The following is a 57,671-nucleotide window of genomic DNA, read 5'->3' on the forward strand; positions in this document are numbered from 1 at the left end:
CGTTCGCCAGTCCTCCCGCACCTCGCCGAACTGGACGAGGTCAGCGAACTCGGCGGTTACCGTTTCGGCGATGCCGATGGGTGCGGCATTGGTCAGTACGACGATGGCCACGTCGAGGGATGGAATCCAGACGAAGTTGGTGCCCGCTCCGAGCGCGAATGCTCCCGAATGGCTCACCGTCGTGCGACCGGCGGCACTGGTGGAGACGTTGAATCCGTAGCCGTAGTAGCCGGCGCGTGAATCCGGTGTCTCCGACGGGCTCGAGACGATCTGCGCGCTGATCGCGGGCAGGAGGGCTTCCGGGTCCACGAGCTGTCGTCCGTCGTGGTTTCCGTCGGCGATCAGCATCGTCAGCCACTTCGCGAGGTCGTTCACCGAGGAACTGACGCCGCCGGCCGGGGTCTGTGGATCGGGTTCCCGCTGGTACTTCGCCTGGTACTCGCCGTCGACGAGTACGTGGGGTACGGCCCGGTCGGCCCGAGCGATGTAGTCCGCGAACGACGAGCTGGTCGAGGTCATGCCGAGCGGGCCGTAGATCATGTCCTGGCTGAGGGTGTCCCAGTCCTTGCCCGACGCCGCAGCGACGGCCTCGGCCGCAGCCGTGATGCCGAAGTTGGTGTAGTGGTACGTGGAGCGGAACGGGTCGAGGGGGACCTCGCGCAGGCGTTCGAGAATCTGCCTGCGGTCGTAACCGAGGTCCTCGAGCAGATCGCCTTCGTGCTCGGGCAGCCCGCTTCGATGCGCATAGAAGTCGCCGACCGTGACGTTCTCGGTCACCCACGGGTCGTCGAGCGCGAACCACGGCAATTCCGAGACCACCGGCGTCGACCAGTCGATCACGCCCGCTCCCACCTGGGACACGATGACCGTCGCACCCACCGATTTGGACAGCGACGCCAACTGGAACACCGAGTCACCGTCGACGGGGTCGTCCGTGCCCACTTCGCGGACGCCGAACCCCTTCGAGTAGACGACGTCGGATCCGTGCACGACGGCTATGGCCATCCCGGGGATGTTCGACGATGCCATCAGCTCCTCGGCGATGCCGTCGAGCTTGCCGACAGCATCGTCGACGCGGCCGGCCGGAACATCGACGCCCGCGACCTGACCTGGGGACAGGTCACTGGTCGGCGCGGGCTCGGATGTCGGGGGACTGTCTGCGGTCGGTGCGTCGTTCGAGCATCCCACCAGCACGATCAGAGAGCACACAGCAACAAGACACAGAGAATTTCGACCCGACCGCATCACGAGGAGTCCTCACTTCGATGATTGGATGCACATGAGAATAGACCCGCAACGACCTGGCGTTAGGAGAATTCACAATGGTCAGGGGCGCGACGTCGGGCACTCGGGCGCAGGCGCTACGGTTACCGCATGTCTACGAACCTGTCCGACGGTGATCTGCTGGTCCGTTTGGAGCCCGCGGTCGAAGAGAATCTACGACGCCACATCGAGGCAGCGAGCGATTGGCACCCCCATGACCTCGCGCCGTTCGACGACGGCAAGAATTTCGCGTTCCTCGGTGGCGAGGACTGGTCGCCCGAGCAGTCGCATCTCAGCGATGTCGAAATCCTGTCCGCCACGGTCGGCGTGCTGGTGGCCGACAACCTGCCTGCGTACCACCGCGAACTGGCCCACGCGCTCACCGGCCTCGGTGCCTGGTGGAAGTGGACCGGCCGATGGACGTCGGAGGAGAACCGGCAGTCGATAGTGTTGCGCAACTTCCTGGTGCTCACCCGCGCAGTCGATCCGGTCGCCCTGGAGCGGGTACGGATGGAGCACATGACGCTCGGATACGATGCGCCCAGTCAGCATCTGCTCGACATCCTGGCGCATTTCGCCATCGAGGAGGCCGCTGCCGCCCTGCGTAACCGCAACACCATCGCTCTCGGCAAGGATCCGGTGTTGGCCACCATCCTCGGCAAGATCGCCGACGACGACGCCCTGCAGTCGACGTTCTACGCCAATATTCTGAACGAGGCCTTCGCCGTGGTTCCCGATCAGGCCGCCCGCGCCATCGCAGACCGGATCAACGGATTCAAGATTCCCGAGGTCGACCTGCCGGACCGCGGCAGCAGCACCGCCGCTCTCGCCGAAGCCGGAATCTACGACGCCGATCAGGAACGCGAGAAGGTGTTCAAGCCGCTGCTCGCGGGCTGGAAGATCTTCGATCGCACCGATCTGGGCGAGGACGGCCTGAAGGCACGCGAGGAACTCGCTCACCTCGCCTGAGGTTCGGCCCCTTTCGAAAGCGTGAATGGTCCATTGCACACGTCTCGGCGGTGCAATGGACCATTCACGCGTTCAGGGGTTCGGCGGGCGAACGGGAAAGCTAGTCCTTGACCTTCGCCATGGCGAGGACGTCGAGGCGCTTGTCGAGTTCGGCTTCGCTGAGCTTGTCGCCGATCAGTCCGCGGTCGATGACCGTCTGACGGATCGTCTTCTTCTCCTTCAGTGCCTGCTTGGCGACTGCGGCGGCTTCCTCGTAGCCGATCGCGGAGTTCAGCGGCGTCACGATGGACGGCGAGGACTCGGCGAGGGTCTTGAGGTGCTCGACGTTGGCTTCGAGGCCGACGACGCACTTGTCGGCGAACAGTACCGAGACGTTGGCGAGCAGCTTGAACGACTCGAGGACGTTGCGCGCCATCATCGGGATGTAGACGTTGAGCTCGAATGCGCCCGACGCGCCACCGAATGCGACTGCGGCGTCGTTGCCGATGACCTGAGCCGCGACCTGCGTAACAGCTTCGGGCAGAACGGGATTGACCTTGCCGGGCATGATGGAGCTGCCGGGCTGCAGGTCGGGGAGGGCGATCTCGCCGAGTCCGGTGAGCGGTCCCGATCCCATCCAGCGAATGTCGTTGGCAATCTTGGTCAGTGAGACCGCGATGGTGCGCAGTGCGCCCGAGGCCTCGACGAGTCCGTCGCGTGCGGCCTGCGCCTCGAACGAATCCTTGGCGGCGGTCAGTGCGTCGATGCCGGTCGACTCGACCAGTGCTGCAACGACTTTCGGGCCGAAGCCGTCGGGTGCGTTGAGTCCGGTGCCGACGGCGGTGCCGCCGATGGGGAGTTCACCGAGCCGCGGCAGGGTGGCCTCGACGCGTTCGATGCCGGCTTCGATCTGACGGGCGTAACCGCCGAATTCCTGACCGAGGGTGACCGGAACGGCGTCCATGAGGTGGGTGCGGCCGGACTTGACGACGTGCTTCCACTCCGTTGCCTTGGTCACGAGAGCCTCGTGGAGGTGACGCAGTGCGGGCACGAGCGACGTCACGGCTGCCTCGGTGGCGGCGACGTGAGTGGCCGTCGGGAACGTGTCGTTGGAGGACTGCGACATGTTCACGTGGTCGTTGGGGTGCACCTCGACGCCTGCCGCCTTGGCGATCGACGCGATGACCTCGTTGGCGTTCATGTTCGAGCTGGTGCCCGAGCCGGTCTGGAAGACGTCGATCGGGAACTGGTCGTCGTGCTTGCCGTCGGCGATCTCGGTTGCGGCGGCGATGATCGCGTCGGCCAGCGTGCCGTCGAGCAGACCGAGGTCTTTGTTGACCTGCGCGCAGGCTGCTTTGAGCAGGCCCATCGCGCGAATCTGAGTGCGCTCGAGCGGACGGCCCGAGATGGGGAAGTTCTCCACGGCACGCTGTGTCTGGGCACGCCAGAGCGCATCGATGGGAACGCGAACCTCTCCCATCGTGTCGTGCTCGATCCGGAACTGCTGTTCGTTCTCTGTCATTGACCTCTTGCCTCGGTAGGGGAGCGGAAACTTCGTCGAGCGGACGGTCAGAAGGACGGGATGGCGCCGGAGGTGTCGCCGTCGAAGTCGATGGTCGAGTACTCCTTGAGCTTGTTGAGCTGGTGGTACGCGTCGATCATGCGGACGGTGCCGGACTTCGAGCGCATCACGATGGACTGCGTGTGTGCACCGCCGCCCGAGTATCGGACGCCCTGGAGCAGGTCGCCGTCGGTGACGCCGGTCGCGGTGAAGAAGACGTTCTCGCCCGAGACCAGATCTTCGGTGGACAGGACGCGATCGAGATCGTGTCCGGCGTCGATCGCCTTCTGGCGTTCGTCGTCGTCGGTCGGAGCCAGCATGCCCTGGTGCACGCCGCCCATGCAGCGCATCGCGGCCGCCGCGATGATGCCTTCGGGAGTTCCGCCGGTGCCCATGAGGATGTCGATGGGGGAGGTGGGTCGGGCGGCGGCGATGGCACCTGCGACGTCGCCGTCGGAGATCAGACGAATGCGAGCGCCGGTGTCGCGCACCTGCTGGATCAGTTCGGCGTGCCGGGGTCGGTCGAGGATGCACACCGTGACGTCGGAGGAGGATCCCTTCTTGATCTTGGCGACGCGCGCGATGTTCTCCGCGACCGGTGCGGTGATGTCGATGACGTCGGCGAAGTCGGGTCCGACGGCGATCTTCTTCATGTAGAAGACGGCGGACGGATCGAACATGGCACCGCGCTCGGCGACCGCGAGAACGGAGATGGCGTTGGGCATGCCCTTGGCCATCAGCGTTGTGCCGTCGACAGGATCGACGGCGAAGTCGACCTCGGGGCCGTTGCCGTTGCCGACCTGTTCGCCGTTGTAGAGCATCGGCGCTTCGTCCTTCTCGCCCTCGCCGATGACGACGACGCCGCGCATCGAGACCGAGCTGACCAACTGACGCATGGCGTCGACTGCTGCTCCGTCGCCACCTTCCTTGTCGCCGCGACCGACCCAGCGACCCGAGGCGAGCGCACCGGCCTCGGTGACGCGTACGAGTTCGAGTGCGAGGTTGCGATCTGGCGCCATGGCGCGAGTGGACTCGGTGCTGGCCGTCATCGGTTTGTAGCCTCCTGGTTGGTGGGGTGTTACCCAGGCGCGATTATCTCACTTCTGTGATGCCCGCGGTGGGGTCGGGTCGTCTGTGAGGCACGCGCCGACCGAGCACTGCTGCGCAGAGGGGATACTGGTGAGGTGGCGAACAGCAAACCCCGGATTCTCAACAACAGCCGCGACATGGTGTGGTCGCTCATACCGCTGGTCATCGCATGTTTGCTGATCGCCGGTATTGCCAGTCAGTGCTCGCTGAGCCCCGGTGGGCCCAAGCAGGGCCCCATCCCCAACTTCGACATCGACACCGCGCTGCAGTACGACGCGTCCGAAATCGGCTTTCCGGTGCGCAATCCGGCTGTTCCCGAGGATTGGACCCCCAACTCGGGCAGTCGTCCGACGATCGCAGGCGACAACGGCGGACCGGTGTCGACTGTCGGATACATCACCGGATCGGGTGCGTATCTGCAGCTGACCCAGACCAGCGCCGTCGAGGAAGTGTTGGTTCCCTTCGTCGCCGGCGAGGAGACGGTGTACGCGTCGGGCACACAGAACGTGTCGGGTCGGGACTGGGTCGTCTACGGCGAGGAGGGCTCGCGAAAGTACTGGGTCTCGGACTTCGGTGACGTGCGAATCCTGCTGGGCGGTACTGCAGGCATCGAGGACTTCACCACGCTGGCCGAGTCCCTCGAGGTGACCGAACCGCTCACGCCCTAGCTGTGCTTCTCGGTACTCGCGAGCGCGGTCTCGATCCGCTTGCGGGCACCGGCGAGCTGCTCCTCGCAGCGTGTGGCCAGCTGCTCTCCCCGCTCCCACAGGGCCAGGGAGGCGTCGAGATCGAGCCCGCCCTGTTCGAGGATCTTCACCACGCCCACCAATTCGTCGCGGGCCTCCTCGTAGCCCAGTTCCGATACCGGCTTGTCGTTCTCGCTCATGCGTACTCCTTCTGTCATTTGACTCGCCCCATGACTGCGGCGGTGACGGCACCGTCGGCCACGCGCACTCTGATCTGTGTACCCGGTGGCGCGTCCTCGACCGAACGCAGAACCTCGGGATCCGAACCCGCGACCACCCGCTGTACGACGGCATAGCCTCGAGCAAGTGTGGCAGCAGGCCCCAGCGTCGACAGCCTGGCCCGCAGATGTTCGACGAGCGTGTCCTGTGTGGTGAGTTCGCGCTGTACGTCGCGTCGGGCCGCATCGAGCAGCCGCCGAATCTCCTCGCGACGCTGCTCGAGTGCGGCCAGTGGGTCCGCCAGCACCGGTCGGTGTCGAAGCATGTCCAGGCCGCGTGCCTCGCGCTCGACCCAATTGCGCAGCGCTGCAGCACTTCTCGACTTCAATTCCGAGACGAGAGCTTGTTCGGCGACGGCGTCGGGCACCACGAGTTTGGCGGCATCGGTAGGGGTTGCGGCCCGCAGGTCGGCCACGTGATCGCTGAGCGGGCTGTCGGGCTCGTGGCCGATGGCACTGACGATCGGCGTGGTGGCGCGAGAGATGGCGCGGCACAGGGCCTCGTCGGAGAACGGCAGCAGATCCTCGACGCTACCGCCGCCTCGGGCGAGGATGATGACGTCGACGGCGGGGTCGTCGTTCAGCTCCTTCAGGGCGTCCAGAATCGCCGGCACCGATTGCGGACCCTGAACAGGTGTGTTGCGAACCTCGAAGCGGACCGCGGGCCAACGCCTCTGCGCGACGGTGAGCACGTCCTTCTCGGCTGCGCTGGCGCGTGCGGTGATCAGGCCGATGGTGCCCGGCAGGAACGGCAGCGGACGTTTCAGGCGCGGGTCGAACAATCCTTCCGCGGCGAGCAGGGCTCTGAGTCGTTCGATGCGAGCCAGCAGTTCGCCGACGCCCACCGCGCGAATGTCCGTGGCGCGCAGCGAGATCGTTCCCCTGCCGGTGAAGAACGATAGCTTTCCGTAGAGGATGACGCGGGCACCCTCGGTCAGCGGAACGGGTGAACGATCGAGCAACTGCGGCGAACACGTCACCGACAGCGACATGTCGGCCGACGGATCGCGCAGTGTCAGAAAAGCCGTTCTGGTGCCGGGGCGAGCGTTGATCTGGGTGAGCTGCCCCTCCACCCAGATGGAGCCGAGCTTGTCGATCCAGCCGGCGACCTTCATGGCGACGGTACGCACCGGCCATGGCTGTTCGGCGGTGCTCGCGCCTGGTTGGGTGGGACCGGACTGAGTAGGGGGAGTGCTCACTTGGCCTTGGCGGTGGTGATGCGGTTGGCGAGCATCGTCTGGAACGGTGCGCGGGAGAGCGTGTCGTTCTCGTACTCGAGCAGGGTTTCGAGGTCCTCGATCGAGAGTGTGCGCAGGCGCGCGCGCAGCTGCGCCAGGGCGAGGGTGTCGAAGTCGATCATCTCGACGATCTCGGGCTTGTCGGCGGAGGGAGCGCGCTTGGCCGAGGTGTCCTGGACCGGCTCGTCCAGCGGAGGCGTCGAGTACAGAGCGAAGCGGCCGTTCGCAGCGACGGGCTCGGCCACGGGGGCGTCGGGCACATCGACGTCGTCGGTGATGACAGCGGCGTCGAATCTCGACTCGGTGTCGAAGGTCTCGTCTCCGTCGTCGTCGAAGCTGGCCCAGGCGGGCTGCTCCTCGGTCGGGGTCCCGATGACCGGCAGGGTCGCGATGATCAGATCGCCCTTGATGGCCAGCGCCGTCACCTGCTGCTGGAATCGCATGCCACGCGCCAGTGCCTCGCTGACGACCGTCATCGGCAGCATCAGGGCGGAACCGGGAAGCTTGCGAGCCTCTTCCACGACGGTCACGGCGACGCCTGCAGCCACGCGCGCTGCAAAGGGGACTCGAGTCATGTGCACCAGACTGCCCGAAACCGTGAACTTTGGGTAGCCGACAGGCGGTACGACCCACTCCAGCCGGGGCTCGAGGTCACGGAAACGAGGTAGCCGCGCTCGGTGCACGTATCCTGATAAGTATGTCTTCGGCTGTTCCACTGAATCTTGGTATTGCACAGTCCGCCGGTACGGGTGCGTCCTCGTACGCTGGGGGTAAGCGAGTGCTGCTCGCGGAGCCGCGGGGCTACTGCGCGGGTGTCGATCGTGCGGTCGAGACCGTCGAGAAGGCGCTCGAACAGCACGGTGCGCCGGTGTACGTGCGTAAGGAGATCGTGCACAACCGGCATGTGGTCGAGACGCTGTCCGATCGCGGCGCGGTGTTCGTGGAGGAAACCGACGAGGTTCCCGAGGGATCGCTGCTGGTGTTCTCCGCGCACGGTGTCTCACCTGCCGTACACACCTCTGCGGCCGAGCGAAACCTGCGCACGATCGACGCCACCTGCCCCTTGGTGACCAAGGTGCACCAGGAAGCCAAGCGCTTCGCCCGAGACGACTACGACATCCTGCTCATCGGCCACGAAGGTCACGAGGAGGTCGAGGGCACCGCAGGTGAGGCTCCCGAGCACATTCAGCTGGTCGACGGGCCCGAATCGGTCGACAACGTCACCGTTCGAGACGAGAACAAGGTCATCTGGCTGTCCCAGACCACGCTGAGTGTCGACGAGACGATGCTGACGGTCGCGAAACTGCGCGAGCGCTTCCCGACGCTGCAGGACCCGCCCAGCGACGACATCTGCTACGCCACACAGAACCGTCAGGTCGCCGTGAAAGCGATGGCACCGGAATGCGATCTGGTGATCGTCGTCGGCTCCAAGAACTCCTCCAACTCGGTGCGGTTGGTCGAGGTCGCGCTCGGTGCGGGTGCGCGAGCGAGCTACCTCGTCGACTACGCCAAGGAAATCGACCTGGCCTGGCTCGACGGGGTCGAGACGATCGGTATCACCTCGGGTGCATCCGTACCGGAGATCCTGGTGCAGGGCGTCATCGAACTGTTCGCCGAGCACGGCTACGCAGACGTGCAGCCGGTCACCACCGCCAACGAGACCCTGGTGTTCTCTCTGCCCCGAGAGTTGCGTCCCGCTCGCTAGAAGCGACGTCAGCGAAAAGTCGACGCCTCGTATCGGAAACCTGCGCAGGAGCAGGAACCGATACGGGGCGTTCGTTCGTGTTCGGGCTAGTCGCTGTGGCGGTCGCGGTAGCGAACCCGCGGAACCGGATGCGGAGGAATGTCGTCCCGGTGCGGGGTGGGTAGAGCGTGATTGCCCTGGCCGTCCTCTGCGGGCGAACCGGGTGCCGAGGAAGCGTTCGTCCGAGGAGTCACGACGGGCCTGGCTCCGGTGCTGTACGGATCGGCAACTTCGCGAGGAGCGTGAACCCGGGCCGAGCGCTCGCGACGAGGTTCGGTCGAATACCGGGGCTCTGCCGAGAAACGAGGCTCGGACGGTTGCGGTCGCTGTGCCTCACGGGACTGTCCCTGCGGATACTGCGTTCGCGGGTACTCGGGCTTCTGGTATTCGGGCTTGTAGTCCTGCCGAGGTGAGTCGGTGGCGGCGTATCGAGTCTGTGGTGCCGACGCGGCCGATCGTCGTGGGCTCGAACTCGAGCGAGGTTCGGTGTCGGGCCGCGGGCGAGAATCGGTGTTTCTGCGACCGACGTACGGCCCGGGCACGATGTCGGTGGCCTCGGCCGCGGAGTCGGTGCTGCGATCGGCTGCGGCTGCGCGCCTGCGGGATCGTTCCGGGCGCTCGTCCTGTGCCCGACGCTGGGCTCTGGTCGCCTTGTCGTCGCCGGGCTTGCGGCTGCGTCGAACAGTGCCCTCGGTCTTCTGGCTTCGTCGAAGGGTGGGGGCATGCGTGTTCTGGCGTTTGAGCACGATGCGCAGGACTCCGAGTCCGACGGCGACCACGGTGCCGAGCAGCATCAGCGGAAACCGGTTGACCAGCGGAATGGCAACGTTGAGGATGATGTCCTTGAGGCTGGTGCCTGCGTTGTCGGTGAAGTACTGGTACGACAGCGGCACGGCCACGAACAGGATCAGTGGGGCTTGCACCATCGCCGTGAACAGTCCGCGGAAGCGGACCAGAAGGACGCCGGCGATGCAGCCGAGGATGTACATGAACGCGAACGCACCGGTCAGCTCGGTACCGCGTGCGGCATCGATCAGAAATCCGAGAAAAGTCAGTCCCGCGGCGATCGCGACGGCACCCCATGCGGGAACGCCGGGCAGGGTCGCGAGGATGGATCGGTGATCCAGCGGTACCCCGGAGCGGGCACGTTGGGAGGTAGACACCCCCCGAGGTTAGCCGTTGTTCAGCCGACTGCATCGCTGACATGACCGAAGTCGTGCCGGTAGCGGGACGAATCGGACAGTTTGGGACGCTCGTCCACTCGGGCGATGTCCACCGGCTCGGCGTCGAACAGTTCGAGCTCGTGCAGCTTTCTCGCCGTCACGCTCACCCGGGTGTCGACCGACCCGACGGTGGAATTGAAGGACTCGACGGCCTTGCCGAGGTGGGCACCGAGCTTGTCCAGGTGCGTCGAGACGACACCGATCCGCGTGTACAGCTCACGTCCCAACTGCTGGATGCGCGCGGCGTCCTCGGCCAGTGACTCCTGCTTCCACGTGTAGGCGACGGTGCGCAGCAGAGCGACCAGGGTGGTCGGGGTGGCCAGGATCACGTTCCGGCCGAAGGCGTACTCGAGCAGACCGGTGTCCGATGTCAGGGCCGCGTCGAGAAACGGGTCGCCGGGAACGAACAGCACGACGAACTCCGGCGTCGGCTCGAACGCCTGCCAGTACGCCTTGTCGGCCAACTGGTCGATGTGGGTTCGCAGTTGCTTGGCGTGGCGTCGCAGATTCTTCTCCCGCGCGCCGGGATCCTCGTCCTGGGCGGCGTCGAGATACGCCGCGAACGGCACCTTGGCGTCGACGACGATCTGGCGTCCGCCGGCGAGACGAACGATCATGTCGGGTCTGATGCCGTCCTTGCTGACCTGAGTGTCGAAATCGCAGTGCTTGAGCATGCCTGCCAGCTCGACGACTCGCTCGAGTTGGATCTCGCCCCACCGGCCCCGGATCTGCGGTGCGCGCAGGGCGGTGACCAGCTGACCGGTCTGGGTGGACAGATGCATCGATGCACGGTGCATACCGGTGACCTGCTCCGACAGTCCCGCGTACGCCCGGATGCGATTGTGCTCGACCTGCCGGACGTGCTCGGAGAGCGCATCGACGGCGTCGTGCAACGGCTCGACCAGGTGCGAGACCTGTTGGCCGATCACGGTCGAATTGCGTCGAGCCGAGTCCTCGTTGACCGCACTCAGTGACTGCCGAAGCATGCCCTCGTGCTCGCGCAGCGCGGCCAGTTGGGCCTCGGCTCGTACGGCGCGATCGCCCATCCGCGAGGCGTGCAACAACCAGCCGACGACCGCGCCGATACCGAGTGCGACGAGCAGTCCGAACGCGGTGAGAATGTTCATGGGGCAGATGATGCAGGACGGTACCGACAACTTCGGTTCTCGATGGCTGTGGACCGCAGCTCACGTCCGACAGGCCGACGAGCCTCGAATAGTTTGTCGGTGCTTGCCGATAGCGTCGAACGCATGAGAATTCTGCACACCTCGGACTGGCACATCGGTCGCACCTTTCACGGTGTCGACCTGTTGGCCGATCAGGGCGCTGTGCTGAGGTCCATCGCGGAACTGGTTGCGGCACAATCGATCGATGTGGTGGTGGTGCCGGGCGACATCTACGACCGCGCTGTTCCCAGTGCCGATGCCGTCCTGGTCTGCAACCGCGGACTGGAGGCCATCCGCGCGGCCGGTGCCGTGATCGTCGCGACGTCGGGAAATCACGATTCACCCGCTCGACTGGGCGCAGGCGCGGCCTTCGCGTCGGCAGGAGGGCTGCATCTGATGACGCGGGTGGGCGATGTCGCCACCCCGGTCGTCATCGACGACGAGCACGGGTGCGTTGCGTTCTACGGCATTCCGTATCTCGAGCCCGAAACCACTCGCGTCGAACTCGACGTTCCCACTGCGCGTACTCATGCCGACGTTCTCGGTGCCGCGATGGATCGGGTGCGCGGCGACCTCGCGACGAGAAGCGAGGCAGGGCAATGCGTTCGCTCGGTCGTGCTCGCCCACGCTTTCATCGTCGGCGGTGAAGCGACCGGATCGGAGCGGTCGATCTCTTCCGGCGGTATCGAGACCGCGCCTGCGTCGGCGTTCGACGGGGTCGACTACGTGGCGCTCGGACATCTGCATTCGCCCCAGACCCTCACCGACCGGGTGCGGTACTCCGGTTCGCCGCTGCCCTATTCGTTCGGCGAGCGGTCGCACCACAAAGCGGTATGGATCGTAGATCTCGATGCCGACGGGCTCGGCACTGTCGAGCGAATGGATCTGCCGGTGGTCCGCGGCCTCGCCCGCATCGAAGGAACGCTCGAGGAATTGACCACGGACACAGCGTATTGCGAGTTCGAGGATCACTACGTCTCCGCCGTGCTCACCGACGAGGTGCGACCGGTCGACGCAATGCGCTTGCTGCAGCAGCGTTTCCCGCACGCGATCCACCTGGAATGGCGTCGGCCGGAGGGATCCGGCGAGCTTCGCTACCGCGACCGTGTGCGCGGCCGCAGCGATCTCGACATCGCCACCTCCTTCGTGACGGACATGCGCAGCGTGCCGACGGCCGCGGAGTCCGCGCTCATGTCCCGCGCTCTGGCCTCCGTGCAACGGGAGACCGAGGCCACCCGCGGGTCGGCCACCACGGCCGACCGCGGTGCTGCATGAGGCTGCATTCACTCGAGATCACCGCCTTCGGCCCCTTCGCGGGCACGGAGACGGTGGACTTCGATGCGCTGGGGGCCGACGGGCTGTTTCTGTTGCACGGTCACACCGGAGCCGGCAAGACGACGGTTCTCGACGCCGTGGCGTTCGCGCTGTACGGAACGGTGCCCGGAGCTCGTCGCGAGGGCAAGCGGCTGCTGTCCGATCACGCGGCCAAGGGTGCGGTGCCACAGGTCACGTTGGAAGCGACCCTCGGTGGGCGGCGGATCAGAATTGTGCGCAGTCCGGAATTCCTGCGGCCCAAGCTGCGAAGTACGGGTACCACCAAGCAACACGCCAAGGCCAGTCTCACCTGGCTCGACGGCCGCGGGCAGAACCTCACCCGGCTCAGCGAGATCGGTGATGCCGTCAACGCGCTGCTCGGGATGAGTGCCGACCAGTTCTTTCAGGTGGTGCTGCTGCCGCAGGGTGAGTTCGCGCGGTTCCTCCGAGCCGACAGCGACGAACGCGGGAACCTGCTCGAAAGACTCTTCGACACAGGCAGATTCGGTGATGTCGAGGAGTGGTTCGCGCAGCGTCGCCGGGAGCTTGCCGCCGAACTCGCCGACGCTCACCACGCCATCGACATCATGCTCGGCCGGGTGTCGCAGGCATCGGGTGTGCCCGAGCCCGCAGGCGAGGACGGCGAACAGCCGGACCCCCTCGAATGGGCGGCCGACGTCCTCTACGAAGCCCGGCAGAATCGGACCCTCGCGCAAGGTCGAGCGGTGCTGATCGACGCGGCTGCTCGGCGTGCGTCGGCAGCGCTGACGAAGGCCACCGCCGTTGTAGATCTGCAGCGTCGACGCGCTCTCGCCGAGGGGCAACTCGTGCAGTATCGGGAGGGCGAGACGGTGCGAGCAGCGCGCAGAATCGAGCTCGCCGATTCCGCGGCCGCCGGGCCGATCGCGGACACTGCTGCAGACCTCCGTCTCGCACGACTGGCGACCGACGCCGCAACGTCCGCACTCGTGGCGGCGGAGCATGCCCTCCCGTCGACGGCGGAGGGCCGACGCTTCCACGCTGCACTGCACTGGCCACCGGCACCGGCGGATCCGTCGGCCGAGCGCACGGTCGTCGCACAGTTCGTGCGTGACTGGACCACCGATGTCGCGCGGTTGCAGTCGCTGCTCGGTCTGGCCCGAGAAGCCGACCGACTCGACGGCACCCTCGCCGACTGTCGTGCGCAGCAACGCACCACCGCAGCGGCGATCGAACGCACCGTGCAGTCGCAGGCGTCGATGCCAGAGAAGATCGGAGCGGTCGAATCTCGGGTGGCACGAGCATCCTCGGCGGAGGCAGAGTTGCCGGGTCTCGAGGAGCGATGCGATCGTGCCCGCGCGGCGGCCGAGTCCGCCCTCGCCCTGGTGCGCACACGCGCGACTCTGGCCGAGGCGGAGCGGGCGCGCGACAGCGCCAGAGCAGCGCACAACACGGCCTGGGCGCACCTGCTCGATCTCCGTGAGCGACGCATCGACGGGATGGCGGCCGAGCTGGCGGCTCGTCTGGGGGCGGGGGAGCCGTGCGTCGTGTGCGGATCGGAGGTGCACCCGCATCCCGCTGCCGCGTCGACGTCGACGGTGACCAAGGCGCAGGAAGACAAGGCCGCCGCCGCGGAACGCAAGGCTGCTGCTGCGCTCGAACAAGCGGTCGCGGTCGTCGCAGAAGCGCAACGCGGCGTGGACCTGCTGCACGATCGCACCGGAGGGGAGTCCGCTGCGGAACTGACCCGGATTCTCGATGCCGCGACCACCGCAGTGCAGGACGCTCGTGCGCGTGCGGCCGATGTCGAACCCGCAACCGCGGAACTGCATCGGCTGCGGAGCGAGTCGGACGCGCTGACGGTCAGGCTCCACGACCTCGTCGCCTCGCGCAGTGCCGTCGACGAACGCATCTCGGCCACCGAGAAATCGCTGACGCAGATGCGAGCGTCGGTCGCCGAGGAAGTGAACGAGGGCGCGTCGCTGGTGGACCGAATCGCGGAGCGGGAAGCCTTGATCGACGGTGCCCGGCGAATTCAGGAGGCGCGTATCGCCTGGCTCGACGCCACTGCGCGGGCCGATGAGCTCACAGCCGAACTGGACCGGCGAGTGCAGGCGTCGAGCTTCGAGTCCGTCGGCGCGGCAGCCGGGGCAGTACTGGCCGCGGACCGCGTCGAGCAGATCGAGACCGAACTGCGCACCGCCGAGGAGGCGCGCGCACATGCCGAGCACGTGTTGCGCGAGCCCGCCATCGTGGACGTGGCCGGCCGGCCGCCGGTGGATCTGGAACCGCTGGCACATGCGTGTTCCGAGCTGGACGAGAAGGTCAGGGCCGCTGCTGCCGAAGTGGCCGAATGCCGAAGGCGCGCAGACGATCTGGAACGACTGATCACCGAACTGTTCACCGCCGCCCAGGCCATCGCGCCACAACGCGCCGAGTTCGACGAACTGGCGAACCTGGCGGACGTCGTGGCAGGCCGGGGGCAGAATGCTCGCAAGATGTCGTTGCGCTCGTACGTCCTCGCGTCCCGACTCGAGGACGTCGCCGAGTCCGCATCCGCGAGGCTGCGTCGAATGTCTTCGGGGCGTTACGAATTCGTGCACTCCGACGAGGCAGGCGTCCGTGGCAAACGGGGCGGTCTCGGACTGGACATCAGGGACGACTACACCGGCGTCGTGCGCTCGGCGAAGACACTGTCGGGCGGTGAGGCGTTCCTCGCGTCGCTCTCGCTCGCCTTGGGCCTGGCCGATGTGGTGGCCGCCGAATCCGGAGGTGTCGTCCTCGACACGATGTTCATCGACGAAGGATTCGGCACGCTCGACGCCGACACCCTCGAATCGGTGATGTCGGTTCTCGACGAACTACGTGCGGGCGGACGCGTCGTCGGCGTGGTCAGCCATGTCGACGAGATGCGTCAGCGCATTCCCAGCCGCCTCTACGTCAAGCGGGAGCGCACCGGATCGACACTTCAGGTCGTCGCGTCCTGACCCGACGCAGGTTTGTCGGACTTCGACTCGTCCTCGTCGTCCAGACCGGCCTGCTCCTCGGTCAACCCCTCGGGCGGCGGAATTTCGTCCTCGAGTTCGTCCTGGTCCGGTTCGTTCGAGCGGGCGTCGATCTGCTCGGACAGGTACCTGATCAGCACGGCAGCCACCGCGGCAGCCGGGACGGCGAGGAATGCGCCGATGATGCCGAACAGTGAGCTACCTCCGGTCACGGCCAGCAGCACTATCGCCGGGTGCAGGTTCATGCTGCGACTCTGCAGGATCGGTTGCAGCACATTGCCTTCCAGCTGCTGTACCGCGACGATGATGGCGAGCACGATCAGTGCAGTGGTCAGCCCGTTCGCAACCAGGGCCACCAGAACGGCGAGAGCGCCCGCCACGAACGCACCGACGATCGGGATGAAGCCACCGATGAACGTCAGGGTCGCCAGCACCAGCGCCAGCGGAACACCGAGAATGACCAGTCCCAGACCGATGAAGAAGGCGTCGATGAAACTGACGATGGCCTGAGTTCGGATGAACCCGCCGAGGGTCGCCCACATCCGTGAGAGCACCTCGCCCAGATGGCGTCCGGCGCGGCCACCGGAGAATCCGTGCAACCACGGCAGGAACTTCGGCCCGTCCTTGACGAAGAAGAACGTCAGTACCAACACCAGCGCCAGGGTCACCAACAGTGAGCCCGCAGCGGATACGCCGGTGAACACGCCGGTGGCGATGACCTCGCCGCTGTCCTGCAGCCGCGCAACGATGGCCGATACGGCCGAGTCGATCTGGTCGTCGCCGATGTTCAGCGGCGGACCCTTCAACCAGTCCTGAACCTGTGCGATACCGCCCGATGCCTGGTCGACCAACTCCGGTGCCTGCTCGGCGACCGACGGAACGATCAGAGTGATGATGCCGCCGATGACGACGAAGAACACCACGAGCGACACCGATGCGGCCAGAGCGGGAGGAAATCCCAGACGCATCATCAGCTTGGCCGGCGGCCACAGCACCGTCGCGACGATCACGGCGAGCAGGACCGGCAGCAGAATCACCCAGAGGTGCCCGATCAGCCAGCCCAACACCCACGCCCCGGCTGCGATGGAAATGAGGATCAGCGACCATTTGGCCAACCACACACCGCCGACCCCGATGAGGTCACCGCGGTCATTGCCGGACGTCTCGGACTTCGACGTCTTACCGGGAACTGCCGATTCGGTCACTGTGGGGTCCTCACATTCGGCGGGTGGCGGTTCGTGAAGAACCATAACGTCCGGCGTACTCAGCCTGTATGTCACCGCCATCGGACGACCCGTCGACGAGACGTGCTCAGGCAGCCTCGTGTGCCAACAACCACTTCTTCACCGGCAGCCCCCACCGGAAACCGCCGAGCGCCCCGCCTATTCGAACCACCCGGTGGCACGGCACGAACAGCGCGGCGGCATTGCGCGCGCACGCCGACGCAGCACCGCGAATCGCTGCCGGTCTTCCGGACAGTTCGGCGAACTCGGAGTAGGTCACCGGTGCGCCTGGCTCGACGGTGCGCAGTACTCCCCAGGCGTGCATGAGAAATTCGCCGGATCGTTGCGCGACGGCAACGGAGTCGATGACGGTCAGCTCACCGCGGTGATAGTTCTCCACGGCGCGCGTCACGTCACCGAGATCGGCCACCCTGCGCACGGTGTCGGGTCGCATCGTCGGGTGGATCAGGACGCGGAGTTCTTCGACATCGGCGGTCCACCCGGAGGCGAGGACGCGCTGATCGTCGTCGACGATGGTGCTGAACGGCCCGATCGGAGTGTCCTGGGTGGCGGCGGTGGCAGTCATGGCTGTCTTCTTTCCAGTGCGGTGATCCACAGGTGCATCGAGACGTACGAACGCCACGGAGCCCAGCGGGCAGAGTTGTTCAACGAGATGCCGAGTGCCTGAGCACCTTGGCGGACGACGAGATCGGTATCGAGCAGAACATCGGGATCGCCGAGTAGTCGCATCACGACGTACCGGGCGGTCCAGGGTCCGATCCCTTTGAGCGCGAGCAGCTCTCGCTCCAGTTCGGGCCCTTCTCGCGCGGGATGCAGCACGACGGTTCCCGACGCGATGGCGTCGGCGACGCGGATGACGGTCTGCACCCGGGCGGCAGGTCCGGTGAGAACTTCGTGGCCCCGTTCGGCGATGACGGCAGGCTCGGGAAACAACCTGGTGACGGTTCCGTTGCCGAGATCGAGTGGCGCACCGAGAGCATCGACGAGTCGGGCGGTGTGGGTGGCCGCAGCCTTGAGCGAGATCTGTTGTCCGATCACGGTGCGCAGCAACATCTCTGCGCCGTCGACCACTCCGAGGGCACGGATGCCCGGGTGGGCGTCGACGCTCGGTGCCAGCTGCGGATCCGTGCGCAGGGCGTCGTCGACGGCGAGTGGATCGGCGTCGAGATCGAGCAGGTGGCGAATCCGAGCGACGGCCGGGGCAAGATCGCGCATGTCCTGCAATGTCACTGCGGCGCTGACGAATCCGACCATCACACGCAACGCCACGAGCCCGGCGGCATGCGGCAGGCGCAGCGATCGCACGTATTCGCCGTCCTCGGAGAAGGATTCGATGCCCTCGACCACGTGGCCCCGCAGGAACCACTCGATCCAGCCGCGATCCAGCGGCGGGCGGTACGGCAAGCGCAGGGTGACCGTTCCACCCGCGGTCGCAACGGCCGTGCGGTGTGCTTCTCTGCGCAGTGTCGACGGATCGACGGCGAAGACTTCTTTGATGGTGTCGTTGAATTGCCGAACGCTGGAGAAGCCGGCCGCGAAGGCGACGTCGGCCATCGACATGTCGGTGGTCTGAATCAGGGTGCGGGCGGTGTGGGCGCGGTGCGCGCGGGCCAATGCCAGCGGTCCTGCACCGACTTCGGCCGTCAGCACGCGGGTCAACTGACGGGTCGAGTAACCGAGGGTGCTGGCGAGGCCGTCGACGCCACCACGTTCGACGGCTCCGTCGGAGATCAGTCGCATGGCACGAGAACTGAGGTCCGAGTGGATGTTCCAGCGTGGGGAACCGGGGGTGGCGTCGGGCTGGCAGCGGCGGCAGGCTCGGTAGCCGGATTGTTGCGCCGCCGCTGCGGTGGCCATGAACGAGACGTTGCCGGGCTTGGGTGTGCGGGCCGGGCAGGAGGGTCGGCAGTAGATGCCGGTGGTGGAGACGGCGGTGAAGAACTGGCCGTCGAACCGTGCGTCGCGCGAGGAGACCGCGCGATAACACCGATCGAAGTCCAGTTCTTGCACCTGCCGTTCGCTGCTCATGCACCTACTGTGTCAGCGTGGACGCGTCGGTGCTAGCGGAAATCGGACATCACCGTGTCAGCAGCAGCGTGCCCCCGGGTTTCGGTCCGCCTCCGCGTGCCGATCCTTCCAGTACTGCCGCACGGTCGGCGGTTCCTGACCGGGGTGGTGGCGGGCCAGATGGGCGACGTATCGGTCGTAATCGTGGTCGCCCATCACCGAGGTGATCCACCACCACAGCCCGCGCATCTAGTGCGCCGATCCGGGGCGACGGACGGTGCCCGCGTCGATCAGCTCGTCCCATTCGGCCTGGATCTTCTTCTCGGCCGGGGTGAGGACGAAACCGGTGGGACCGAAGATCTTAGACGGCACCTCGGGCTCCTCGTTGTCGGGCAGGTTGTCTCCCCGAACGGCCTTGATGCACACCCACACTCCGGCGAACACGACCACCAGGACGAGTGCCGCGAAGATGATCGACAGCGTGCCCTGAATGAAGGTGTTGCGGATGACGGCGTCGATGGCCTCGGGTGTCTTGGCGCTACCGAACTCGCTCAGGCCCTGCGCCTTGGCGTCGCGGAACTGCGAGTGCTGCGTCCAGTAGCCGATGGCCGGGATGGAGGAGAAGATCTTCTGGTACGACGCCGTCATGGTGACGATGAGGTCCCAGGCGAGTGGAACTCCGGGGATCCAGGCCCACTTGTAGAGGCCACGCTTGACCACGATGACGAGTACCACCGTCAGTGCGATGGCGGCCAGCAGTTGGTTCGCGATACCGAACAGCGGGAACAGGGTGTTGATTCCGCCCAGTGGATCGGTGACACCCATGAGAAGGATTGCGCCCCAGGCTGCGACAACGATCAGCGAGCAGATCCAGGCACCGGGACGCCACGACGGATCCTTGAACTTCTTGGCCGATGCGCCGGGCAGGTTGCCGATGCTGTCGGAGAGCATGAAGCGTGCGACGCGGGTGCCGGCATCGACCGTGGTGAGGATGAACAGTGCCTCGAACATGATCGCGAAGTGATACCAGAACGACTTGAGCGATTCGCCGCCGAACACCTGGTGCAGCACCTCGGACATGCCGAACGCGAGTGTCGGTGCGCCGCCGGTGCGGGAGATGATCGATTCCTCGCCCACATCGGCTGCGGCCTGGCTCAATTCGGCAGGGGTGATGTCTCCGCCGCTCAGTCCCAATCCGTTGACGTAGGGAGCTGCAGCCTCGGGAGTGCCGCCGGTCAACGTCGCCGGTGCGTTCAATGCGAAGTAGATGTGCTGATCGAGGACGCACGCCGTGATCAGAGCCATGATGGCGACGAACGACTCGGTGAGCATGCCGCCGTAGCCGATCATGCGCATCTGCTTTTCCTTCTCCAGCAGCTTCGGCGTGGTGCCGGAGGAGATCAGAGCGTGGAAGCCGGACAGTGCGCCGCAGGCGATGGTGATGAACAGGAACGGGAACAGGGACCCTGCGAATGCCGGCCCGTTGCCCTCGGTGGCGAAGCTGGTCATCGCGGGCATCTGAATCTCGGGACGCGCGATGAGGATGCCGACGGCCAGTAGGGCGATGGTGCCGACCTTCATGAACGTCGACAGGTAGTCGCGCGGGGCGAGCAGCAGCCATACCGGCAGGATGCAGGCGAGCAGACCGTAGCCGATCAGCAGCCAGGCGACGGTCACCTTGGAGAGGGTGAACCAGTCGGTGCCCCAATCGGTTTCGGCAACCCAACCGCCGGCCACGATGGCGAGCAGCAACAGGACGACGCCGATGAGCGAGACCTCGGTGACGTTGCCCGGCCGCAGGAAGCGTAGGTAGACACCCATGAACAGTGCGATCGGAATGGTCAGCGCGATGGAGAAGACACCCCACGGGCTTTCGGCGAGTGCGTTGACGACGACCAGGGCGAGCACCGCGATGAGGATGATCATGATGACGAACACCGCGACCAGGGCGGCGGTGCCGCCCACTACTCCGAGTTCGTCGCGGGCCATCTGGCCGAGGCTGCGGCCGTGGCGTCGCGTCGAGATCCACAGCACCAGGAAATCCTGTACGGCACCGGCGAACACGACGCCGATGATGATCCACATGGTGCCCGGGAGGTAACCCATCTGAGCGGCGAGGACGGGTCCGACGAGCGGGCCTGCTCCGGCGATCGCGGCGAAGTGGTGGCCGAACAGCACCCGACGGTCCGTCGGCATGTAGTCCTTGCCGTTCTCCAGAATCTCGGCGGGGGTGGCGCGGTCGTCGCGTGGAAAGACGATCTTGCGTTCGATCAGCCTGGCGTAGAAGCGAAAGGCGAAGATGTAGGTACACACCGCGGCGATGACGAACCAGACGGCGTTGGGATTCTCTCCGCGGACGATCGCGATGATCGTCCACGCAACACCGCCGAGAAGGCCGATGGCGACGAGCATGAGGCGCTTGATCGGGGTCATCGGATGTGACTCGACGACGCCGACGGGCGGCAGATCGGGATCTGTCTTCAGCAATTCGACGTGTGGTTCGTCGGCCGCTTTCAGTGACATGTGTGGGGTCTCCAGGCTCGCAGGTGTGACTGCGATCACCCTATGTCCGGCGCGGGCGCACGTCCTCGAATCGGCGCATCGCCGTGCGCCCGGCGGTCGCTGGAGTGCGACGAGCGGCAACAGTCCCGACGGCGCGTGCCGATCAGCCGCCGAGGGCGTCGTCGACGGCTCTGGCGCTGAGCACCTGATCCAGCACCAGCGCGGCGCTACCGATGACTCCGGAGAGGTCGCCATGGGTGGTGGCCTGGATGGTGAGGGCCTTGGTGGCCAGTGCGGTGGCGTTGCCGTAGACGGTTTCACGCAGCCCGGCGACGAAGATGTCGTAGGCGTTCGCCATGTCGCCGCCGATGATGAGTACCTCGGGGTTGAGCAGGTTCACGGCCCCGGCCAGAGTTTCGCCGATGTGGCGACCGCTGTCGCGGATGAGTCTGCGTGCCTCGGGGTCGCCGCTCACCGCGAGGTCGACGACGCCGCGGACGTGGCCGACTTCGCGGCCCTGTTCGTTGAGTGCGCGCACCAGCGCCCAGCCGCCTGCGATGGCTTCGAGGCAGCCGCTGTCGCCGCATCGGCAGGCGACACCTGCTGCGGCTGCGGTCTTGGTGTGGCCGAATTCGCCTGCAGCCCCCAGTGATCCGCGTTGCAGCGCGCCGCCTGCCACGATCCCGGCTCCGAGACCCGTCGAGGCCTTGACCAACAGGGCGTTCTGGAAGCGATCTCTGTTGTCGCGACGTTCGGCGAGGACCATCGCGTTGGCGTCGTTGTCGAGAAACACCGGAGCCGACGTCGTATCGGCGAAGAACGGGGCCAGCGGCACCCCGTCCCAGCCGTGCATGATCGGCGAGTCCAGGCTGCACCCTCGGTCGGTGTCGGCGGTGCCGGGGATGGACAGCCCGACCCCGAGGATGCGGTGGCCGGTTCGGTGCGATTCGTCGAGCAGTGCCTGCAGTCGCTTGGTGATCTGCGGCATCAGTTCGTCCGGGCCGACGCCGATCTCCTGGTCGACGGTGTCGCTCGCGAGCAACTCGCCGCCGAGGGTGAAGACGCCCAGCTGGGAGCGGCTGCGTCCGATCGCGGCGGCGAGCACGACTCCGGCGTCGATGTCGAACGACAGTCTCGCCGGAGGCCTGCCGCCGGTCGAGTGCGTGTCCTCGGTTTCGATGACCAGGCCGAGGCCGGTGAGCGCGGCGACGCGGGACGCGACGGCAGACCGTGACAGTCCGGTGATCCGGCCGAGCTCGGCCCGGGTATCAGCTTCTCCATCGCGGACCAGAGCGAAAACCTCGCCTGCCGTCGCAGGTGGAGCGCTCAGGCGCGGCATCGACATAGACGCCATTCAACCAACTGGCAACTTCTACGGCAACAACCCAAGACGTGCCACTTATAACTTCGAAAAGCATAAGTTGGGTTGTCGATCGACCTAAGCGGCCTTAAGGTGAGTGATGAGAGACCGAACATCGGAGATACTCATGGACACACTTCATCCGGTCCTGCGGCGGGTCACCGACCGCATCGCAGACCGTAGCCAGTCCGCTCGCGCCGCCTACCTCGCTCGAATCGACGCCGCAGGAGATCGAGGCCCCGCCCGTGGCCGCCTCGCCTGCGCAAACATCGCCCACGGTTTCGCCGCCTCCGGCAAGGCCGACAAACAAGCACTGCGCGGCATGGTCAAGCCCAACATCGCCATCGTCTCGGCGTACAACGACATGCTCTCGGCGCACAAGCCGTTCGAGAACTACCCCGCCGTGCTGAAGAAGTCCGTCATCGATGCCGGCGGCATCGCGCAGTTCGCCGGGGGAGTCCCCGCCATGTGCGACGGCATCACTCAGGGCCGCGACGGCATGCAGCTCTCACTCTTCAGCCGAGACATCATCGCAATGTCGACGGCAATTGCGTTGTCCCACGACATGTTCGACGCCACCCTGATGCTCGGGGTGTGCGACAAGATCGTCCCCGGAATGCTCATCGGTGCACTGAGTTTCGGCCATCTTCCCGCGGTGTTCGTGCCCGCCGGTCCGATGACGTCCGGACTTCCCAACGGGGAGAAGGCAAAAGCGCGCCAGCTCTACGCCGAGGGCAAGGTTGGCCGTGAGGCTCTGCTCGACGCCGAGGCCGCGTCGTATCACGGCAGTGGTACCTGCACCTTCTTCGGAACGGCCAATTCCAATCAGCTGCTGATGGAGGTCATGGGCCTGCATCTGCCGGGATCGTCGTTCGTCAACCCCGGAACTGCGATGCGCGACGCATTGACCCGCGAGGCCGCGCACGTCGTCACCGGCCTGACGTCGCTCGGTGACAACTACACGCCGGTGGGTGAGGTCGTGGACGTCAAGTCGATCGTCAACGGCTGCGTCGCGTTGCTCGCCACCGGTGGTTCGACCAATCACACGATGCACCTCGTCGCCATCGCCAAGGCTGCCGGCATCACGCTGACCTGGCAGGACCTGTCCGATCTGTCGGCCGTCGTGCCGCTGATGGCCAGGATCTACCCGAACGGCAAGGCCGACGTCAATCACTTCCACGCAGCAGGCGGCCTCGGGTTCGTCATCGGATCTCTGCTCGACGCCGGGTTGATGCACGAGGACGTGAAAACCGTTGCTGGGCAAGGCCTGCGACGCTACACCCAAGAGCCGAAGCTCGACGGCGACGGAGTGATGTGGCAGGACGGAACTCGAATCAGTCATGACGCCAGCGTGTTACGCGGTGCAACCGAGCCGTTCAGTGCCGACGGAGGGCTGAAGATGTTGACCGGTCCGATCGGCAAAAGCGTCATCAAGACCTCTGCGGTGGCACCGGAACATCGTGTGGTCAGCGGTCCGGCTCGGGTGTTCGACGACCAAGCCGACTTCCTGGCGGCGTTCGATGCAGGACTGCTCGACACCGATTTCGTTGCGGTGCTGCGGTACCAGGGACCGCAGGCCAACGGCATGCCAGAACTCCACAAGCTCACCCCCGCGTTGGGTATCCTGCAGGACCGCGGCCGGTCCGTCGCGCTGATCACCGACGGCCGGATGTCCGGAGCTTCCGGAAAAGTGCCTGCGGCAATTCATCTCACACCCGAGGCGGCGAGCGGTGGACCGATAGCGAAGATCCTCGACGGTGACGTGATCACCGTGGACTCTCTCGGTGGCACATTGTCGATCGACGTTCCGCTCGACGAGTTCGAAGCCCGACCGGTCACCGGTCGAGTGTTGGACGCAGACGAGTGGTCGAGCACCGGCCGTGACCTGTTCTCCGGGATGCGTGCTCTCGTCGGTCCGGCAGACGAGGGTGCGATGTTCGTGATGCGTTGACCCGAGAACCCGATTCGAGAGAAAGTAAGACCGTGACTGCATCCTTGCTCGACCGTGTACCCGTCATTCCTGTCGTCGTCATCGACGATCTCGACCATGCCGTTCCGATCGCTCGCGCTCTGGTGGCGGGCGGAGTGCCCGTCATCGAGTTGACTCTGCGGACACCGGTGGCGCTCGATGCCATCGAGCGCATCGCCGCCGAGGTTCCCGACATCCTCATCGGTGCCGGCACGATCATCACTCCCGGCCAGGCCAAGCAGGCCGCCGACGCGGGCGCACAGTTCCTGGTCTCGCCCGGCTGTACGCCTTCCCTGACGAAGGCCATGCGAGACACCGGACTACCCCACTTGCCCGGTGCCGCAACGGTGTCCGAGGTGCTCACTCTGCTCGAGGCCGGTTACACCGAGCTCAAGTTCTTCCCGGCCGAAGCATCCGGTGGCGCGAATTTCTTGAAGTCGATCCACTCGCCGATCCCGGCCGCACGCTTCTGCCCGACGGGTGGCATCTCGACCTCCAATGCATCGAGCTACCTGGCGCTGCCGAACGTCGGCTGTGTGGGCGGATCGTGGCTCACTCCGGCTTCGGCCGTCGCGCAGGAGGATTGGGACGCCGTCACTCGGTTGGCCGAGGCCACCTCGACGCTGAAGGCAACAGCCCAGTAGCGGTCAGCACCACGAGTGTTCATCCGCGGGTGACCGAGATACCGCCGTCCACGTACAGCGTTGTCCCGTGCACCATCGCGGCGTCGTCGGAGACCAGAAACAGCACTCCGTTCGCAATGTCCTGTGGCTCGAGCACTGTGCCTGCAGGCGTTCCGGCCGTCATGGCGTCCAACACCTCTCGCGCATCCTCGTTGCCCGGCGTGAGCGTCGCGCCGGGTGCGAGGGCGTTGACCCGCACGCCGCGTGGGCCGAACTCGGCAGCCCAACTGCGAGTGAGTTGTTCGTCGGCGGCCTTGGTAGCGGAGTACATCGCGGCGAAGGGGCTGCCCATCATGGCCATCCACGACCCGATGTTCACGATGACGCCACTGCCGCGCTCGGCCATGGCGGGAGCCAGTTCGCCGACGAGCACATGCGGAGCTCGAACGTTGACGGCGAGCATCGCGTCGAGCTGGTCGTCGGGCAGGTCTGCGGTGGCGGTGGCCGGATAGATGCCGGCGTTGTTGACGAGAATGTCGACACGGCCGCCGAGAGCGTCGGTGGCGCGGGCCGCGAATTCGCGGAGCTCCTGGTAGCTGCCCGAGAGATCGACGTCGACGAAGGCCGCAGTGCCGCCTGTCTCGGAAATGCTGTGCGCCAGGGCCTTGCCGCGCTCGGCGTCGCGGCCGCTGACGACCACCGATGCCCCCTGGGCGGCGAGGGTCAGCGCGATGGCAGCACCGATCCCACTGGTCGATCCGGTGACGACGGCTGTGCGTCCGAGGAGCTGCGGAGAAGTGGAAGAAGTCATGACGCCATGTCTACGGTCGGTCGAGGCAGGCAACCAGGCGTCGTTCTGCCTAGGTCTGTCATGACCAGGTTGCCGATCGCCCATGTCGCTACTGTGGGATTTGTGAACAAAGACAGGTCCGCCCTCAGCGCATTTCTGCGTGATCGGCGCGACCGCATGACCCCGATCGAGGCCGGGATTCGTACGTATCCCGGTGCCCGACGGGTGCCGGGTCTGCGGCGCGAAGAGCTGGCGGCTCTGGCCGGAGTGAGTCCGGATTACTACAGCAAACTCGAACAGGGTCGGCAGGCCAACGTGTCGAACGAGGTGCTGCTGGCAATCGCCGGTGCGTTGAAGCTCGATGATGTCGAGTCCGCGCATCTACTCGATCTCGCGTCCCCGGCGACGCCCACCGAGGATGCTGCGCAGGTACCGAATCCAGGGCTGCTCCAGGTCATGAAGGCGCTCGACCATGTGCCGGTGATCCTGCTCGGGCGCAGCGGGGCCGTCCTGGCCAGCAACTCGCTGGTCCGATCGGTACTGAGTCTGCAACCGTCCGCCGACCAGTCGTTGTTCCACTATCTGTTTCGCAACCCCATCGCCCGCGAGCGAATCGTCAATTGGTCGCAGTTCGCGGCAGCATCGGTCGCGGGGTTGCGCCGTGACCTCGCTCGTCGACCGGGGGATCGCTTGCTCATCGCCTTGATCGCCGAATTGCGTTCCGCAGAGCCATGTTTCGAGCAGTGGTGGGGCGACCACGAGGTTCGCGAATTCGAGCGCGCAACCAAGATCATCCAGCATCCGGCGGCGGGAACCCTCGAATTCGGTATCGAGTTTCTGACCTCGCCCAGCGAGCCGGATCAGAGTCTCATCGTCTACACGGTCGAGGACGGGTCGAGCACCGCCGAGATTCTGCCGATCTTGGCGAGTTGGGACCCGAGTTCGGCGATCCGCACTTGACCTCGATATAAGTCGAGGTTTTAGCGTCGCCTGCATGGACACACTCGGTCTCGGCAGACTCGGCATTTCCATCGACGTATCGCCGTCGTACCTCGACGACGCACGCGAGTTGGAATCACTCGGATTCACCTCGGTCTGGTTGCCGGGCGGGCAGCTCGATCGGCTCGGCAGGTTGGCCGATCTGGTCCACGCGACCGAGAAGGCGACCATCGTTCCGGGGATCGTGCCGGTCGATGTGTACTCACCTGCACAGACCGGTGAGCTGTTCGACGAGCTCTCGGGCACCGGTCGATTCGTTGTCGGCCTCGGTGGGCCGCAGAGTGCTCGGCCTTTGGCCGGGTTGAGGAGGTACCTCGACGAGCTCGAGGTGCCCGCCGATCACCTTCTGCTCGCGGCGCTCGGTCCGAAGAAGTTGGAGATGGCGCGGGACCGCGCTGCCGGCGCAATCGCGTTGCTGGTGAAGCCGGAGTGGACGGCGCAGGCGCGCGGTGCACTCGGTGGGTCGGCGTTGGTGGTCGACCAGTTCGTCGTGGTCGAGTCCGACCCGGATCGGGCGCGTGCTGCAGCTCGGCAGCCGCTGAGCTTTCTCGCCACTGTTCCCGGCTATCGGCAGAACTTCCTGCGGATGGGCTTCGCCGAGGCCGACGTCGACCAGCTCAGCGACCGATTGATCGACGGCCTGGTGATGTGGGGGAGTATCGAGACGATCGCTTCGCGGGTGGCGGAGCACCACGAGGCGGGAGCGGATCACGTCGTTCTTGCACCCCTCGGCGCTTCCAGTATCGACGCTGGCCGGGCACTGTCCGAGCTGGTGGTGTCGTCAAAGTAGACTCCATAGACCGTGAGCCTCACCCTCGGAATCGTCGGACTGCCCAACGTCGGCAAGTCCACCCTCTTCAATGCACTGACCAACAACGATGTGCTGGCCGCGAACTATCCGTTCGCCACCATCGAGCCCAACGTCGGAGTGGTCGCGCTGCCGGATCCTCGGCTCGAGAAGCTGGCCGAGGTGTTCGGTTCGGAGAAGCTCGTGCCCGCGCTGGTGTCGTTCGTCGACATCGCAGGCATCGTCAAGGGTGCGTCCGAGGGCGCGGGCCTGGGCAACAAGTTCCTCGCCAACATTCGTGAGGCCGACGCCATCTGCCAGGTCGTTCGTGTCTTCGCCGACGACGACGTGGTGCACGTCGACGGTCGCGTCGACCCGACCGCCGATATCGAGGTCATCGAAACCGAACTCGCGATCGCCGATCTGCAGACCCTCGAGAAGGCCATTCCGCGCCTCGAGAAAGAGGTGCGGATCAAGAAGGATCGTAAGCCCGCACTCGATGCGGCGCTGGCCGCGCAGGCTGTGTTGAACGACGGCAAGACGCTGTTCTCGGCCAAGGCGAAGTTGGACTTCGAGCTGCTCGGTGAATTCCAGTTGCTCACCACGAAGCCCTTCCTCTACGTCTTCAACGCCGACGAGTCGGTGCTGACCGACGACGCGAAGATCGGCGAACTCGCGCGCCTCGTCGCGCCCGCCGATGCCGTTTTCCTCGATGCGAAGATCGAATCCGAGTTGCTCGAACTCGACAAGGAATCGGCAGCCGAACTGCTCGAATCCGTCGGACAGACCGAGCCCGGTCTCGATGCGTTGGCACGTGCAGGCTTCCACACCCTCGGCCTACAGACCTACCTCACCGCTGGCCCGAAAGAGGCCCGCGCGTGGACGATTCATCGGGGTGACACCGCACCCCAGGCTGCGGGGGTCATTCACACCGACTTCGAGCGCGGCTTCATCAAGGCCGAAATCGTCTCCTACGAAGACCTCATCGCCGCGGGTTCCATGGCCTCGGCCAAGGCCGCAGGCAAGGTACGCATCGAAGGCAAGGACTACGTCATGGCCGACGGCGATGTGGTGGAGTTCCGCTTCAACGTCTAGTCGCCGAATTGCAGAATCGGCGGCGCTTTACCGCCGAGTGTCAGATATTGTTACCGCGGTGGTACGCGCCACCGACTGCGCTTCCACGTGGCAACCACGTGAATCATCGAGGAGAGGCCTGACCAGTTCAGGACATGTCCGGATGGGGTGCGGCGCAGAAATGCGCCTCCTTCATTGTGCCGATGCCCGACATCGGTTGGCGAAAGGACATGACATGTCGTCGAAGGACGAAAAGAACCTCGCTCAGGTGATCGAGAAGATCTCGAAGATGGACGAACCGCGGCGTTCGGTCATGCAGCGTGTGCACGACATCATCGTGTCCGCGGCACCCACTTTGAAGCCGCGGATCTGGTACGGAATGCCCGCCTATGCGAAGTCGGCGAGCACACCGGCGCTGGTGACGCTGCGCAACGACGATCGACTGAATCTGGCCATCACCGAGAAGGCGGTGTTCCGCGCTGCCGGTGGCGCGGACGGAGAGTTGATGCCTGCGGCGTGGTTCTTCGAGACCGTGGACGAGGGTACGGCGCAGCGCATCGCCGAGATCGTCCGTTCGGTCGTCGACTGAGCACGTTCGGTCGACCGCGGGTCCGGTCGGGACGGCGGCGCTCGGAGGAATACCCGAGGCGGTCGCCGTTGCCCGACGTGAGTTCATCCGTGACCCCTCGTCCACCAAATCTACGACACCCGAGTTGTGCTGCGAGTGATCGCAATTGCTCATCGCAGGGACGCCTATCGGTGATCATTGCGGCACGTTCTGCGAGTGGGCGTCGTCGTCTGCGCCGCCCAATGATGTTGACTACGCTTCGAATCGGACGATAGGAGAACGTGAATGGGTCTGCAGGAACTCGAAGCACTGGTGCACCGAACGGCCACTGCTGGGGAACCTTTCGAGCGTGGAGCCGACGAGGCGGAGCAGACATACTTGTCTTCGCTTGCGACACGGGAGAGTACGAAGCTGATCTGTGAGGTCGGGTTCAATGCCGGCTTCTCGAGTTGGGCGTTCCTCGACGCATCACCCGATACGACCGTCGTGTCCTTCGACCTGGCCGCCTATGCTTACAGCGACGCCGCGAAAGCACATATCGACGAACACTTTCCGGGCCGCCACACTCTGATCCCGGGCGACTCGCACACCACCATCGCGGCCTATGCGAAGGAACATCCGGACGTACGGTTCGACGTCATCTTCATCGACGGCGACCATTCGGTGGAAGGTGCTCGCGCAGACCTCGACGACCTCCGTCCACTCGCCACCGCGGACTCGATCGTGATCATGGACGACATCACCCCGTGGCTCTGGTTCGGCGAAGGTCCCACTCAGGCATGGCAGGAAGCCGTCGATGCGGGCCGGATTCTGCACACGCAGTACTTCCGCGACGGCGAACCGGTCGATGCGGTGACACCTCCGGCTGCCCGCGCCTGGGCCGAGGGGCGCTACCCCTTCTGAACCTCCGCGCGGGGTCGATCAGCGTTTCTCACCGACAGTCGGACACGGCCTGCCGTACCAACTCGGCGGCCTCGTCGGTGGTCGACGCGAAGTGGACGTTGTCGAAGCGGTGCAGGTAGGCGTCGTAGATACCGGATACCTTCCTGTTCGCGTTGTCCATCGCCACGACACGCTTGCCCATCATCGCCGCCAGTACCGCGGCGTGCAGTCGATCGGTGAGGACGACGGGTGCGAGGTTCAGAATGCGTTGGGCCACACGAAGGTTGAGCTTCGCCGTTTGCTCGTACGAGCGGAGAAGGGCGGGGTAGAGCAGACGATTCGTTCTGGGGAAACGTTGCGCAATCAGAGTCGGCAGCATCACCGCCGTCGAGATCGCCAGATCCGTTCCGTGCAGGCCCCAATCGTATTGGACGGATGAAGCGTCGATGTTCACCGATGCATGACCGAGGCTTTCCGAATCGGCGCGCAGGAGCTTCACGACCTCCACTGCAGAGCCTTCGGCGCTGCGCGCGATCTCGGCACCGAAAGCCATGTCCGGACAGTACTCGACGCGATTGCTCGGGAAATGCTCGAGCGCCAATTGGTACGAACGTTGTTCACGGAGCATGAGGGTGAGATCCGGGTGCTGCGCGTACAGGGCTGCGGTCCTCGTAAGGGCTTCGGCATCGGCAAAGTCGATGCTCTGGGGGAGGCACACTATTTTGTTGCGAGGAAACCGCGCAACGATTGCTTCACGAAACCTCTGGTCGATCGGCCACCGGTCGCCGAAATTTCCCCCGCCTTGCAAGAACAGGGCCCCGTCGCCGATTCGTTCTTCGAGTAGAGCATCGTTGTGGGTGAACGGATCGGACACGTAGTCGACGTGCACGTTCAACCGCTTCAGGTACTCGACCTCACCGGCGTGGATGAGCGAGTCACCGGCATTGTAGTGATTCGGAAAGTCCAGGTGCGCCACACGATCTCCCGGTTCCGCGTGAGGCCGCAGGACGCCGAGAGTCTCCTCGCGTAGCGCATCGACGGTCTCGTACGTCATCGGACGCTCGGTCTCTGCCGTCGGCCGAGCGAGGTCACTCGTGTTCGCAGAGCGCCGTAGTGAATCCCGATGTAGTGAGCCCACAAACCACTCGGCATCGGTCTCAGTACATTCGGCAGCCACGGATTACGAACTGTCGCAAGATAAAGTATCGACACCGCGTGTACGGGAATCCTGACCACGGACGAGGGGTGTGGGCAGCCCGATGCGCGGTGCTTCGTCGACAGTTGATACGACGTCCGGCCGTACGCCCGACCTTGCTCGAACGATCGACGGACAGTCGTTCTGACGCGGTAGGCGACCACTGCATCCGCGGCATGTCCGAGTGTCGATCCCGCCTGCTGAATTCTCCACGAGTAGTCGACGTCCTCGGCACCGCCGACGAAGTCTTCGTCGAAGTCTCCGACCTTCTCGAACACCCTCCGCCACATGGCGAAATTGCTCCCCGGTGCGTACGGCAGGTAGGCGGAGCGGAACAGAGCGCCGGGCGGCGGGACGGTTCGCCACGACGCCACCTCCGGGGAATTGAGGGATTCGACTTCGAGAGCGCCGCCCACCGCGTCGAAACTGTCGAGTGCATGTACCAGAGCAGTCAGCCAGGTCTTATGAGCGACGTCGTCGTGGTCGACGAAGGCAACTATGTCACCGCGCGCAGCTTTCACGCCGACGTTCCTGGCGTACGAGACTCCACGCTTGGCGGAGGCGTCGACCATGCGGATCGTCATAGGCAGAGAGAGATTCTCGAGGTGTGCGCGCAGGCCGTCGGTCGAGCCGTTGTCGCTGACTATCAGCTCGACGTCGCCCGTGTAGTCCTGTGCGGCGACGGCCTCGAGCTGCTCATCCAGATCGGGCAACCCGTTGTACACGGGGAGGACGATGGAAACGAGACTGATCGGCACGGTCCGACCCTATCGCGAATTCGGGCACCGTTCGGCCGCGTGCCCCGCTGCCCAGGCAGATATCGGCTACTTCTTTCCCCGCAACTTCTTCTCCAGCGGCGTCGGGAAGGACGGGACCACCGGGGTGCCGTCGAGCAGGGTGGTTATTCTTTCTGCCTCGGCTGCAACGGCTTTCGACACCGGAGCCCCGACGTCCTCCAGGAATTCCGTCACCACTGCTCCGGAACCGGTGACCGCCCAACCGCCGACGATACGACCACCGGACCAGATGGTCGGGCCGATGTTGCCGAAGGTGTCGAACAGCGGGGCCTTGTGCTCACCCAGATACCAGGCTCGGTGCTTCCACCCCATCGGCGTGGGATCGAGCGCAGGTAGCAGCATGACGCTCGTGCCGGAAGGCTTATCGAAAACAGTGCTGGACAACATGATTCCGTCGCCCTCGGTCAGTTCGACCGTAACGGTGTTCAGTCCGGACACCGCCTGACGAGTCTGTGTCTTGTTCCAGCCCGTCCACCACTGCAGATCGTCGAGGGTCGCAGGGCCGAACACCTCGAGCCAACGTCGGGCAAGATCGGCACGTGCCTCGGTCTCGTCGAGATCGGGAATCCCGTCCGGCCACCAGTGATCGATCGGTGCCCACGCGTGGCGTCGCGATGTCCACGCGCCCCGCGGTTCGACGCGCACCAGCCTTCCCTCGGCGGCCATCATCACCAGTACCTCCGAGGTGACGTACCGCTTGACGTCGTACACCTTGTCGGTGGTCGGCAGCAGCGCGGTCTTGAGGCCGGGCACGACGGCAGACAGCTCGGCCCCGGTCGCGGTCCCCATCGATCGCAACGTCGACTCGGTCTCGGCTTCGGTTGCGGCGAGCCATGATTCGACATCGGCGATTACCGGTTCGGTGGGCAACGTGGAGACCTGCTTGATCAGGCGTGCCCGCATGGTGCGCGCAACTCCCAGGCTCGCCGCAGCGTGAATCATCGGAACGTCGTCGTGAGCGACGACGAACATCGTGCGCCGCATCGCCATCAACCGCACCAGGCTCCGGCGCTCGTACATCGCATCACGAACATCCGAGAGTTCCAGTGTTCGAGCGCGGGCGAGCACCGACAGATACACCGTCGCCGGATCGGTGGCATGCAACGCGAGGAGTGACGACACCACAGCTTCGGTGGTCGATGCACGGGCGAAGTGCTGCGCGACGAGCCGGTGTCGGCGCTGAGCGTCGGTGATCTTCACGCGATCAGTGTGACGGCATTTGCGGCGCAGGGCCGACGAATCCGGTGAGAAGTGCGTCGGCGATGTCGCTCATCCCGTGTGCGCGGGCATCGGCGGCGGCACCGACGTGGTCGTACTCGACCAGCTCGAACGAGACTGTCCAGCTGCCACGGTCGTGGTCGTCGAGTACCGCGTAGCGCGCATGCGGAGAGCCGGATTCCATGACGTGCGGGTAGGGCTGATCGTCGTCGTAGGCGGGCACGCCGACGCTCCCTGGATTGACCACGAGTGTGCCGCTGGGGAGAGTCCATTGTCGCTGCAGGTGGGTGTGGCCGCAGGCGATGACGGAGTGGTTCGTAAAACCTGCTGCCCTGTCCAGTATCTCGGCCTCGGTTGCCTCGCGAGAGCCGTTGTCGTCCACCGAGTGCAGGAAATATTGCTCATCATCGGTGGGTGTTCCGTGCACTGCGAGGATTCCGCCATCGAACTCCAATGAGAACGGCAGCGAGGCCAGCCACTGTCGATGCTCGTCGTCGAGTCGATCATGGGCGTGCCGATCCCAACTGCCCATGGACTCCCGGTCCTGCTCGAGCAGATAGCGGTCGTGATTTCCCGCGACAGTGGGAAAACCGAGTGCCATCAGCCGGTCCGCAGTTCGACGCGGATGCAGGCCGCCGGACAACAGATCGCCGAGATTGATCACCGAGTCGACGCGATGGCGTTCGATGTCGTCGACGACGGCGTCGAGCGCCGCGATGTTGCCGTGAATATCGGCAATGAGAGCTACCCGCACAACCACAGGATCGCAGCGTGGGCAGTCGACTGCAACACGGCAGCCCGGAGGCGAGTGCTGGAGACTTCACCCTCACACACCCGCCGTCGATGGGTGGTTTCTCCATAGACCTACGCTCGAGTCGCCCATAACGTGGTCCAGGTCACTTTCGATCTAGGGAAGGCCGAGCCCATGCCTGCAGTCACGTCGAAGCCCGAGATCGAATCGAGGGTGGTCAAGAAGGTCGCTCGACGTATCATCCCGTTCCTCGGATTGGCTTACTTCGTCAACTATCTCGATCGCACCAACATCGGCCTCGCCAAGCTGACCATGAGCGACGAATTGGGCCTCACCGAGACGATGTTCGGCCTGGCGTCGGGACTGTTCTTCATCGGGTATCTGCTGTTCGAGGTGCCCAGTAATCTGGCGCTGCACAAATTCGGTGCCCGACGGTGGATCGCCCGCATCATGGTGTCGTGGGGAATCGTGGCCGCCGCCATGGCTTTCGTGCCGACGGCAGGGTGGCTGTACGGTCTACGCATCCTTCTCGGCATCGCCGAGGCCGGCTTCTTTCCCGGCGTACTGCTGTACATGACGATGTGGTTTCCGCGCGCCTACCGCGTGCGGTTGATGGGCCTGTTCTTGCTGGCACTGCCTGTGTCATCGGCGCTCGGTGCGCCCCTGTCGAGTGCGATCATTCAGTACCTGGACGGTCTGTTCGGACTGTCGGGTTGGCGGGTTATGTTCCTCCTCGAAGGCATTCCGGCGATTCTGCTCGGCGTGATCACCTGGTTCTATCTCACGGATCGACCGTCTCAGGCGAAGTGGCTCACAGTCGCCGAGAAGGAATGGCTCACTACGGAATTGGAGTCCGAGGACGCAGTGAAAGGCGGGCACGTCAGCGGCTCGGTCAAGCGTGCGCTCGGTGATGTACGAGTATGGATGCTCGGCCTGATCTACTTCGGCATCACCTACGGCCTCTACTCCCTGAGTTTCTTTCTGCCCAGCATCGTCGCGGGATTCAAGCAGACGTTCGATACCGACTTCTCGCTCGTGACCACGGGACTCATCGTGGCGGTGCCGTTCGCAGTGGGCGCGGTGGCGATGGTGCTGTGGAGTCGGCATTCGGACCTGACCGGCGAGCGAACGTGGCATGTAGCGATACCGACTCTGATCGGTGCGATCTCCATTCCGTTTGCGCTGTACATGGATTCACCGTTCACCACCATGATTGCGGTGACCGTCAACGCCGTCGGCGTGTTCTGCGCTCTACCTGTTTTCTGGTACCTGCCCAGCACCTTCCTCACCGGAGCCGGCGCAGCGGCTGGAATCGCGATCATCAACTCGGTCGGCAACACCTCGGGCTTCGGTGCCCCATACGTGACGGGGTGGCTGCTCGACGCCACTGGCAACGCCAAGGCGGGCCTGTGGGTGGTCGGCGGTGTCATGCTCATGGCGGTGGTGTTGGTGATCGCTCTGCGCAGCCGAATGGGAGTCCGCTCCGAGAACAATACGGATGTGCCGGTGGCGCACTGACGAACGGCTGCGTAGTTACGGAGCCGAGCATCTTCTACACAGCCGGATCCAGTCCCCGCACCGTACAGCGGACATACTCGACGAATGACGAGTCGCGGGCGGGTCCGGAGCTGGGAGATTCTCGGCATGGAGGGCGTCATCGATTCCGAGGACACTCCGGGCGGAAGCTGGACGCCGTCTGGTGCCGTTGCTGTTCACGGATTGCCGGTGCTGACTCCAGGCGAAGAGGTGGAGTTCGAGTGGCAGCCACAGGAAGAACCTCGGTACGGGTACAGCTTCTTCACAGTTCGCGCCTGGCCGCTGGGCACCGAACCGGTTCCACAGTCGAGTCGTCCGACATTCGGTGCTTGGGATATTGCCCCTGACGGCACCGTCACCGAAGTGACAGATCTGGATCGGGACGAACCGATTCGGCTCGGAACGTGGTCAGTCGGAGTGGTGTCCATGTGGAACGGCGAAGAGAGTTGGGGCGTCATCGATTCCGAGGACACTCCGGGTGGATGCTGGTCATTCTTCAGCGCGCTGCATCCCGATGAGGTCATCGACTCTCGATCGGGAACAGGGTTCGACATCGGTGGAGGTGTCTCCGAGCTCGCAGTAGGCGAGCAGGTCGACTTCGAGTGGGAGCCTGCTGTCGATCAGGACGGTTATCGGTTTCGCGCGATCAGGGTCCGACCGCGTCGCGAGACTCCGCCCTGGCGGATCCAGCGATTCGATGGCTGACGCATTCGAATCGAAATCCACGGTGCTCTGACCTCCCGGCGGCCTCCGACGGTTATCGAGCCGCCGCTCGCTGGCCGTCGACGCGGATCGTGGGATGCAGTGGATCAGGGTGTGAACACTTTGCCCGGGTTCAGGATTCCGCGCGGATCCAGTGCCTTCTTCACAGCTCGGTGCATTTCCAACACCACCGGATCGAGTTCCTGCACCAGGCCGTCCATCTTGAGCAGTCCGACTCCGTGTTCGCCGGTCACGGTGCCGCCGAGTTCCAGTGCAGCGTCGATGATCTCGGCGAAGGCGGCCTGAGCGCGTTCGCGAGCCGGAAGGTCGTCGTGCGGAGTGATGAGCAGCGGGTGGAGGTTTCCGTCACCGGCGTGTGCGATGTTGGCGATGGTCGTCTCGTAGCGAAGGCCGATCTGCTCGATGCGCGAAAGCATCTCGGGTACATGCTTCTTCGGCACACACACGTCCTCGGTCAACACCGGACCCAGACGTTCCATCGCGGGATACGCCAATCGTCGGGCCGCAAACAGCGCGTCGGCCTCTTCCTGATCGGTCGAGACCGCAGACCAGGTCGCTCCGGCCTCGTCGAAGCACGAGAGCATCTTCTCGGCTTCCTGGTCTCCGATGAGACCCGGATCGTCGATACGTCCGAGCAACACCACATTCGCCTCGACCGACAGGCCCATGTTCTTCCACGCGTCGACGGCGATGAGGCACTGCCTGTCGATCAATTCCAGTGCGGACGGCGTCAAGCCGGCGGCGGCCACCGCGGCGACGGCACGCCCGGCGTCGACGATCGAATCGAAGTAGCCGGCGACGGTCCGCTGCGGATCCTGCAGCGGGCGTAGTTTCAGGGTCACCTCGGTGATGATGCCGAGGGTGCCCTCCGATCCGACCATCAAGCCTGCAAGGTCGTAACCGGCAACGCCTTTGGCGGTCTTGCGGCCGAGTCGAACCAGTTCTCCGGTTCCGGTGACGACCTGCATGCCCATCACGTAGTCGCGCGTGACGCCGTACTTGACGCAGCACAATCCGCCGGCATTGGTGGCGACGTTGCCGCCGATGGTCGACCACGGCGCACTGGCCGGATCCGGGGGATACCACAGACCCTGCTCGGCAACGATTGCGCGCAGGTGATCGTTGACGACTCCCGGCTCGACGACGGCGTAGCGCTCGAGTGGGTCGATCTCCTTGATCGTGTCCATGCCGTCGAGCGCGAGAACGACGCATCCCTCGGTGGCGTTCGCGCCGCCGGACAGTCCGGTGCCCGCCCCACGGGTGACGACGGGTGCGCCATGGGCCAGGCATGCACGAACGACGGCTTGGACTTCTTCGGCGCTGCGGGGTCGCACGACGGCGACCGGCGTCGAATACGGTGCCCATTCGGCCTCGTCGTGCTGGTAGGAGGCGACGACGTCCGGGTCAACCACGATCCGATCCGCGGGCAGGACCTCGGACAACTGTTCCACGAGCGACATGTGTTCGACTTTAGCTGTGACGCGGGTCTCGGCCAATGTAGGTTTTCTCCATGTCGCCCGCGAAGTCATGGATGGAAATGCTGCTCGACGACGCGTCCGTCGATGAATTGGAAGCCCATCGACGGGATCTTCCCGGTGCCGAGGCGCATGCGGCACTCCGGCTGCGAACTTTGCTCGATCAACGCAAACAACGCAGCACCGAACTCTCGGCGCTCAACGACATCGCGGTGCGCCTGACGACTGTGCGTGACAATCGGATTCTGCTGCAGGAAGTGGTGGACCAGGCGCGCAGGCTGCTCGGCGTGGACCTGGCCTACATGGGTTCGGTGTACGGCGACGAGTTCGTCATCGAGGTCACCAGTGGTGCCCTTACCCCGCAACTGGTGGGCATCAGGCTCACGCTGGACGAGGGGCTCGTCGGGCTGATCGTGCGCGGTGCCTCGCCGTCGTGGACACCCGACTATCAGAGCGAACCTGCATTTCGGCACATCACGGGAGCCGACAGTGCTGCGCGGTCGGAGAACATGCGCGGTCTGCTGGGCGTACCGCTTCGGGTCGGCGACCGCGTGATCGGCGCACTGTTCGCGTGCAAGCGGCAGGAGCGGGATTTCGCAGACAGTGAGATCGCTCTGCTGTCCGCACTGGCCGCGCACGCGGCCATCGCCATCGAGAACGTGCGAGCGATCGACACGCTCGAAACCCTCAACGCCGAATTATCGCTCCGCACCACGGAATTGGAGCAGACTCTGCAATGGGACCGCACGTTGACACAGGTCGTACTCCGAGGAGGCGGTGTGCGGAGTCTGGTTCGGGAGGTGGCGTCGGCCACCGAACGTCCGGCGTATTTCGTGGGCGATGGCGCGTCCGTACCGGTTGCCCTGGAGGACAGAGCGGTCCAGGTCGAAGCCTTGGTCGAACGGTGCAGGGCGGGTGCCGATACTGCCGTCGGCGACGAGATCACTGCGCGCCGGGTGGTGGCTGCCGGTCGCTTCTTGGGGGTGTTGATCTCCGTCGGATCGGACGACGACCAGACCCGCCTACTTCTCGATCGAGCTGTGCCGGCCATCGCGCTGTCGCTGGCCGAGGAGCGCGCGGCCGCGGAATCCGCCCGCCGGGCGCAGGACGCATTCCTGCTCGATCTACTCCTCCATCCGACGTCGACGCCCGAGGACGAACGCAGGCAGTTCCACCGTGCCGGACTGACTCCGGACGTGACGTATTGTGTGGCGGTCGCGCAGGGTAACGCGTCGAGAGCCGAGTTGGAAGCTCTCGCACTGCCCCCGGGATCGGTTGTAGCGGAGCAGGGTTCGAGAATCCTGTTGGTCGTTCCCGCTCGCGAGTCCGCTGCCGTTCGTCGTATGATCGTCACCCGGGCCACCGTGGGAATCTCCGAACCCGCGCGAGGAGCCGGCGCGCTGGCGACGGCGTTCCGAGAAGCGCAACAGACTGCTGACGTGCTGACGACTCTCGGCAGAGACGGAGAAGTGTCCTCGGCGCGCGGCCTGGGAATCTATCGAATCCTGCTGAGCCACATGGCCCGTGAGCACTTGGACGAACTCACCGAGGACAAGCTCGGGCCGTTGCTCGCCGAGCAGGACAAGCGCGGGGTTCCGTTGATGGAGACCCTGTCGACGTATCTGGCTCACGGTCGCCACCATTCGGCCACCGCGTCGAGCTTGGGAGTGCACGTCAACACGCTCTACCAACGGCTCGACGCCATCGACCGGCTGATCGGTACGCAGTGGCGTGACCCCGACGATGCGCTCGACCTTCAGGTGTTGATGCGCCTGCGCAGATCGGCCGATCTACTCGGTCTGTGAGCCACCGGCCGCGGGTTCGGTCTCGATCCCCGTCGCCTCGACCACGCTCGCCCACAGTGCATCTCGCACGCGAGGTGAATCTCCGCGCCAGGAAGGGTAATGAGTCGGACGCGGGGCCCGGTCGTGCCAGAACGTGCCGGTACTGGTCAAGGCCTGATCGGACCCGACGAGCCACACGATCGTGTCGGCCCCGTCGTGTGCGTTGCGCAGAATCGGCTTCATCACCGAACCGAACATCGGCATCGATCCGGTGACGCCGGGAGTGGCCGCCCAGCCCGGGTGCATGCTGTGCACCACCGGATCGTCTTCGAGCGAAAAGCGTTCGGCCAGTTGCTCGGCCACCACCACCTGCATGCGCTTCGTGCGAGCGTAGGCGGTCATGCCGGAGTACTTGCCGTTCTCGTACTCGAAGTCCGAGTTCTGCAGCGGCACCGCATACATGCCGCCGCTCGAGACGAACACGACCCGCGATCCGGCGTCGAACAGCTCTCGCAGTCCCACGGTCAATGCGACCGGCCCGAGAACGTGGGTGGCGAAGGCGGATTCGTGCCCCTGCGCCGAGAGTTGCCGCTCGTCCGGCATGACCCCGGCGCAGTGCACCAATGCGTGCACCGACGTGAGCTCGGATGCGAGAGCCGCGCTCAAGGCCGCCACGGAATCGAGATCGCTGATGTCACACTCGCGGACCACGAGGGAGGCGTCGGGCACCTCGGCTCGAATGGCCGCGGCCGCGGACTCCAGCCGATCGGCCGACCTGCCGACCAGGTGCACCCGTGCCCCCAACCTGGCCAGTTCCTTCGCGGTGGCTGCGCCCAATCCGGACGACGCGCCGGTCACCACCATGTCGATGGGGGCGGGGAACGGCGTCGGATCCGCGGCCCAGAATCGTCGACGCACCGTGGCACCGATGCGGGAGTATCCGGGAACGACTGCTCTGTCGAGGATCGTGTCCAATGTGCGGGTCAGCAATGACATGGCGCTGTGATACCCCGCGGTAACCGGATGTATGCGCGTCCCCACGCCGGGGTCGATGCCAGAATGAGCCCATGGTTCACCCCGCCGTCTCCGACGTCACCCGAGAGATCCTCGCCGAGCTTCCCGCCCACCGACGTGAGACCTTCGAGTTGCGTCTCGAGCAGTGGTTCCCCGATCTGCACGACGCGGTCTCGGCCGTCTATCCCGATCCCGACGCGGTGGCGGCCACCCTGGTGGAGATCGCTGCGAGCGCCTACGCGGCCCGCCCCGAGGATCTGCACCGGCTCGATCAGCGTCGGCTGCTCGAACCGGATTGGTTCCAGCAGCCGGACATGTTCGGCTACGCCTGTTATGTCGATCGGTACGGACAGACGCTGCGTGGGGTGGGCGAGCGACTCGACCATCTGACCGATCTGGGTGTCACCTACCTGCATCTGATGCCGCTGCTGCAGCCGCGGCCCGGTGACAACGACGGCGGATACGCGGTGATGGACTACCGCGCGGTTCGCGAGGACCTCGGCACCAACGAGGACCTGCGGGCGCTCGCGGAAACGCTGCGCGGACGCGGCATCAGTCTCGTTGTCGATCTGGTGCTCAATCACGTTGCCCGCGAGCACGAATGGGCCGAGAGGGCGCGCTCGGGCGATCCGAAGTATCGAGACTACTTTCTGATATATCCCGATCGCACCACCCCGGACTCGTACGAGCGCACACTCCCCGAGGTGTTCCCGGACTTCGCGCCCGGCAGCTTCACCTTCGACGACACACTCGGCGAGTGGGTGTGGACGACGTTCAACGAATGGCAGTGGGATCTGAACTGGGCCAATCCCGCTGTGCTGCAGGAGTTCGCAAGCATCGTGCTGCACCTGGCCAATCTCGGGGTCGAAGTGCTGCGCCTCGACGCGATCGCATTTCTGTGGAAGCGACTCGGCACCAACTGCCAGAACCAGCCCGAGGTGCATGCGGTCACTCAGGCCCTGCGCGCCACCGCCCGACTGGCGGCTCCGGCCACGCTGTTCAAGGCCGAGGCCATTGTCGGGCCCCGCGATCTGCTGCCGTACCTGGGTCAGGGCCGGCACACCGGACGGGTCTCGGACATCGCCTACCACAACTCGCTGATGGTCCAGGTGTGGTCGATGTTGGCAACGGGCAGTACGGCATTGGCGCGCCACGCCCTGGCGTCGTTGCCGCCCACGCCACCCAGCGGCACCTGGGTGACCTACGTTCGCTGCCACGACGACATCGGTTGGGCCGTCGACGACGGCGACGCGGCGTCCCTGGGACTCTCGGGCGCAGGGCATCGCCACTTTCTGGCCGACTGGTACTCGGGCGAATTCGACGGCTCCTGGGCCGAAGGTCTGGTGTTCCAGTACAACCCGGACACCGGTGACCGTCGGATCAGCGGCACCGCAGCCGCGCTGACCGGACTGGGGGAGTCCCGCCTGGATCCCGACGGCGCGTTCGGTCGAATCTTTCTCGCACACGCCATCATTGCCGGATGGGGTGGCATTCCCGTCGTATGGAGCGGCGACGAGCTCGGCTCCCCGGGAGATCCGAACTGGGCCGACGAACCGGCCCATGCCGAGGACAACCGATGGGTGCATCGGCCGCGCGTGACCGATGCCGATCGAGCCGGCCGATTCGAGCGGGGGAGTGACGCACAACGGGTGTTCGACGGAATCGCTCGCATCGCGAAGGTGCGCGCCGGCCTGCCGATGTTGCACGCCGAAGCGCCGGTGGACGTGCAGAGCGAGTCGGACGACGGTCTGCTCGTGGTGCGCAGGCGGCATCCGAGCGGCACCCTCGTCGCCCTCTACAACGTCACCGCCGAACACCGCTCGTTTCCGCACGCGCAGCTGATCGAACTCGGAATTCCGGCCCCGGTCGAGGTTCTCTCGCAGCACGATCTGCAGGTCGACGACACCGGCTCGGTGTGGTTGCCGCCCTATGCGGCGTGGTGGATCGTCGACAACCCGCTGCGTTAGAGGAGGCGGTGCCGTGACCGGCCTGTTACCCTGCCCCGGGACGGTCGGTAGATACGAACAAGGGGACAATGTCGATGCTGCATGCTCGGATACGAAGTCTGGTGCTCGCTGTGGTGGCCGTGTTGGTGGCCACGATGGCAACGGTGCTGATGGGGACCGGTGTGGCGAAGGCCGATTCCGAGCTCGTCTACGTCTATTCGCCGTCGATGGACAAGAACATTCCGATCAAGGTGCTCAAAGCCGCCGGTGGGGGACCCGCGCCGACGCTCTATCTGCTCGACGGGCTGCGCGCACCCGAGGACAACAGCGGCTGGCTCATCGAGACCGACGTCGAGAGCTTCTTCGCCGACAAGCACGTCAATGTGGTCATCCCGTTCGGCGGCGGCGGCACCTTCTACTCCGACTGGCAGCGCGACGATCCCAAGCTCGGGCGGGTGAAGTGGGAAACCTTCCTCACCCAGGAGCTGCCGCCGTTCATGGCGGATCGGTTCGGTAGTGACAACGTGAACAACGCCGTGGCCGGACTGTCGATGAGCGGAACCTCGGCGCTGAACCTGGCCGCGCACCATCCCGACTTCTACAAGGCGGTCGCGTCGTTCAGCGGCTACCCGACCGCCAGCAGTCCCGGATTCGCCCAGGGGATCGCCGTCGCCGTCGGCGAGATGGGTGGCAACGCGCGCAACATGTGGGGTACCTGGCCGTCCGCGGAGTGGATCCGCAACGACCCGTCCCTCAACGTCGGTGCTCTGCGCAACACGGCAGTCTTCGTCTCCTCGGGTAGTGGTTCGCCGGCCACGGACCCGGTCTTCAACCCGGCCAGCAGCAGCTTCGACCCCGTCAGGTTCGCGCAGATGGTGCCGCTCGAGACGGCTGCAGGGATGAGCAGCCGGGCATTCGTTCCGTTGTTGCAGGCCGCGGGCGGGCGACCCAACGTCAAGATCACCGGTACCGGTGTGCACTGGTGGAACCACTGGGAGCAGCATCTGCACGAGGCGTGGTTCGAGACGATCGCCCCTGCCGTCGGCGGCTGAGCGTTAGTCTGTTCGCCATGACACCACCGAGGATCACCGTCGACTACACGGTGCTCGACTGCCCGGACCCGGCTGCGCTCGGCCGCTTCTACAGCACCATCCTCGGCTGGGAACAGTCTCGTGACGACGGCGATTGGGTGGTGATCGACGGTCCGGGTGATCTGCGGTTGGCATTTCAGAAGGCACCGGACTTCGTCCCCATCGACTGGCCGCGCGAGGGCATCAAGATTCACCTCGATCTGGTGGTGGACGACATGGAGCAGGCCAGGGATTTCGTCGTCGACGCCGGGGCCGAACTCATCGACCACGCGCAACCCTCGTTCTGGGTGTTCCGCGATCCGGCCGGGCACATCTTCTGCCTGTGCAAGAGGGACTGATCCGCAATGACCGGTGAAGCCGTACCCGTCCTGGTCGAGCGCTCCGCCGTGGTTCGGGCCGACGCCGCAACCGTGCACGCACTGATCGACGACTTTCGTCAGTGGGTGAAATGGTCGCCCTACGAGGGAGTCGATCCCGACCTGAAGCGCACCTACAGCGGTCCCGACGCCGGAGTCGGTGCCTCGTACTCGTGGTCGGGTAACCGCAAGGCAGGCGCGGGGACGATGACCATCACCGAGTCGATTCCCGAAGAACGCATCGTGCTCGACCTCGCGTTCACCAAGCCGTTCAAGAATCGGAACGTCACGGCGTTCCTACTCGAGCCCGTCGCGGACGGGACCCGAGTGACCTGGCGAATGTCAGGGAAGCAGAGCAAGCTGTTCGCTCTGATCGGAAAAGTGTTCTCGATGGACAAGCTGGTCGGTCCGGACTTCGAGAAGGGTCTCAGGCAGCTCGCCGCTGTGGCAGAGAAGTCCTGAGCAGCTCCTCGCGCCGATCCGCTTGCCCGCCCAACCAGCGCGCGAGAACCTGACATCCTGTCGAGTCGCCCTCGTACGGCTCGCGTGCGTACGCGATGTGTCGCCCGCCACCGGGATTGGCCCATTCGAATCGGTGCCAGCGCAACGACTGCGGTAGATAACCGGACACCTCGACCGCCGCGGTGCGGAGGCGTCGAACATCCTTCGCCCACTGCGAGGGTCGAAGGCGGGTTCGGGTCGCGTTCTGGAAGCTGTTGCTGCGCAACAGACTCCACAGCTCGCGTAGCCAGATTTTCGGGGTCCGGAACGACATCCATCGGGTGAGGTCCGCGATGTCACGGATCAGGCTGTCGTCGCTGGCGTTGCAGATCATGTCGGACTTCAGACCGATCCACTCGACCGGAATCGACTCGGGCAGAGCCGGACCCGCACCGGCGACGCCACGTCCGGTGCATCCGTCGACGGCACCTACCGGCTGCTGAGGATCCGATATAAGACCAGCGGCAACGATGCGGCTGCCGTCGATCGTTCCGGCGTGCACCAGACCGAGCACCTCGCGTACGACGGTCGCGCCCTGGGAGTACCCGATCAGGGCGATCGGTCCGCTGGTGCCCTCGATGGCGCGGCGCAGGCGTCTGACGCCGATGTCTGCGCTGTGTCGAAAGCACAGTCCGCCGAATGCAACCGGACCGTACGACGCCGGATAGCCGATCCACCGGCCGACGAACCGGTCGTCGAGCTCACCGACGACGCAGGCCAGCAGGCCCGTCACCCGCGTTCGGTGGTCGGACGGATGTGATTCTCCGGTACCTCCGACGGCGAGTACGGTGACCTTCTGCTGGCTCATGACTGTCAGTCTGGTGGGAGAACCTGAGCCCGACGCCCGACAAATGCTGAGAACTGTCTGGCAGTTCGGTCCCGGTCAGGCCAGAGCCGCGCGTACGTCCGCGAGAGCGTCGCGAAGGAGTGCCTCGTAGAGATCCGGGTCGGGTACGGCCGCGCTGTTGGAGGTGATTCCGACGGTGACGGTATCGCCGATGCCGTGCACTCCGTGGGTCAGGCTCATGGCCGGGGACAGGGCCGGGAAACCGGCGGTGAATCGGACGGAGCCGCCGCCGAACGTGAGGTCTGCGGCACCGCGCGAGACGCTGGAGACGACGGTGTTCCCGGTGACGGACGGAGGAACTGCGGTCGGATCGAACTGCGCGACGCCCCATTCGGCCAGAAATGCAGGCACGTGTGCTTCGACGGCGTCCTGTGACGCGCGGGCGGCCTCCGACAATGGATGGTTCGCGCGAGCACGACGCGCGGCCAGATCGGCCGATACGAGTCGACTGCGAGTGCGGATGTCGGGCTCGTCGGTGAACAGTCCGACACCGACGTTGCCGAAATTGTTTCGTGCGTCGGCTCGTGTGTCCCTCGCCAGCGTGACCTCGGCGGCAAGGTCCGGACCATCGCCGAGAAGCCGTTGCAGTGCAACCGACACTGCGGTCAGTACGAAAGTGGTGACGGTGGTGCCGGCGGACTGCAGGTCGGATTGCGGAAGCACGATGGTGCGCACCGACGTCCGGCCGGCGGGCGGCACGTCCAGGGCGGTCGGCGCGCGCGAGTGTGCGGGCGGAGGGATCTCACCCGAGTCGGTGCCTCGTCCGAGGCTCAGCGCGTCGCGTCGGGCACGGACGCCGCCGCGAACCATCTGTGCCAGTCGAAGCGGGACGGTCGCAGCGGCAACGATGGTGGATGCCTGCTCGAACACCGCGGGAGGCTCCGCCCGCGCGGAGGCCGGTGGAAGTGGGTGCGTACCGAACAGGTCGCGGGCAGTGCGAGCGGCCAGTGTTCCGTCGGCTGCCGCGTGCGAAAGCTGTAGCACGGCAACGACGGCCGCGCCGCCGGGAGCGTCGGCGATGTTCGGATACAGGTGCAGGCGCCACACGGACACTCGGGGATCGACCTGACGGGCGAACGATGCCGCAATCGCGTCGAGGCACTCCGGCCAGGTGCGCGGCGTTCGGTGGACGGAGATCGTGTCGGGGCGCGGGCCCGCCTCGGTCCAGCGGGGATAGTCGAGACCGAATGCGACGTCGGTGATGCGTCGACGCAGAACCTCGATGCGCCCGCTGCGCTCGTGCAGTCGTGGCATTTCGGCGTCGAGGCCCTCGGATCCGTTGTCGAAGCAGTACAGCAGAAACTGGTCGCTCGGAATTTTCGACGCCATCCAGTACGCGCGCGCATCGGCCGGATGCAGGCGCGTCGATCGGGGGCGGCGGTTGTCGGCTCGAGCGCGGGGCACACGATGAGCCTATGCGGCACACTGCGAACCGAGATTTTACGTACTGATCGGTCCCGTTCTGTGATCTGTCACCAGGACGGGCCGAGGACTTCTTCGGTTGCCTGGAGGTCTACCGGTGCCATCGGCGCTAGCCTGGTCCAATGCATCGACCAGCACTGTGGCCGCGACGCCGTGGCACCCCATGGCGGGTGTCGTGACGCCCAGAGTTGCTTCGGGTTATCGGGCAGGACTGCGTTCCTCGACCAATGCCGCCGCATCGGCCGACTTCGTCACCGACATCTCCTACACCGAGTACGGCTCTGCGGCCTGCACCCTCGGGGTGGCGGCGGACAACACGGTCTTCGTCGCGCCCGCGTTCACCGTCGACGGTGTCGGTGTACTGCGCTCGTCCGACTTCGGAAAGTCGTGGCGCGCATCGGTTCCCGAGGGGGTGCAGCAGAGTCGGAACCGACCCTATCTGTACTTCGACGACGTCGACGAGCGGCTGTTTCTGCACGCCGGCCGTTTCGACGCGGTGCCGCCCCACCCGCTGCGAACGGGCTTCACCCTCGGAGTCAGTGACGACCGGGGCGAAACCTGGCGCACCCGGAAAGTGGCATCGAAAGCGAGGATGGACGCCAAAGTATTTGCCGGACCGAGTAATTCACGGTCAGGGAGAGTTACGTATCTCTCCGCGCCCACGCCGTTCGCAGTACGGGTGCGGCCACTGATCAACGTCACCCGGCAGGTCATCTGGCGGTCCTTCGACGGCGGGGTGAAGTGGGAGGTGGCCGGTGGTTTCGACATCGATTCGAAGAACATCCCCGGGTTGCCGAGTCGGGAGTACGTCGCGTTCGGCAAGGGCGTCGTCGCCCCGGACGGCACGGTCTACATCGGCGGCCGTTACGGACGACGGTTCGCGGTGGCGGTCAGTCGCGACGAGGGCCTGACGTGGGACGTTCGGATGGTCCCCGGTTCGGCGCTGGCGAAATACCACAATGCAGTGCATTTTCTGCTGCTCGGATCGCGTTATCTGCTGCCGGAGTCGATGGCCGTCGACGACGACGGAAACGTGTACGCGGTGTGGCCGGACCGCGACGGGTTGCTGCATGCGGCCTGGTCCTCGGACGGTGCGGTGACGTGGTCGAGGCCGGTGGTGGTGTCGGCACCAGGGGTGCGCGACGCTCGCTTCGGCGCGATCACCGCCACCGGGTCCGGGCGAGTGGGCATCGCCTACTACGGACGTGAGAGGGGTCGTGCGTTCCACGGCTTCATCGCGCAGTGCCGCGACTTTCGTACCAGCGGCCCGGTGTTCGTCGGTGGAAAGTACAACGAACCCGACGCGCCGCTCTTTCCCTACGGGTTCTGCAGTGTCGTACCGGGTTTCGGCTCGAGGCGCTCACTCAACGAGATCGTTCGTGTGCATTTCGCCCCCAACGGTGACCTCGTGACCGGGGCGGCGATGCAGATGCGGGGAAGGAACAGGCAACGGCCGTGGGCGGCGCGATCGGAACACACCGAGATGCAGGCCGTCCTGGGCCGGTTGGGCCGAATCGTCAGCGCGTAGCAGCCGAAAGGCCCTGCAGCAGTGCGCTGCAGGGCCTTTCGTGATCGAGCGGAAACTCTAGGCGACGTTGATCATGCCGACGGTGGGGAAGAAGAAGCAGCTCTTGTCCGAACCGTCGAGGGCCTTGTGGTTCACGGTGCCGAACACCGCGGCGAGAACGGTTCCCGATCCGGTTTCGACGGGTACGGCGCGGGCACCGGCGGCAGGCAGCGAGTCGATCGCGCCGATGACGAACGGCCGAACGATGTCCTTCGCGGCGTCGGGTACGCCGGAGTTGGCGAGGATCGAGTCGGCGAGAGTGGTTGCCAAGCCGCCGAAGTCGGCGAATCCGCCCTTCAGGGTGTTGACGTTGAACCAGGCGACCTGCATCCCGGTCTTGTCTGCGGAATCGTTCACGATTCCGGCCGGGACGAACGCGAACATCGTCTCGCCCTTGTCGACGGCATTGAGCTCGGGAATCTCGATGGACGGCAGGAACGGCAAGGTGGGGATGGCCGGCGCGGTCAGCTGAGGCCACGGTCCGGCCGCTCCGCCTGCGACACCCGGAACGATGCCGAGGGGCGAGCCCGCCGTAGCGGCGCAGTTGATCGCTGCCGTGGGGTAGAAGAACGGCGTGATGCCGAAGTCGGTGAGGGCCTTGTTGGCCGCGTTCAGTGCGGCGAACGGATCGACGCTCGCGTCCTCGGCGACCGGGGTACGTGAGTCTGCGATTGCGGTCGCGGCGTCGAGTGAGGCACCACCCTGTCCCTGCAGTGCGGCGATCGCCTGCGCCAGCGGATCGGCCGGTGCCGGATCCGCTGCAGCAGTGGCGGGGACAGCGAGCAATGCCGCGCAGGAGAGCGCGAGCGCGCCGGCCAAACGGCTGAGGCGACGAGACATGTGTGACTCCTGTGACTGATGAGGCTTATGTTGCGTGTGCGCTGATACCACCACACATCATCTGGACGTCACAAGCTCAGCCGGAATCCGTTGTTCAATCGAGACGGTCCGAGCGACACAGTGCGCCGGCAGCTAGCCCACGTCGATGCCGAAGTCGCGCACGATCCCCTCGAGGCCCGAGGCGTAGCCCTGGCCGATGGCACGGAACTTCCATTCGGCCCCGCGGCGGTACAGCTCGCCGAACACCATCGCCGTCTCGGTCGAGGCGTCTTCGGTGAGGTCGAAGCGGGCGAGTTCGCGCCCGTCGGACTTGTCCAGCACGCGGATGAACGCGTTGACGACCTGGCCGAAGTTCTGGCCGAGGGCATCGGCGTTGTGAATGGACACCGGGAAGACGATGGAGTCGACGTCCGGGGTCAGGGCCGCCAGGTCGACATCGATGCTCTCGTCGTCGCCCTCACCTTCGCCGGTCCGGTTGTCTCCGGTGTGCTCGATGGCACCGTCGGGGGAGCGGAGGTTGTTGTAGAAGACGAAGTAGCTGTCGCTCAGCGCCTTCTTCGTCGTGCCGAGTCCGATAGCACTGGCGTCGAGGTCGAAGTCGCCGCCGGTGGTGGCACGGACATCCCAGCCGAGACCCACGCTGACGGCGGTCAGGTTCGGTGCTTCTTTGGTCAGCGAGACATTTCCACCCTTGGCAAGCGTTACGCCCATGTCCATCCACTCCTCAGCGCGTTCGTCCGTGCATCGTCCACTCCACCATATTCATGTTCGAGATCTCGGTGCTCGAGGTGCACGTGTGAAGCCGGAGGGGAACGTGGTGGGTGTGAGCAGTGGGGCTGGCGGTACCGATGGGATTGTGGTGGGATACGACAAACGGTGAAAGATAGCAGTGGTTGTGCGATTTCTCGGGTAGGCGCGCCGCAGCGATCGAACGACGATGGAGATTTCTGTGCAGGTTTCGCGACGTGAGTTGTTCAAGTACGCCGCCGCGGGGTCCGCGGCCGCCGTCGGATTGGTTGCGTTGGGAACGGCGACCGCGCACGCCGACGCCGGGCTCGGCACCCTCGTCGACTACTCGGGTGGGGTGCCGTCGGCAGCGGCCATCAAGGCGGCCGGTCACCTCGGGGCCGTTCGGTACGTCTCCGATCGGCGACCGGATGCGAACTGGATGATCGGCAAGCCGATGCGCAAGTCCGAGGCCGACTCGCTGACGTCCGCAGGGCTGGAAGTGGTCTCGAACTATCAGTTCGGCAAGGGGGCCACGTCCGATTGGCGTGGCGGGTATGCGGCGGGTGTCAAGCATGCAGAACGGGGACTCGAACTCCACCTCGCCGCCGGTGGTCCGACGGACCGCCCGATCTACGCATCGATCGACGACAACCCCACCGCCGTGGAGTTCGCAACTCTGATCGCGCCGTACATCCTGGGCTGGCAATCGGTGATCGGAGCCGAGAACACGGGGATCTACGCCAACTCACCGACCATCGAATTGGCCTCGGTCGCCGGACTCGGCCAGTGGTATTGGCAGCACAATTGGGGAACACCCAAGGGCTTCGTTCACCCCGACGCTCACATTCATCAGATTCGAATCGACAAGGATTTCGTGGGCGGCGTCAAGGTCGACATCAACAACATTCTGAAAGCCGACTACGGGCAGTGGTCGAAATCCGAGGCGAACATTCTCTGAAATAACATCGATGTAATTCATTCGGGCAATTCTCGAATGCAACGCATCGTTGTTTTCGGAATTCGCCCGAATCGACAATTTCGCCCCCGGCTTCCGATGAAGCCGGGGGCGAAACTGTCGGTGGAGCAGATACGAGCTACGGAACGTAGACCGTACCGATGGTGGGCAGGAAGGTGCAGCTGCGCGGAGCTGCGGCCGGATCTTCCTTCGACTGCGTGGTGATCGAACCGGAGATCACCGAGAGGACGCGCCCGGGGCCGGTGTCGGCGATCGCGGACAGCGTTGCCGGACCGTCGGTGTTGATCATGGCCGCGCCGGTCAGGTCCTGCGTTCCCGAGCGACGGTTGTCGATGTTGAGCCACGTCACCGTCAGCGGAGCTGCCTGCTGCGCAGCGACGGGCGCAGTGCCGAGGGCGGTGAAGACGAAGCCGGCCTGTCCTGCACCGGGTCCGGGAGGCGGCAGGGTGGCCGGTCCCGGTACGGCGAGGGCGGTTCCGACGGAATCGGCGGTGTCCGAAATGCATCCCTTGCCGAGCGTCGGGTAGAGGAACTGGGCGATGACGGGTCCGTCCGACGGCAGTTCGGGTCCGCCGCCGCCGGAGCCGTCCAGGAAGGTGATGACCCGTTCGAGCAGTGCCTTGACCTGGTCCGGGAGCTGTGCGGTTTCCAGCAGGGTGCGGGCCTGACCGAGCAGGTCCGCCGCCGGAGCAGCTCCCACGTCGGCAGGTCCGGCTGCGGCACCGAGAATGGCCGGTGCGAACGAGGCGAGTGCTTCGACGTCGGCCAGGTTCGGCATCGGCTCACCGGGGGCGGGGAGGAACTGAGCGATCAGAGCAGCGGGATCGGCCGGCGCTGCGGGCAGATCTGCCGGTGCCATCGGCACCAACGGCTGTGCGGATGCGCTGGTCGGCACGACGAGTGCGGCGGCTGCGGCTACGGCCAAGGCTGTAACTACGCGACGCGTTCCGCGGGTACGAAGCACGGTGATATTCCCCATTCTGATCATGACGCGGGCCCACGGCGACAGCCGGTGCTCGAGGGGTCACTCTATGTAGCGCAATCCCCGATGTACAGCTGTTGTCGGTGGAGCCCTCCCCCGTCGCATCTTTGCCAGGGCAGTCTATTGGTCACACGCTGCGAATTCTCCGCAGACGCACACGATAACCTGTTACTGAAGTTATCAGTGTGAAAGGTGATGCAAATGTTACTCCGGTGCGCAGGCGGTTGGGGCGCATGAGCGGAGCCCTATAAGCTCGACGACCGATACACCGCATCGATACCGAACGGAACCGCACGCACAGTGAACCGACTTGTTCGGCTGGCCCCCGTTCTGCTCGCGGTCTCGGTGCTGAGCCGCTTCGTCTGGGCCTTCGCGACGCCCAACGGAATGAACCTCGTGGACCTCCACGTCTACGTCGACGGCTCCGCGGCACTGCTCGGCGGCAATCTGTACGACTACACGTATTCGGTACAGACCCCGGACTTCCCGCTCCCGTTCACGTACCCGCCGTTCGCCGCGCTGGTGTTCTTCCCGCTGCACTATCTGCCGTTCACGGTGATCGGCGTCCTGTGGCAAGCCGCGACCATGATCGCGCTGTTCGCCGTGGCGAGGCTGACGCTGTCGATGGTCCTCGGCGACGAGCGCGCCGCCGAGGCGCGCTGGGTGCGTATCGCAATGCTGTGGACCGCGCTGGGGCTGTGGTCCGAACCCGTACGGACGACACTCGACTACGGCCAGGTCAATGTATTCCTGGTGCTGCTGGCAATTCTCGCGGTACGCAGCAGCAGGTGGTGGGTGGCAGGCGGACTGGTCGGCTTCGCCGCCGGAATCAAGCTGACCCCGGCCATCACCGGTCTGTACTTCCTGGCCACCCGGCGATGGAAGGCCGCAGCGTTCTCGGCTGTGGCCTTCGCCCTCTCCGTCGCGGTCAGTTACGCAGCACTCGGACATCAGGCGGCCACGTACTTCACCACGCTTCTCGGCGATGCCGACCGCATCGGCCCCGTCGGCTCGGTCTGGAATCAGTCTCTGCGTGGTGCGCTCAGTCGGATCGCGGGGGAGGACGTCGGGCAGGGACCACTGTGGATCGTTGCCGCCGTCGTCGCGACGGGGCTTGCGATCGCGGCATGGCGTGCGATCGGACGCGAAGACCATCTGGGCACGCTGGTGATCGTGCAACTGTTCGGCCTGCTGATCTCACCGATCTCGTGGTCGCATCACTGGATCTGGGTGATCCCGATGGTGATCTGGCTGGTGCACGGCCCCCTGCGTGACGTCGCCGGGGCGAAGATCGTCGCGGGCTACTGGTTGGTGACGGTGACCGTTGGGGTGCCGTGGCTGCTCAGCTTCTTCCAGGAATCGATCTGGACCATCCCTCGTCCCGCACTGGAGGCATGGGCAGGCGCCGTGGACGTCGTCGGAGCAGCGCTGTTCCTCGGCTGGGTGGTCTACGCCGGGCGAGTCAGGAAGGCGCGGTCAGTGCATCGATCCGACGCGCCAGATCCACATCCTTCTGTGTGAGCCCGCCGGCACTGTGTGTCGAGAGGGTGAACGTGAGCGTCCGCCATCTGATGTCGATGTCGGGGTGATGGTCCGCTTCCTCCGCGGCCTCGGCCACGCGGTTCACCGCCTCGATGGCAGCCGGAAACGACGCCAGTTCGACGGTGCGCGTCAGGGATTTCCCGACCACGGTCCATTCGTCGAGCCGGGCGTCCTCGATGTCGCGATCGGTCAGCAGTTCGGTCATAGAAAGATGGTGGCATGTCCGGTACCCCCATCGCTGTGGTTGTCGCAGCCGCGTTGACGCACGACGGCAGGCTGCTGCTCGCGCAACGAACCCGTCCGCCCGAGCTGGCGGGTCTGTGGGAACTGCCCGGCGGCAAGGTCGAGCCCGGCGAGTCCGAGGAGGCGGCCCTGGTGCGCGAGTTGCGGGAGGAACTGGGAGTCGAGTGCTCGGTCGGAGCGGCGCTGAGCGGCGACGTCGATCTTGCGGGCGGGCTGGTGCTGCGCGCCTACCGGGCCTCGCTCGTCTCGGGAATGCCTGCAGCGCTGGAGCATTCGGCCCTGCGGTGGGTGGATGCGGAGACGCTGCCGACCATGGATCTCGTCGATGCGGACCGGCTTTGGCTGCCCGAACTGCTGGAGATCCTGCTCACTTCGCCCGGGCGGTCTTGAGGCCCTTCTTCAGGTCCTTCTTGGTTGCCCCCGCCGATTCGAGTTTCTTCATTCGCATGATGACCACGGGGCATTTGATGCACCGAACCTTCTTGCGACAGCATTTTTTCTTGGGCTTCATCCCCGAGACATCTGCTGCCTTTATCTTGCCCATGAGCACCAAGACTAATGGGTGGCGCAGGTCACAGACCTGAGGGTGGCGCGGGGTACCGTCGGACTACGGGTAAACTCGATCAGTCGCGAGAACCTCGCGGTGCAGCGCGCTTCTCTAGCGACATAAGCCCGCTAGCGAACAAGAGCCCGCATTCGACTCCAGGAGAATTTTTCGCGTGAGCGCCCCAAGCAGTGCAGACAACATCGACAGCACCACCACTTTTCGCAACGTAGCCATCGTTGCACACGTCGACCACGGCAAGACCACCCTGGTCGACGCCATGCTCCGGCAGTCAGGCGCGTTCGAGGAACGTGCCGAAGCGATCGACCGCGTCATGGACTCGGGTGACCTCGAAAAAGAAAAAGGCATCACGATCCTGGCCAAGAACACGGCCGTTCACAAGCGCAACGCCGACGGCACGATCACCGTCATCAACGTGATCGACACCCCCGGCCACGCCGACTTCGGCGGCGAGGTCGAACGAGGCCTGTCCATGGTCGACGGCGTCGTCCTTCTCGTCGACGCTTCCGAGGGCCCGCTCCCGCAGACCCGCTTCGTCCTGCGCAAGGCGCTCGCCGCCTCGCTCCCGGTGATCCTGGTCGTGAACAAGACCGACCGTCCCGACGCGCGCATCGAAGAGGTCGTCTCGGAGAGCCACGATCTGCTCCTCGACCTCGCGTCCGACCTCGACGACGAAGCGTCCGAGGCCGCCGAGCTCGCACTCGATCTCCCCGTTCTGTACGCCTCCGGCCGTGAGGGCAAGGCGTCGCGTGTTCAGCCCGAGAACGGCCACGCGCCCGACGCCGAGAACCTCGACGAGCTGTTCGAGGTACTCCTCAACTACGTCCCCGCGCCCAAGGGCAACGTCGACGCACCGCTGCAGGCCCACGTCACCAACCTCGACGCGTCTGCCTTCCTCGGCCGCCTCGCCCTGGTGCGTATCCACAACGGCCAGCTCTCCAAGGGCCAGACCGTGAGCTGGATGCGCGAGGTCGACGGCGAACCCGTCGTCCAGAAGGCCAAGATCACCGAGCTGCTCAACACCATCGGCGTCGAGCGCGTCCCCGGTGAGCGCGGCGTCGCAGGCGACATCGTCGCCGTCGCGGGCTTCCCGGACATCATGATCGGCGACACCCTCGCAGATCTGGAGGATCCGGTCGCGCTGCCTCGCATCACCGTCGACCAGCCGGCCATCTCCGTCACCATCGGCACCAACACGAGCCCGCTCGTCGGTCGCGTCAGCGGCCACAAGCTCACCTCGCGCATGGTCAAGAGCCGTCTGGACCAGGAGCTCATCGGTAACGTCTCGCTCAAGGTTCTCGACATCGGTCGCCCCGATGCCTGGGAGGTCCAGGGTCGTGGCGAGCTGGCGCTGGCCATCCTCGTCGAGCAGATGCGTCGCGAAGGCTTCGAGCTCACCGTCGGCAAGCCCCAGGTGGTCACCAAGCAGGTCGACGGCAAGCTGCACGAGCCCTTCGAAGAGCTCACCGTCGACACACCGGAGGAGTACCTCGGCGCGGTCACTCAGTTGCTCGCAGCTCGCAAGGGCAAGATGGTGCAGATGACGAACCACGGCGCAGGCTGGGTTCGCATGGAGTTCATCGTTCCCTCGCGTGGCCTGATCGGTTTCCGCACCGATTTCCTCACCGAGACTCGCGGCACCGGTATCGCCAACGCAGTCTTCCACGGATACGCACCGTGGGCAGGCGAGATCCGCGCCCGCCACACCGGCTCGCTCGTCTCGGACCGTAACGGCACCGTCACTCCGTTCGCGATGATCCAGCTGGCCGACCGCGGCACGTTCTTCGTCGAGCCGGGTGCGGACACCTACGAGGGCATGGTCGTGGGCATCAATCCGCGTCAGGAAGACCTCGACATCAACGTCACCCGCGAGAAGAAGCTGACCAACATGCGTCAGTCCTCCGCAGACGTCATGGAGACCCTGGCCAAGCCCAAGAAGCTCGACCTGGAAATGGCGATGGAGTTCTGTGCAGGCGACGAGTGCGTGGAGGTGACCCCCGAGGTCGTCCGCGTCCGCAAGGTGCACCTCGATTCCAACGAGCGCGCCCGCGAGCGTTCGCGTAGCAAGACTCGCGACAAGGCTGCTCTGTAAGACTCACTTCGTGCGGCAGAAGCGACGTGTCACCCTCATGGGGCGCGTCGCTTCTGTCGCAGAAGTAGCCGACTACCAAGGAGATCCTCGTTGCGCAAGGTGCTGATGCCGACGGTTCTGGTTTCTGCCATCGCTCTGGCTCTCACCGCGTGCACTGCGGATCCGCCGCCCCCCATCGAGAGTGTCGAGACTCCGGTCAGCACGACGATGGTTCCGGCCGAGACCGGTGATCCGGTCGTCGTCGCCATCGACGACGTCGGTATCGGGTTCAATCCACATCTTCTGGCGGATCAGTCGCCCGCGACGGCCGCGGTGAGTTCACTGGTTCTGCCCAGCCCGTTCCGCCCGGTCAGGAACCCCGACACCGGGGTGACCACCTGGGAGCCGGACCTGTCCTTGCTGCTCTCGGCCGAGGTGACGTCGCAATCGCCGTTCACCATCCGCTACCAGCTGCGCAACGAGGCCCAGTGGTCAGACAGCGCGCCGATCGCCGCCGAGGATTTCCGCTACCTGTGGCAGCAGATGATCACCCAGCCCGGTGTCGTCGATCCGGCGGGGTACGCCCTGATCAGCGACGTTGCGTCCTCGGGCGGTGGCAAAACGGTCGACGTGACGCTCTCGTCGCCGTATCCGGCCTGGCAGCGACTGTTCGCCGATCTGGTGCCCTCGCACCTGCTCAAGGACTCACCGGGCGGTTTCCAGGGGGGCCTGACGGACAACGTGCCGGTCTCGGGTTCGCGGTTCAACATCAAGACCGTCGACCGGGGGCGCGACGAGATCCTGCTCGAACGCAACGATCGATTCTGGGACCGACCGGCATCACCGGACCAGATCCTCATCCGCCGCGCAGGAACCTCTGCGCAGCTGGCCGATTCGCTGCGGTCCAGTGACGCTCAGATCGCTCAGGTTCGCGGGGGCTCGGCGCTGCGGGCGCAGCTCTCCGCAATTCCCGGAGTGCGAACCGACACCGTCAGGCAGTCACGTGTGCTGTCGATGACGATCAACGGTCGAGCTCCTAACATGTCCGATTCTGCTGTGCGGCAAGGGATATTCGGTCTGCTCGATCCGAACCTGCTGGCCACGGTCGGAGCAGGCGGCGGCGCGACCGATCGCCGGGCGGCTGCGCAGCTGTCCTCGCCGTCCGACCCCGGCTACTCCGCGACCGCGCCCGCCCCCATCG

53 protein-coding genes (2 of these 53 only partly in view) are annotated in these 57,671 nt (G+C 65.4%); 25 read left to right on the forward strand and 28 right to left on the reverse strand.

Features of this window, described 5'->3' with window-relative positions; genetic code table 11:
- On the reverse strand, positions 1–1,245 hold the 5' portion of the coding sequence (locus CH276_RS21685) for a serine hydrolase (protein WP_094629551.1). It extends 348 nt beyond the left edge of the window; the window shows 1,245 of its 1,593 coding nt (coding positions 1–1,245); its start codon is at positions 1,243–1,245; the stop codon falls past the left edge of the window.
- A gap of 129 nt (positions 1,246–1,374) precedes the next feature.
- Between CH276_RS21685 and CH276_RS21690 the strand changes: the two genes are divergently transcribed.
- Positions 1,375–2,232, forward strand: coding sequence for an acyl-ACP desaturase (locus CH276_RS21690; protein WP_032394029.1), 858 nt, complete (start codon positions 1,375–1,377; stop codon positions 2,230–2,232).
- Between the two features lie 100 nt (positions 2,233–2,332).
- Here CH276_RS21690 and CH276_RS21695 read toward each other — a convergent pair whose 3' ends face one another.
- Both CH276_RS21695 and glpX read right to left on the reverse strand, forming a co-directional pair.
- Entirely contained in the window at positions 2,333–3,733 is a 1,401-nt protein-coding gene (locus CH276_RS21695; protein WP_032394030.1) for a class II fumarate hydratase, read from the reverse strand.
- A 47-nt stretch (positions 3,734–3,780) separates the two neighbouring features.
- Positions 3,781–4,821: a class II fructose-bisphosphatase gene (gene glpX / locus CH276_RS21700; RefSeq protein WP_032394031.1), complete on the reverse strand. Its 1,041-nt coding sequence runs from the start codon at positions 4,819–4,821 to the stop codon at positions 3,781–3,783.
- 135 nt (positions 4,822–4,956) lie between these two features.
- Here glpX and CH276_RS21705 point away from each other — a divergent pair, with 135 nt between their 5' ends.
- Complete coding sequence (locus CH276_RS21705) at positions 4,957–5,529, forward strand: DUF4245 domain-containing protein (RefSeq protein ID WP_094629552.1); 573 nt, start codon at positions 4,957–4,959, stop codon at positions 5,527–5,529.
- Here the strand turns inward: CH276_RS21705 and CH276_RS21710 are convergent.
- From CH276_RS21710 to CH276_RS21720, 3 genes are read right to left on the reverse strand one after another with little or no spacing between them, the layout of a single operon-like run.
- Positions 5,526–5,747 (reverse strand): exodeoxyribonuclease VII small subunit, encoded by a 222-nt coding sequence (locus CH276_RS21710; protein ID WP_032394033.1) that lies wholly within the window; start codon positions 5,745–5,747, stop codon positions 5,526–5,528. The two genes, CH276_RS21705 and CH276_RS21710, sit on opposite strands and share 4 nt — an antisense overlap.
- A 14-nt stretch (positions 5,748–5,761) precedes the next feature.
- Positions 5,762–7,024, reverse strand: a complete 1,263-nt coding sequence (gene xseA, locus CH276_RS21715) for an exodeoxyribonuclease VII large subunit (RefSeq protein WP_045199124.1) — start codon at positions 7,022–7,024, stop codon at positions 5,762–5,764.
- On the reverse strand, positions 7,021–7,638 hold the full coding sequence (locus CH276_RS21720) for a lipid droplet-associated protein (protein WP_094629553.1): 618 nt from the start codon (positions 7,636–7,638) through the stop codon (positions 7,021–7,023). The genes xseA and CH276_RS21720 overlap by 4 nt, the downstream gene beginning before the upstream one ends.
- Positions 7,639–7,760: 122 nt before the next feature.
- Between CH276_RS21720 and CH276_RS21725 the strand changes: the two genes are divergently transcribed.
- Positions 7,761–8,768: a 4-hydroxy-3-methylbut-2-enyl diphosphate reductase gene (locus CH276_RS21725; protein WP_045199125.1), complete on the forward strand. Its 1,008-nt coding sequence runs from the start codon at positions 7,761–7,763 to the stop codon at positions 8,766–8,768.
- 86 nt (positions 8,769–8,854) lie between these two features.
- On the opposite strand, the gene CH276_RS21730 is transcribed toward CH276_RS21725, so the two are convergent.
- Together CH276_RS21730 and CH276_RS21735 are read right to left on the reverse strand one after the other, a co-directional pair.
- Positions 8,855–9,970 (reverse strand): DUF6542 domain-containing protein, encoded by a 1,116-nt coding sequence (locus CH276_RS21730; RefSeq protein ID WP_176459374.1) that lies wholly within the window; start codon positions 9,968–9,970, stop codon positions 8,855–8,857.
- A 20-nt stretch (positions 9,971–9,990) separates the two neighbouring features.
- Positions 9,991–11,157, reverse strand: coding sequence for a DNA recombination protein RmuC (locus tag CH276_RS21735; protein ID WP_032394037.1), 1,167 nt, complete (start codon positions 11,155–11,157; stop codon positions 9,991–9,993).
- 123 nt (positions 11,158–11,280) lie between these two features.
- Between CH276_RS21735 and CH276_RS21740 the strand changes: the two genes are divergently transcribed.
- Together CH276_RS21740 and CH276_RS21745 are read left to right on the forward strand one after the other, a co-directional pair.
- Positions 11,281–12,471: an exonuclease SbcCD subunit D gene (locus CH276_RS21740; protein ID WP_094629554.1), complete on the forward strand. Its 1,191-nt coding sequence runs from the start codon at positions 11,281–11,283 to the stop codon at positions 12,469–12,471.
- Entirely contained in the window at positions 12,468–15,476 is a 3,009-nt protein-coding gene (locus CH276_RS21745; protein WP_094629555.1) for an AAA family ATPase, read from the forward strand. The genes CH276_RS21740 and CH276_RS21745 overlap by 4 nt, the downstream gene beginning before the upstream one ends.
- Here CH276_RS21745 and CH276_RS21750 read toward each other — a convergent pair.
- The 6 genes from CH276_RS21750 to CH276_RS21775 form a co-directional block, all read right to left on the reverse strand.
- Positions 15,458–16,699: an AI-2E family transporter gene (locus CH276_RS21750; protein WP_045201053.1), complete on the reverse strand. Its 1,242-nt coding sequence runs from the start codon at positions 16,697–16,699 to the stop codon at positions 15,458–15,460. The two genes, CH276_RS21745 and CH276_RS21750, sit on opposite strands and share 19 nt — an antisense overlap.
- 106 nt (positions 16,700–16,805) lie before the next feature.
- Positions 16,806–17,303, reverse strand: a complete 498-nt coding sequence (locus CH276_RS21755; RefSeq protein WP_045199133.1) for a methylated-DNA--[protein]-cysteine S-methyltransferase — start codon at positions 17,301–17,303, stop codon at positions 16,806–16,808.
- On the reverse strand, positions 17,300–18,766 hold the full coding sequence (locus CH276_RS21760) for an AlkA N-terminal domain-containing protein (protein ID WP_094629556.1): 1,467 nt from the start codon (positions 18,764–18,766) through the stop codon (positions 17,300–17,302). The genes CH276_RS21755 and CH276_RS21760 overlap by 4 nt, the downstream gene beginning before the upstream one ends.
- 57 nt (positions 18,767–18,823) lie before the next feature.
- Complete coding sequence (locus tag CH276_RS21765; RefSeq protein ID WP_072692145.1) at positions 18,824–18,994, reverse strand: YbdD/YjiX family protein; 171 nt, start codon at positions 18,992–18,994, stop codon at positions 18,824–18,826.
- The gene (locus CH276_RS21770) at positions 18,995–21,268 is read right to left on the reverse strand and encodes a carbon starvation CstA family protein (RefSeq protein ID WP_094629692.1); all 2,274 of its coding nucleotides are present in this window, start codon (positions 21,266–21,268) and stop codon (positions 18,995–18,997) included. It abuts the gene before it with no gap.
- 142 nt (positions 21,269–21,410) lie between these two features.
- On the reverse strand, positions 21,411–22,592 hold the full coding sequence (locus CH276_RS21775) for an ROK family transcriptional regulator (RefSeq protein WP_094629557.1): 1,182 nt from the start codon (positions 22,590–22,592) through the stop codon (positions 21,411–21,413).
- A gap of 142 nt (positions 22,593–22,734) precedes the next feature.
- Here CH276_RS21775 and edd point away from each other — a divergent pair, with 142 nt between their 5' ends.
- Together edd and eda are read left to right on the forward strand one after the other, a co-directional pair.
- Positions 22,735–24,558, forward strand: coding sequence for a phosphogluconate dehydratase (edd, locus tag CH276_RS21780; protein ID WP_094629693.1), 1,824 nt, complete (start codon positions 22,735–22,737; stop codon positions 24,556–24,558).
- A gap of 32 nt (positions 24,559–24,590) precedes the next feature.
- The gene (eda, locus tag CH276_RS21785; RefSeq protein WP_032394043.1) at positions 24,591–25,220 is read left to right on the forward strand and encodes a bifunctional 4-hydroxy-2-oxoglutarate aldolase/2-dehydro-3-deoxy-phosphogluconate aldolase; all 630 of its coding nucleotides are present in this window, start codon (positions 24,591–24,593) and stop codon (positions 25,218–25,220) included.
- A gap of 19 nt (positions 25,221–25,239) precedes the next feature.
- Here the strand turns inward: eda and CH276_RS21790 are convergent, their stop codons facing one another.
- Positions 25,240–26,010, reverse strand: coding sequence for an SDR family NAD(P)-dependent oxidoreductase (locus CH276_RS21790; RefSeq protein ID WP_094629558.1), 771 nt, complete (start codon positions 26,008–26,010; stop codon positions 25,240–25,242).
- Between the two features lie 102 nt (positions 26,011–26,112).
- On the opposite strand from CH276_RS21790, the gene CH276_RS21795 reads away from it, so the two are divergent.
- The 5 genes from CH276_RS21795 to CH276_RS21815 all read left to right on the forward strand — a co-directional run bounded on the left by CH276_RS21795 (position 26,113) and on the right by CH276_RS21815 (position 30,320).
- Positions 26,113–26,949: a helix-turn-helix domain-containing protein gene (locus CH276_RS21795; RefSeq protein WP_094629559.1), complete on the forward strand. Its 837-nt coding sequence runs from the start codon at positions 26,113–26,115 to the stop codon at positions 26,947–26,949.
- A gap of 34 nt (positions 26,950–26,983) precedes the next feature.
- Positions 26,984–27,778, forward strand: a complete 795-nt coding sequence (locus tag CH276_RS21800; RefSeq protein WP_094629560.1) for a TIGR03620 family F420-dependent LLM class oxidoreductase — start codon at positions 26,984–26,986, stop codon at positions 27,776–27,778.
- 12 nt (positions 27,779–27,790) lie between these two features.
- A complete protein-coding gene (gene ychF, locus CH276_RS21805; protein WP_032394046.1) occupies positions 27,791–28,870 on the forward strand; it encodes a redox-regulated ATPase YchF in 1,080 nt (359 codons plus the stop codon).
- A 214-nt stretch (positions 28,871–29,084) separates the two neighbouring features.
- Positions 29,085–29,438, forward strand: coding sequence for a DUF1801 domain-containing protein (locus tag CH276_RS21810; protein ID WP_032394047.1), 354 nt, complete (start codon positions 29,085–29,087; stop codon positions 29,436–29,438).
- A 264-nt stretch (positions 29,439–29,702) separates the two neighbouring features.
- Positions 29,703–30,320, forward strand: coding sequence for a class I SAM-dependent methyltransferase (locus CH276_RS21815; protein ID WP_094629561.1), 618 nt, complete (start codon positions 29,703–29,705; stop codon positions 30,318–30,320).
- Between the two features lie 28 nt (positions 30,321–30,348).
- On the opposite strand, the gene CH276_RS21820 is transcribed toward CH276_RS21815, so the two are convergent.
- From CH276_RS21820 to CH276_RS21835, 4 genes are all read right to left on the reverse strand, one after another.
- A complete protein-coding gene (locus CH276_RS21820; protein WP_094629562.1) occupies positions 30,349–31,353 on the reverse strand; it encodes a polysaccharide pyruvyl transferase family protein in 1,005 nt (334 codons plus the stop codon).
- The gene (locus CH276_RS21825; RefSeq protein ID WP_094629563.1) at positions 31,350–32,252 is read right to left on the reverse strand and encodes a glycosyltransferase; all 903 of its coding nucleotides are present in this window, start codon (positions 32,250–32,252) and stop codon (positions 31,350–31,352) included. Before CH276_RS21825 ends, CH276_RS21820 begins: the two co-directional genes overlap by 4 nt.
- Positions 32,253–32,318: 66 nt before the next feature.
- A complete protein-coding gene (locus CH276_RS21830; protein ID WP_094629564.1) occupies positions 32,319–33,491 on the reverse strand; it encodes a winged helix DNA-binding domain-containing protein in 1,173 nt (390 codons plus the stop codon).
- 4 nt (positions 33,492–33,495) lie between these two features.
- On the reverse strand, positions 33,496–34,263 hold the full coding sequence (locus CH276_RS21835) for a metallophosphoesterase family protein (RefSeq protein WP_094629565.1): 768 nt from the start codon (positions 34,261–34,263) through the stop codon (positions 33,496–33,498).
- 171 nt (positions 34,264–34,434) lie between these two features.
- On the opposite strand from CH276_RS21835, the gene CH276_RS21840 reads away from it, so the two are divergent.
- Entirely contained in the window at positions 34,435–35,778 is a 1,344-nt protein-coding gene (locus CH276_RS21840) for an MFS transporter (RefSeq protein WP_094629566.1), read from the forward strand.
- An 84-nt stretch (positions 35,779–35,862) separates the two neighbouring features.
- A complete protein-coding gene (locus CH276_RS29070; RefSeq protein ID WP_254924007.1) occupies positions 35,863–36,501 on the forward strand; it encodes a hypothetical protein in 639 nt (212 codons plus the stop codon).
- 104 nt (positions 36,502–36,605) lie between these two features.
- Here the strand turns inward: CH276_RS29070 and CH276_RS21850 are convergent, their stop codons facing one another.
- Positions 36,606–37,979, reverse strand: coding sequence for an FAD-binding oxidoreductase (locus CH276_RS21850; protein ID WP_094629567.1), 1,374 nt, complete (start codon positions 37,977–37,979; stop codon positions 36,606–36,608).
- Between the two features lie 71 nt (positions 37,980–38,050).
- On the opposite strand from CH276_RS21850, the gene CH276_RS21855 reads away from it, so the two are divergent.
- Positions 38,051–39,799 (forward strand): helix-turn-helix domain-containing protein, encoded by a 1,749-nt coding sequence (locus CH276_RS21855; RefSeq protein WP_094629568.1) that lies wholly within the window; start codon positions 38,051–38,053, stop codon positions 39,797–39,799.
- Here CH276_RS21855 and CH276_RS21860 read toward each other — a convergent pair.
- Entirely contained in the window at positions 39,785–40,774 is a 990-nt protein-coding gene (locus tag CH276_RS21860; protein ID WP_094629569.1) for an SDR family NAD(P)-dependent oxidoreductase, read from the reverse strand. The genes CH276_RS21855 and CH276_RS21860 overlap by 15 nt on opposite strands.
- A 71-nt stretch (positions 40,775–40,845) precedes the next feature.
- On the opposite strand from CH276_RS21860, the gene CH276_RS21865 reads away from it, so the two are divergent.
- The 4 genes from CH276_RS21865 (at position 40,846) to CH276_RS21880 (ending at position 44,647) form a co-directional block, all read left to right on the forward strand.
- A complete protein-coding gene (locus CH276_RS21865) occupies positions 40,846–42,759 on the forward strand; it encodes an alpha-amylase family protein (RefSeq protein WP_094629570.1) in 1,914 nt (637 codons plus the stop codon).
- 74 nt (positions 42,760–42,833) lie between these two features.
- Positions 42,834–43,790: an alpha/beta hydrolase gene (locus CH276_RS21870; RefSeq protein WP_032394221.1), complete on the forward strand. Its 957-nt coding sequence runs from the start codon at positions 42,834–42,836 to the stop codon at positions 43,788–43,790.
- Between the two features lie 17 nt (positions 43,791–43,807).
- Positions 43,808–44,167, forward strand: coding sequence for a VOC family protein (locus CH276_RS21875; RefSeq protein ID WP_094629571.1), 360 nt, complete (start codon positions 43,808–43,810; stop codon positions 44,165–44,167).
- Positions 44,168–44,173: 6 nt separating this feature from the next.
- The gene (locus CH276_RS21880) at positions 44,174–44,647 is read left to right on the forward strand and encodes an SRPBCC family protein (protein ID WP_094629572.1); all 474 of its coding nucleotides are present in this window, start codon (positions 44,174–44,176) and stop codon (positions 44,645–44,647) included.
- On the opposite strand, the gene CH276_RS21885 is transcribed toward CH276_RS21880, so the two are convergent.
- Both CH276_RS21885 and CH276_RS21890 read right to left on the reverse strand, forming a co-directional pair.
- The gene (locus CH276_RS21885; RefSeq protein ID WP_094629573.1) at positions 44,613–45,494 is read right to left on the reverse strand and encodes a PE-PPE domain-containing protein; all 882 of its coding nucleotides are present in this window, start codon (positions 45,492–45,494) and stop codon (positions 44,613–44,615) included. The genes CH276_RS21880 and CH276_RS21885 overlap by 35 nt on opposite strands.
- 75 nt (positions 45,495–45,569) lie before the next feature.
- Positions 45,570–46,937, reverse strand: coding sequence for a WS/DGAT domain-containing protein (locus CH276_RS21890; RefSeq protein WP_254924009.1), 1,368 nt, complete (start codon positions 46,935–46,937; stop codon positions 45,570–45,572).
- Positions 46,938–47,052: 115 nt separating this feature from the next.
- On the opposite strand from CH276_RS21890, the gene CH276_RS21895 reads away from it, so the two are divergent.
- A complete protein-coding gene (locus CH276_RS21895) occupies positions 47,053–48,483 on the forward strand; it encodes a sialidase family protein (protein WP_141214766.1) in 1,431 nt (476 codons plus the stop codon).
- Positions 48,484–48,540: 57 nt separating this feature from the next.
- Here CH276_RS21895 and CH276_RS21900 read toward each other — a convergent pair whose 3' ends face one another.
- Entirely contained in the window at positions 48,541–49,362 is an 822-nt protein-coding gene (locus tag CH276_RS21900; RefSeq protein WP_032394060.1) for a hypothetical protein, read from the reverse strand.
- Positions 49,363–49,494: 132 nt separating this feature from the next.
- Positions 49,495–50,073, reverse strand: a complete 579-nt coding sequence (locus CH276_RS21905; RefSeq protein WP_094629695.1) for a TerD family protein — start codon at positions 50,071–50,073, stop codon at positions 49,495–49,497.
- A gap of 226 nt (positions 50,074–50,299) precedes the next feature.
- Here CH276_RS21905 and CH276_RS21910 point away from each other — a divergent pair, with 226 nt between their 5' ends.
- Entirely contained in the window at positions 50,300–51,049 is a 750-nt protein-coding gene (locus CH276_RS21910; RefSeq protein WP_032394061.1) for a DUF1906 domain-containing protein, read from the forward strand.
- A gap of 136 nt (positions 51,050–51,185) precedes the next feature.
- Here CH276_RS21910 and CH276_RS21915 read toward each other — a convergent pair whose 3' ends face one another.
- Complete coding sequence (locus CH276_RS21915; RefSeq protein WP_052049291.1) at positions 51,186–52,046, reverse strand: Rv1157c family protein; 861 nt, start codon at positions 52,044–52,046, stop codon at positions 51,186–51,188.
- Positions 52,047–52,349: 303 nt separating this feature from the next.
- Between CH276_RS21915 and CH276_RS21920 the strand changes: the two genes are divergently transcribed.
- Positions 52,350–53,570: a mannosyltransferase gene (locus tag CH276_RS21920; protein ID WP_052049269.1), complete on the forward strand. Its 1,221-nt coding sequence runs from the start codon at positions 52,350–52,352 to the stop codon at positions 53,568–53,570.
- Here CH276_RS21920 and CH276_RS21925 read toward each other — a convergent pair.
- Positions 53,512–53,796 carry a 4a-hydroxytetrahydrobiopterin dehydratase gene (locus CH276_RS21925; protein WP_032394064.1) on the reverse strand — a complete coding sequence of 95 codons (285 nt, stop codon included), beginning with the start codon at positions 53,794–53,796 and terminating at the stop codon, positions 53,512–53,514. The genes CH276_RS21920 and CH276_RS21925 overlap by 59 nt on opposite strands.
- Positions 53,797–53,810: 14 nt before the next feature.
- Between CH276_RS21925 and CH276_RS21930 the strand changes: the two genes are divergently transcribed.
- Entirely contained in the window at positions 53,811–54,224 is a 414-nt protein-coding gene (locus tag CH276_RS21930; protein ID WP_094629575.1) for a (deoxy)nucleoside triphosphate pyrophosphohydrolase, read from the forward strand.
- On the opposite strand, the gene CH276_RS28560 is transcribed toward CH276_RS21930, so the two are convergent.
- Positions 54,202–54,378: a hypothetical protein gene (locus tag CH276_RS28560; RefSeq protein ID WP_094609726.1), complete on the reverse strand. Its 177-nt coding sequence runs from the start codon at positions 54,376–54,378 to the stop codon at positions 54,202–54,204. The genes CH276_RS21930 and CH276_RS28560 overlap by 23 nt on opposite strands.
- Before the next feature lie 175 nt (positions 54,379–54,553).
- Here CH276_RS28560 and typA point away from each other — a divergent pair, with 175 nt between their 5' ends.
- Both typA and CH276_RS21945 read left to right on the forward strand, forming a co-directional pair.
- Positions 54,554–56,491 (forward strand): translational GTPase TypA, encoded by a 1,938-nt coding sequence (gene typA, locus CH276_RS21940; RefSeq protein WP_032394066.1) that lies wholly within the window; start codon positions 54,554–54,556, stop codon positions 56,489–56,491.
- A 105-nt stretch (positions 56,492–56,596) separates the two neighbouring features.
- Positions 56,597–57,671 carry the 5' portion of an ABC transporter family substrate-binding protein gene (locus CH276_RS21945; RefSeq protein WP_094629576.1) on the forward strand. The gene runs 707 nt beyond the window's last position, so the window shows 1,075 of its 1,782 coding nt (coding positions 1–1,075); its start codon is at positions 56,597–56,599; its stop codon lies beyond the right edge, outside the window.

Origin of the sequence: Rhodococcus sp. 06-470-2 (genome assembly GCF_002258235.1) — a bacterium.
GTDB lineage: Bacteria > Actinomycetota > Actinomycetes > Mycobacteriales > Mycobacteriaceae > Rhodococcoides.

Bases quoted from the DNA above. Each gene is read 5' to 3' on its own strand.
- CH276_RS21880 (WP_094629572.1), top strand. From the start codon at position 44,174: ATGACCGGTGAAGCCGTACCCGTCCTGGTCGAGCGCTCCGCCGTGGTT.
- CH276_RS21820 (WP_094629562.1), bottom strand. From the start codon at position 31,353: ATGACGTACGAGACCGTCGATGCGCTACGCGAGGAGACTCTCGGCGTC.
- CH276_RS21800 (WP_094629560.1), top strand. From the start codon at position 26,984: ATGGACACACTCGGTCTCGGCAGACTCGGCATTTCCATCGACGTATCG.
- CH276_RS21710 (WP_032394033.1), bottom strand. From the start codon at position 5,747: ATGAGCGAGAACGACAAGCCGGTATCGGAACTGGGCTACGAGGAGGCC.
- CH276_RS21815 (WP_094629561.1), top strand. From the start codon at position 29,703: ATGGGTCTGCAGGAACTCGAAGCACTGGTGCACCGAACGGCCACTGCT.
- CH276_RS21695 (WP_032394030.1), bottom strand. From the start codon at position 3,733: ATGACAGAGAACGAACAGCAGTTCCGGATCGAGCACGACACGATGGGA.
- CH276_RS21860 (WP_094629569.1), bottom strand. From the start codon at position 40,774: ATGTCATTGCTGACCCGCACATTGGACACGATCCTCGACAGAGCAGTC.
- CH276_RS21725 (WP_045199125.1), top strand. From the start codon at position 7,761: ATGTCTTCGGCTGTTCCACTGAATCTTGGTATTGCACAGTCCGCCGGT.
- CH276_RS21885 (WP_094629573.1), bottom strand. From the start codon at position 45,494: ATGAGCCAGCAGAAGGTCACCGTACTCGCCGTCGGAGGTACCGGAGAA.
- CH276_RS21875 (WP_094629571.1), top strand. From the start codon at position 43,808: ATGACACCACCGAGGATCACCGTCGACTACACGGTGCTCGACTGCCCG.
- CH276_RS21720 (WP_094629553.1), bottom strand. From the start codon at position 7,638: ATGACTCGAGTCCCCTTTGCAGCGCGCGTGGCTGCAGGCGTCGCCGTG.
- CH276_RS21915 (WP_052049291.1), bottom strand. From the start codon at position 52,046: ATGGGGAATATCACCGTGCTTCGTACCCGCGGAACGCGTCGCGTAGTT.
- CH276_RS21790 (WP_094629558.1), bottom strand. From the start codon at position 26,010: ATGACTTCTTCCACTTCTCCGCAGCTCCTCGGACGCACAGCCGTCGTC.
- CH276_RS21755 (WP_045199133.1), bottom strand. From the start codon at position 17,303: ATGACTGCCACCGCCGCCACCCAGGACACTCCGATCGGGCCGTTCAGC.
- edd (WP_094629693.1), top strand. From the start codon at position 22,735: ATGGACACACTTCATCCGGTCCTGCGGCGGGTCACCGACCGCATCGCA.
- CH276_RS21770 (WP_094629692.1), bottom strand. From the start codon at position 21,268: ATGTCACTGAAAGCGGCCGACGAACCACACGTCGAATTGCTGAAGACA.
- CH276_RS21865 (WP_094629570.1), top strand. From the start codon at position 40,846: ATGGTTCACCCCGCCGTCTCCGACGTCACCCGAGAGATCCTCGCCGAG.
- CH276_RS21840 (WP_094629566.1), top strand. From the start codon at position 34,435: ATGCCTGCAGTCACGTCGAAGCCCGAGATCGAATCGAGGGTGGTCAAG.
- CH276_RS21905 (WP_094629695.1), bottom strand. From the start codon at position 50,073: ATGGGCGTAACGCTTGCCAAGGGTGGAAATGTCTCGCTGACCAAAGAA.
- CH276_RS21740 (WP_094629554.1), top strand. From the start codon at position 11,281: ATGAGAATTCTGCACACCTCGGACTGGCACATCGGTCGCACCTTTCAC.
- CH276_RS21925 (WP_032394064.1), bottom strand. From the start codon at position 53,796: ATGACCGAACTGCTGACCGATCGCGACATCGAGGACGCCCGGCTCGAC.
- CH276_RS29070 (WP_254924007.1), top strand. From the start codon at position 35,863: ATGACGAGTCGCGGGCGGGTCCGGAGCTGGGAGATTCTCGGCATGGAG.
- CH276_RS21735 (WP_032394037.1), bottom strand. From the start codon at position 11,157: ATGAACATTCTCACCGCGTTCGGACTGCTCGTCGCACTCGGTATCGGC.
- CH276_RS21690 (WP_032394029.1), top strand. From the start codon at position 1,375: ATGTCTACGAACCTGTCCGACGGTGATCTGCTGGTCCGTTTGGAGCCC.
- CH276_RS21760 (WP_094629556.1), bottom strand. From the start codon at position 18,766: ATGAGCAGCGAACGGCAGGTGCAAGAACTGGACTTCGATCGGTGTTAT.
- CH276_RS21900 (WP_032394060.1), bottom strand. From the start codon at position 49,362: ATGTCTCGTCGCCTCAGCCGTTTGGCCGGCGCGCTCGCGCTCTCCTGC.
- CH276_RS21870 (WP_032394221.1), top strand. From the start codon at position 42,834: ATGCTGCATGCTCGGATACGAAGTCTGGTGCTCGCTGTGGTGGCCGTG.
- CH276_RS28560 (WP_094609726.1), bottom strand. From the start codon at position 54,378: ATGGGCAAGATAAAGGCAGCAGATGTCTCGGGGATGAAGCCCAAGAAA.
- CH276_RS21930 (WP_094629575.1), top strand. From the start codon at position 53,811: ATGTCCGGTACCCCCATCGCTGTGGTTGTCGCAGCCGCGTTGACGCAC.
- CH276_RS21775 (WP_094629557.1), bottom strand. From the start codon at position 22,592: ATGTCGATGCCGCGCCTGAGCGCTCCACCTGCGACGGCAGGCGAGGTT.
- CH276_RS21850 (WP_094629567.1), bottom strand. From the start codon at position 37,979: ATGTCGCTCGTGGAACAGTTGTCCGAGGTCCTGCCCGCGGATCGGATC.
- CH276_RS21765 (WP_072692145.1), bottom strand. From the start codon at position 18,994: ATGCGCGGGCTGTGGTGGTGGATCACCTCGGTGATGGGCGACCACGAT.
- CH276_RS21745 (WP_094629555.1), top strand. From the start codon at position 12,468: ATGAGGCTGCATTCACTCGAGATCACCGCCTTCGGCCCCTTCGCGGGC.
- CH276_RS21855 (WP_094629568.1), top strand. From the start codon at position 38,051: ATGGAAATGCTGCTCGACGACGCGTCCGTCGATGAATTGGAAGCCCAT.
- glpX (WP_032394031.1), bottom strand. From the start codon at position 4,821: ATGACGGCCAGCACCGAGTCCACTCGCGCCATGGCGCCAGATCGCAAC.
- CH276_RS21910 (WP_032394061.1), top strand. From the start codon at position 50,300: ATGGAGATTTCTGTGCAGGTTTCGCGACGTGAGTTGTTCAAGTACGCC.
- CH276_RS21810 (WP_032394047.1), top strand. From the start codon at position 29,085: ATGTCGTCGAAGGACGAAAAGAACCTCGCTCAGGTGATCGAGAAGATC.